General features: G+C 62.1%; 57 protein-coding genes and 8 pseudogenes (1 of these 65 cut by a window edge). 43 read left to right on the top strand and 22 right to left on the bottom strand.

The window, feature by feature from the left end; all coding sequences use genetic code 11:
- Together AC1DEZ_RS24630 and AC1DEZ_RS24635 are read left to right on the top strand one after the other, a co-directional pair.
- On the top strand, positions 1-228 hold a 228-nt coding region (locus AC1DEZ_RS24630; protein WP_476780916.1), incomplete at its 5' end, for a DUF3606 domain-containing protein.
- A gap of 3 nt (positions 229-231) precedes the next feature.
- Positions 232-702, top strand: a complete 471-nt coding sequence (locus AC1DEZ_RS24635; protein ID WP_476780917.1) for a GGDEF domain-containing protein — start codon at positions 232-234, stop codon at positions 700-702.
- Between the two features lie 354 nt (positions 703-1,056).
- On the opposite strand, the gene AC1DEZ_RS24640 is transcribed toward AC1DEZ_RS24635, so the two are convergent.
- Both AC1DEZ_RS24640 and AC1DEZ_RS24645 read right to left on the bottom strand, forming a co-directional pair.
- Positions 1,057-1,593: a hypothetical protein gene (locus AC1DEZ_RS24640; protein WP_476780918.1), complete on the bottom strand. Its 537-nt coding sequence runs from the start codon at positions 1,591-1,593 to the stop codon at positions 1,057-1,059.
- A 13-nt stretch (positions 1,594-1,606) separates the two neighbouring features.
- Complete coding sequence (locus AC1DEZ_RS24645; protein ID WP_476780919.1) at positions 1,607-1,906, bottom strand: PepSY domain-containing protein; 300 nt, start codon at positions 1,904-1,906, stop codon at positions 1,607-1,609.
- Positions 1,907-2,429: 523 nt separating this feature from the next.
- On the opposite strand from AC1DEZ_RS24645, the gene AC1DEZ_RS24650 reads away from it, so the two are divergent.
- From AC1DEZ_RS24650 to AC1DEZ_RS24690, 9 genes and pseudogenes are all read left to right on the top strand, one after another.
- Complete coding sequence (locus AC1DEZ_RS24650; protein WP_476780920.1) at positions 2,430-2,678, top strand: hypothetical protein; 249 nt, start codon at positions 2,430-2,432, stop codon at positions 2,676-2,678.
- A gap of 72 nt (positions 2,679-2,750) precedes the next feature.
- Positions 2,751-3,299 carry a phosphatase PAP2 family protein gene (locus tag AC1DEZ_RS24655; protein ID WP_441514461.1) on the top strand — a complete coding sequence of 183 codons (549 nt, stop codon included), beginning with the start codon at positions 2,751-2,753 and terminating at the stop codon, positions 3,297-3,299.
- Positions 3,300-3,302: 3 nt separating this feature from the next.
- Positions 3,303-4,196, top strand: coding sequence for a DUF6328 family protein (locus AC1DEZ_RS24660; protein ID WP_476780921.1), 894 nt, complete (start codon positions 3,303-3,305; stop codon positions 4,194-4,196).
- Between the two features lie 228 nt (positions 4,197-4,424).
- Positions 4,425-4,919: a YciE/YciF ferroxidase family protein gene (locus AC1DEZ_RS24665; protein WP_441514463.1), complete on the top strand. Its 495-nt coding sequence runs from the start codon at positions 4,425-4,427 to the stop codon at positions 4,917-4,919.
- A gap of 84 nt (positions 4,920-5,003) precedes the next feature.
- Positions 5,004-5,498: a hypothetical protein gene (locus tag AC1DEZ_RS24670; RefSeq protein WP_476780922.1), complete on the top strand. Its 495-nt coding sequence runs from the start codon at positions 5,004-5,006 to the stop codon at positions 5,496-5,498.
- Positions 5,499-5,523: 25 nt separating this feature from the next.
- Positions 5,524-6,132 (top strand): cysteine hydrolase family protein, encoded by a 609-nt coding sequence (locus tag AC1DEZ_RS24675; protein ID WP_441514465.1) that lies wholly within the window; start codon positions 5,524-5,526, stop codon positions 6,130-6,132.
- A 537-nt stretch (positions 6,133-6,669) separates the two neighbouring features.
- Positions 6,670-6,915, top strand: a complete 246-nt coding sequence (locus AC1DEZ_RS24680) for a DUF6894 family protein (protein WP_476780923.1) — start codon at positions 6,670-6,672, stop codon at positions 6,913-6,915.
- Between the two features lie 80 nt (positions 6,916-6,995).
- Positions 6,996-8,451, top strand: a pseudogene (locus AC1DEZ_RS24685) (FAD-dependent oxidoreductase).
- 401 nt (positions 8,452-8,852) lie between these two features.
- Positions 8,853-9,110 carry a hypothetical protein gene (locus AC1DEZ_RS24690; RefSeq protein ID WP_441514467.1) on the top strand — a complete coding sequence of 86 codons (258 nt, stop codon included), beginning with the start codon at positions 8,853-8,855 and terminating at the stop codon, positions 9,108-9,110.
- 519 nt (positions 9,111-9,629) lie between these two features.
- Here the strand turns inward: AC1DEZ_RS24690 and AC1DEZ_RS24695 are convergent.
- Positions 9,630-9,899 carry a hypothetical protein gene (locus AC1DEZ_RS24695; protein ID WP_441514468.1) on the bottom strand — a complete coding sequence of 90 codons (270 nt, stop codon included), beginning with the start codon at positions 9,897-9,899 and terminating at the stop codon, positions 9,630-9,632.
- 112 nt (positions 9,900-10,011) lie between these two features.
- The gene (locus AC1DEZ_RS24700; RefSeq protein WP_476780924.1) at positions 10,012-11,064 is read right to left on the bottom strand and encodes a YihY/virulence factor BrkB family protein; all 1,053 of its coding nucleotides are present in this window, start codon (positions 11,062-11,064) and stop codon (positions 10,012-10,014) included.
- Positions 11,065-11,408: 344 nt separating this feature from the next.
- Between AC1DEZ_RS24700 and AC1DEZ_RS24705 the strand changes: the two genes are divergently transcribed.
- The 3 genes from AC1DEZ_RS24705 to AC1DEZ_RS24715 all read left to right on the top strand — a co-directional run bounded on the left by AC1DEZ_RS24705 (position 11,409) and on the right by AC1DEZ_RS24715 (position 13,050).
- Positions 11,409-11,657, top strand: coding sequence for a low affinity iron permease family protein (locus tag AC1DEZ_RS24705; protein ID WP_441514470.1), 249 nt, complete (start codon positions 11,409-11,411; stop codon positions 11,655-11,657).
- Between the two features lie 178 nt (positions 11,658-11,835).
- Positions 11,836-12,747 carry an NAD(P)/FAD-dependent oxidoreductase gene (locus AC1DEZ_RS24710; RefSeq protein WP_441514471.1) on the top strand — a complete coding sequence of 304 codons (912 nt, stop codon included), beginning with the start codon at positions 11,836-11,838 and terminating at the stop codon, positions 12,745-12,747.
- A gap of 120 nt (positions 12,748-12,867) precedes the next feature.
- Positions 12,868-13,050, top strand: coding sequence for a hypothetical protein (locus AC1DEZ_RS24715; protein WP_441514472.1), 183 nt, complete (start codon positions 12,868-12,870; stop codon positions 13,048-13,050).
- A gap of 12 nt (positions 13,051-13,062) precedes the next feature.
- On the opposite strand, the pseudogene AC1DEZ_RS24720 reads toward AC1DEZ_RS24715, so the two are convergent.
- Positions 13,063-13,122 (bottom strand): annotated as a pseudogene (locus tag AC1DEZ_RS24720) (HXXEE domain-containing protein); the annotation flags it as partial.
- A 736-nt stretch (positions 13,123-13,858) separates the two neighbouring features.
- Between AC1DEZ_RS24720 and AC1DEZ_RS24725 the strand changes: the two are divergent.
- From AC1DEZ_RS24725 to AC1DEZ_RS24750, 6 genes and pseudogenes are all read left to right on the top strand, one after another.
- The gene (locus tag AC1DEZ_RS24725; protein ID WP_441514473.1) at positions 13,859-14,047 is read left to right on the top strand and encodes a DUF3008 family protein; all 189 of its coding nucleotides are present in this window, start codon (positions 13,859-13,861) and stop codon (positions 14,045-14,047) included.
- 26 nt (positions 14,048-14,073) lie between these two features.
- Entirely contained in the window at positions 14,074-14,931 is an 858-nt protein-coding gene (locus AC1DEZ_RS24730; protein ID WP_441514474.1) for an SDR family oxidoreductase, read from the top strand.
- 136 nt (positions 14,932-15,067) lie between these two features.
- The gene (locus AC1DEZ_RS24735) at positions 15,068-15,196 is read left to right on the top strand and encodes a hypothetical protein (protein WP_476780925.1); all 129 of its coding nucleotides are present in this window, start codon (positions 15,068-15,070) and stop codon (positions 15,194-15,196) included.
- A gap of 37 nt (positions 15,197-15,233) precedes the next feature.
- Positions 15,234-15,602, top strand: coding sequence for a SpoIIAA family protein (locus AC1DEZ_RS24740; protein WP_441514476.1), 369 nt, complete (start codon positions 15,234-15,236; stop codon positions 15,600-15,602).
- A gap of 1,171 nt (positions 15,603-16,773) precedes the next feature.
- Positions 16,774-16,854: pseudogene (locus AC1DEZ_RS24745) on the top strand (hypothetical protein); the annotation flags it as partial.
- A gap of 56 nt (positions 16,855-16,910) precedes the next feature.
- Positions 16,911-17,045 (top strand): hypothetical protein, encoded by a 135-nt coding sequence (locus tag AC1DEZ_RS24750; protein WP_476780968.1) that lies wholly within the window; start codon positions 16,911-16,913, stop codon positions 17,043-17,045.
- Between the two features lie 436 nt (positions 17,046-17,481).
- On the opposite strand, the gene AC1DEZ_RS24755 is transcribed toward AC1DEZ_RS24750, so the two are convergent.
- Positions 17,482-17,793, bottom strand: coding sequence for a hypothetical protein (locus tag AC1DEZ_RS24755; RefSeq protein WP_476780926.1), 312 nt, complete (start codon positions 17,791-17,793; stop codon positions 17,482-17,484).
- A 216-nt stretch (positions 17,794-18,009) separates the two neighbouring features.
- Here AC1DEZ_RS24755 and AC1DEZ_RS24760 point away from each other — a divergent pair, with 216 nt between their 5' ends.
- The 6 genes from AC1DEZ_RS24760 (at position 18,010) to paoC (ending at position 23,919) form a co-directional block, all read left to right on the top strand.
- Positions 18,010-18,252 carry a hypothetical protein gene (locus AC1DEZ_RS24760; RefSeq protein WP_476780927.1) on the top strand — a complete coding sequence of 81 codons (243 nt, stop codon included), beginning with the start codon at positions 18,010-18,012 and terminating at the stop codon, positions 18,250-18,252.
- A gap of 260 nt (positions 18,253-18,512) precedes the next feature.
- The gene (locus AC1DEZ_RS24765; protein WP_476780928.1) at positions 18,513-18,926 is read left to right on the top strand and encodes a DUF1236 domain-containing protein; all 414 of its coding nucleotides are present in this window, start codon (positions 18,513-18,515) and stop codon (positions 18,924-18,926) included.
- Between the two features lie 479 nt (positions 18,927-19,405).
- On the top strand, positions 19,406-19,669 hold the full coding sequence (locus tag AC1DEZ_RS24770; protein ID WP_441514183.1) for a DUF763 domain-containing protein: 264 nt from the start codon (positions 19,406-19,408) through the stop codon (positions 19,667-19,669).
- Between the two features lie 444 nt (positions 19,670-20,113).
- The gene (paoA, locus tag AC1DEZ_RS24775; protein ID WP_441514182.1) at positions 20,114-20,764 is read left to right on the top strand and encodes an aldehyde dehydrogenase iron-sulfur subunit PaoA; all 651 of its coding nucleotides are present in this window, start codon (positions 20,114-20,116) and stop codon (positions 20,762-20,764) included.
- Complete coding sequence (locus AC1DEZ_RS24780; RefSeq protein WP_441514181.1) at positions 20,761-21,708, top strand: FAD binding domain-containing protein; 948 nt, start codon at positions 20,761-20,763, stop codon at positions 21,706-21,708. Before paoA ends, AC1DEZ_RS24780 begins: the two co-directional genes overlap by 4 nt.
- 3 nt (positions 21,709-21,711) lie before the next feature.
- Complete coding sequence (gene paoC / locus AC1DEZ_RS24785) at positions 21,712-23,919, top strand: aldehyde oxidoreductase molybdenum-binding subunit PaoC (RefSeq protein ID WP_476780929.1); 2,208 nt, start codon at positions 21,712-21,714, stop codon at positions 23,917-23,919.
- Here the strand turns inward: paoC and AC1DEZ_RS24790 are convergent.
- From AC1DEZ_RS24790 to AC1DEZ_RS24810, 5 genes are all read right to left on the bottom strand, one after another.
- The gene (locus AC1DEZ_RS24790) at positions 23,891-24,289 is read right to left on the bottom strand and encodes a hypothetical protein (RefSeq protein ID WP_476780930.1); all 399 of its coding nucleotides are present in this window, start codon (positions 24,287-24,289) and stop codon (positions 23,891-23,893) included. The two genes, paoC and AC1DEZ_RS24790, sit on opposite strands and share 29 nt — an antisense overlap.
- Before the next feature lie 401 nt (positions 24,290-24,690).
- Positions 24,691-26,700 carry a glycosyltransferase family 2 protein gene (locus AC1DEZ_RS24795; protein ID WP_476780931.1) on the bottom strand — a complete coding sequence of 670 codons (2,010 nt, stop codon included), beginning with the start codon at positions 26,698-26,700 and terminating at the stop codon, positions 24,691-24,693.
- 1 nt (position 26,701) lies between these two features.
- Entirely contained in the window at positions 26,702-27,937 is a 1,236-nt protein-coding gene (locus tag AC1DEZ_RS24800) for a hypothetical protein (protein WP_441514177.1), read from the bottom strand.
- On the bottom strand, positions 27,934-29,274 hold the full coding sequence (locus AC1DEZ_RS24805) for an HlyD family secretion protein (RefSeq protein ID WP_476780932.1): 1,341 nt from the start codon (positions 29,272-29,274) through the stop codon (positions 27,934-27,936). The genes AC1DEZ_RS24800 and AC1DEZ_RS24805 overlap by 4 nt, the downstream gene beginning before the upstream one ends.
- A gap of 170 nt (positions 29,275-29,444) precedes the next feature.
- A complete protein-coding gene (locus AC1DEZ_RS24810; RefSeq protein WP_441514175.1) occupies positions 29,445-29,666 on the bottom strand; it encodes a type 2 periplasmic-binding domain-containing protein in 222 nt (73 codons plus the stop codon).
- 814 nt (positions 29,667-30,480) lie between these two features.
- On the opposite strand from AC1DEZ_RS24810, the gene AC1DEZ_RS24815 reads away from it, so the two are divergent.
- Positions 30,481-30,732, top strand: coding sequence for a hypothetical protein (locus AC1DEZ_RS24815; RefSeq protein ID WP_441514174.1), 252 nt, complete (start codon positions 30,481-30,483; stop codon positions 30,730-30,732).
- An 86-nt stretch (positions 30,733-30,818) separates the two neighbouring features.
- The gene (locus tag AC1DEZ_RS24820; RefSeq protein WP_441514173.1) at positions 30,819-31,238 is read left to right on the top strand and encodes a DUF1236 domain-containing protein; all 420 of its coding nucleotides are present in this window, start codon (positions 30,819-30,821) and stop codon (positions 31,236-31,238) included.
- 105 nt (positions 31,239-31,343) lie between these two features.
- On the opposite strand, the gene AC1DEZ_RS24825 is transcribed toward AC1DEZ_RS24820, so the two are convergent.
- A complete protein-coding gene (locus AC1DEZ_RS24825; protein ID WP_441514172.1) occupies positions 31,344-31,499 on the bottom strand; it encodes a hypothetical protein in 156 nt (51 codons plus the stop codon).
- Positions 31,500-31,936: 437 nt separating this feature from the next.
- Between AC1DEZ_RS24825 and AC1DEZ_RS24830 the strand changes: the two genes are divergently transcribed.
- The 4 genes from AC1DEZ_RS24830 (at position 31,937) to AC1DEZ_RS24845 (ending at position 37,501) form a co-directional block, all read left to right on the top strand.
- Positions 31,937-33,952 carry a transglycosylase domain-containing protein gene (locus AC1DEZ_RS24830; RefSeq protein WP_476780964.1) on the top strand — a complete coding sequence of 672 codons (2,016 nt, stop codon included), beginning with the start codon at positions 31,937-31,939 and terminating at the stop codon, positions 33,950-33,952.
- A 253-nt stretch (positions 33,953-34,205) separates the two neighbouring features.
- On the top strand, positions 34,206-35,810 hold the full coding sequence (locus AC1DEZ_RS24835) for an OpgD/OpgG family glucan biosynthesis protein (RefSeq protein WP_476780933.1): 1,605 nt from the start codon (positions 34,206-34,208) through the stop codon (positions 35,808-35,810).
- Between the two features lie 23 nt (positions 35,811-35,833).
- Positions 35,834-37,120 (top strand): phospholipase D-like domain-containing protein, encoded by a 1,287-nt coding sequence (locus AC1DEZ_RS24840; RefSeq protein WP_476780934.1) that lies wholly within the window; start codon positions 35,834-35,836, stop codon positions 37,118-37,120.
- Between the two features lie 174 nt (positions 37,121-37,294).
- Entirely contained in the window at positions 37,295-37,501 is a 207-nt protein-coding gene (locus tag AC1DEZ_RS24845; RefSeq protein ID WP_476780935.1) for a hypothetical protein, read from the top strand.
- Between the two features lie 63 nt (positions 37,502-37,564).
- Here the strand turns inward: AC1DEZ_RS24845 and AC1DEZ_RS24850 are convergent, their stop codons facing one another.
- Both AC1DEZ_RS24850 and AC1DEZ_RS24855 read right to left on the bottom strand, forming a co-directional pair.
- Positions 37,565-37,750 (bottom strand): hypothetical protein, encoded by a 186-nt coding sequence (locus tag AC1DEZ_RS24850; RefSeq protein ID WP_476780936.1) that lies wholly within the window; start codon positions 37,748-37,750, stop codon positions 37,565-37,567.
- A gap of 269 nt (positions 37,751-38,019) precedes the next feature.
- Positions 38,020-38,568, bottom strand: coding sequence for a DNA-3-methyladenine glycosylase (locus AC1DEZ_RS24855; RefSeq protein WP_476780937.1), 549 nt, complete (start codon positions 38,566-38,568; stop codon positions 38,020-38,022).
- Positions 38,569-38,866: 298 nt separating this feature from the next.
- On the opposite strand from AC1DEZ_RS24855, the gene AC1DEZ_RS24860 reads away from it, so the two are divergent.
- A complete protein-coding gene (locus AC1DEZ_RS24860; RefSeq protein ID WP_476780938.1) occupies positions 38,867-39,157 on the top strand; it encodes a hypothetical protein in 291 nt (96 codons plus the stop codon).
- A gap of 340 nt (positions 39,158-39,497) precedes the next feature.
- Here the strand turns inward: AC1DEZ_RS24860 and AC1DEZ_RS24865 are convergent, their stop codons facing one another.
- From AC1DEZ_RS24865 to AC1DEZ_RS24875, 3 genes and pseudogenes are all read right to left on the bottom strand, one after another.
- On the bottom strand, positions 39,498-41,594 hold the full coding sequence (locus AC1DEZ_RS24865) for a catalase (RefSeq protein ID WP_476780939.1): 2,097 nt from the start codon (positions 41,592-41,594) through the stop codon (positions 39,498-39,500).
- A 337-nt stretch (positions 41,595-41,931) separates the two neighbouring features.
- Positions 41,932-42,060 carry a putative glycolipid-binding domain-containing protein gene (locus AC1DEZ_RS24870; protein ID WP_476780940.1) on the bottom strand — a complete coding sequence of 43 codons (129 nt, stop codon included), beginning with the start codon at positions 42,058-42,060 and terminating at the stop codon, positions 41,932-41,934.
- A 212-nt stretch (positions 42,061-42,272) separates the two neighbouring features.
- A pseudogene (locus AC1DEZ_RS24875) lies at positions 42,273-42,737 on the bottom strand (YciE/YciF ferroxidase family protein).
- 554 nt (positions 42,738-43,291) lie between these two features.
- Between AC1DEZ_RS24875 and AC1DEZ_RS24880 the strand changes: the two are divergent.
- Positions 43,292-43,534, top strand: a complete 243-nt coding sequence (locus tag AC1DEZ_RS24880) for a cysteine hydrolase family protein (protein ID WP_476780965.1) — start codon at positions 43,292-43,294, stop codon at positions 43,532-43,534.
- A gap of 225 nt (positions 43,535-43,759) precedes the next feature.
- Here AC1DEZ_RS24880 and AC1DEZ_RS24885 read toward each other — a convergent pair whose 3' ends face one another.
- Positions 43,760-45,055, bottom strand: coding sequence for an NRAMP family divalent metal transporter (locus AC1DEZ_RS24885; protein ID WP_476780966.1), 1,296 nt, complete (start codon positions 45,053-45,055; stop codon positions 43,760-43,762).
- A 162-nt stretch (positions 45,056-45,217) separates the two neighbouring features.
- On the opposite strand from AC1DEZ_RS24885, the gene AC1DEZ_RS24890 reads away from it, so the two are divergent.
- The 6 genes and pseudogenes from AC1DEZ_RS24890 to AC1DEZ_RS24915 all read left to right on the top strand — a co-directional run bounded on the left by AC1DEZ_RS24890 (position 45,218) and on the right by AC1DEZ_RS24915 (position 49,387).
- Positions 45,218-45,520, top strand: a complete 303-nt coding sequence (locus tag AC1DEZ_RS24890) for a hypothetical protein (RefSeq protein WP_476780941.1) — start codon at positions 45,218-45,220, stop codon at positions 45,518-45,520.
- Positions 45,521-45,538: 18 nt separating this feature from the next.
- A complete protein-coding gene (locus tag AC1DEZ_RS24895; RefSeq protein WP_476780942.1) occupies positions 45,539-46,075 on the top strand; it encodes a hypothetical protein in 537 nt (178 codons plus the stop codon).
- Between the two features lie 143 nt (positions 46,076-46,218).
- Positions 46,219-46,470: a DUF6894 family protein gene (locus tag AC1DEZ_RS24900; RefSeq protein WP_476780943.1), complete on the top strand. Its 252-nt coding sequence runs from the start codon at positions 46,219-46,221 to the stop codon at positions 46,468-46,470.
- Between the two features lie 162 nt (positions 46,471-46,632).
- Positions 46,633-47,703, top strand: coding sequence for an ROK family protein (locus tag AC1DEZ_RS24905; RefSeq protein ID WP_476780944.1), 1,071 nt, complete (start codon positions 46,633-46,635; stop codon positions 47,701-47,703).
- Between the two features lie 120 nt (positions 47,704-47,823).
- Positions 47,824-48,337: pseudogene (locus AC1DEZ_RS24910) on the top strand (DUF763 domain-containing protein); the annotation flags it as partial.
- Positions 48,338-48,442: 105 nt separating this feature from the next.
- Positions 48,443-49,387, top strand: a complete 945-nt coding sequence (locus tag AC1DEZ_RS24915) for a cation diffusion facilitator family transporter (protein WP_441514156.1) — start codon at positions 48,443-48,445, stop codon at positions 49,385-49,387.
- An 81-nt stretch (positions 49,388-49,468) separates the two neighbouring features.
- On the opposite strand, the pseudogene AC1DEZ_RS24920 reads toward AC1DEZ_RS24915, so the two are convergent.
- Positions 49,469-49,723: pseudogene (locus tag AC1DEZ_RS24920) on the bottom strand (flavodoxin family protein); the annotation flags it as partial.
- A 246-nt stretch (positions 49,724-49,969) separates the two neighbouring features.
- Here AC1DEZ_RS24920 and AC1DEZ_RS24925 point away from each other — a divergent pair.
- The 3 genes and pseudogenes from AC1DEZ_RS24925 to xth all read left to right on the top strand — a co-directional run bounded on the left by AC1DEZ_RS24925 (position 49,970) and on the right by xth (position 51,630).
- Complete coding sequence (locus AC1DEZ_RS24925) at positions 49,970-50,209, top strand: DUF2171 domain-containing protein (RefSeq protein ID WP_476780945.1); 240 nt, start codon at positions 49,970-49,972, stop codon at positions 50,207-50,209.
- Between the two features lie 235 nt (positions 50,210-50,444).
- Positions 50,445-50,669 (top strand): annotated as a pseudogene (locus tag AC1DEZ_RS24930) (dienelactone hydrolase family protein); the annotation flags it as partial.
- A gap of 186 nt (positions 50,670-50,855) precedes the next feature.
- A pseudogene (gene xth, locus AC1DEZ_RS24935) lies at positions 50,856-51,630 on the top strand (exodeoxyribonuclease III).
- Between the two features lie 30 nt (positions 51,631-51,660).
- On the opposite strand, the gene AC1DEZ_RS24940 reads toward xth, so the two are convergent.
- The 3 genes from AC1DEZ_RS24940 to AC1DEZ_RS24950 all read right to left on the bottom strand — a co-directional run.
- Complete coding sequence (locus AC1DEZ_RS24940; protein WP_476780946.1) at positions 51,661-51,957, bottom strand: SemiSWEET family sugar transporter; 297 nt, start codon at positions 51,955-51,957, stop codon at positions 51,661-51,663.
- Positions 51,958-52,966: 1,009 nt separating this feature from the next.
- Positions 52,967-54,670, bottom strand: coding sequence for a M28 family peptidase (locus AC1DEZ_RS24945; RefSeq protein WP_476780947.1), 1,704 nt, complete (start codon positions 54,668-54,670; stop codon positions 52,967-52,969).
- Positions 54,671-54,731: 61 nt separating this feature from the next.
- Positions 54,732-54,775 carry the 3' end of an IclR family transcriptional regulator gene (locus AC1DEZ_RS24950; protein WP_476780948.1) on the bottom strand. The gene runs 745 nt beyond the window's last position, so only the last 44 of its 789 coding nucleotides appear in the window; its start codon lies off the right edge, out of view; it ends in the stop codon at positions 54,732-54,734.

Raw genomic sequence — 54,775 nt, forward strand, 5'->3', positions numbered from 1 at the left:
GCAGACGGGCTGGCAGGACGAACTGCGCAGCAGGGAGAGGCCGAGATGGCAGAGACCGATTATTCCCGCGGCCCGCAGGATCACTCAGTTATCAACCTCTCCAGGGACCACGAAGTTAGGTATTGGGCCGACAAATTTGGCGTGTCGCAAGCTGCACTTGAAGACGCGGTGCGGAAGGTCGGTTCTTCGGCTCCCGCCGTCGAACAGGAGCTTTGGAACGCCCGTTAAACAATGTCCGGTCAGGCGTTGCCCGTTGCCGCGCAGGGAATGGTCTCGGGCGCGGCGGGAATCCTCTCTCCGCTCTCGCTCTTGATGATCGACCTTGACCATTTGAAGCAGCTCAACGATGAGCATGACCACCAGGAAGGAGATCGGTGCCTTCGGGCGGTGGCGGAAATCATTGCCGCCCATGGCTTGCGGCCAGGCGACCTGGCATATGGCGGAGAGGAATTCGCACTCTTGTTGCCAAATACTGACGCGAACGGATGCGAGCAGCTTGGCACGAGGATTGCGGAAGCGATCCGTGCCTTGGAGTTCAGCCAGGACGGCGCACCGTCGTCTTGGCGGATTACGACCCGCGTGGGCGCAGCAACCTCCTGGCCGGATCGCGGTTCCGTCACGAAGCTTTCCACGCTCGTAGAGGCGGCCAAAACCGAGCCCTGTATTCACCGAAGAACGGCGGGCGCGACCGTGTGGTCGTAGCTGGGCAAGTGATATCCTGGCGGCGCGCCCAAGGGACATACCCCGAGAGATTGGCGGCCAAAGGTTGAGCCGGTCCGGCATCGGTTCCCGGTTCCTCATGATCGTCCGCTGAGGGCGAAAACCGTCAGGCCCTCGCCCTTCACGCTCCGACCAAGAAGCGCCCCGCCGAGGAGCTCTGCGCATCGAACTCAGGCGGCCTTCCGGATGTCCCTAAGAGTATGGAGGAAAAGATCGTCCATCGTTGCGATGTCCTGTGAAAACCAACCCATGCGACTCTCCCATTGGCAAGATGATCTCCCAGCGCTTGGTAGTGCGAGAAGGCCAGCCCCAGGTATGAGGGCTGGCCGACCTTGGTCAGATGACCGTGGAACGGTAGGGAGCCCCGGTTTCGTCGAACCGATTCCAGCCGGCCCCCCGGTATTCGGCTAAGCGGGCGTCCCGGTCGATCGGCGTCGCCCCATCAAGGATGGCCTCGACCGCCGGAACCTGGTCGTCGGCAACGCGAACCGACACCACGGTCCCGCCCCGCCGCACCGTCTCGGCGTAGTAATTGGCATCCTCTTCACTGTGCCCTGCGCTGGTCAGCGCTCCGACGATACCTCCCGCGACGCCCCCGGCCGCAGCGCCGGCGGCCGTGGACGCAAGCCAACCCGCGGCAACCACTGGCCCGATCCCGGGAATGGCAAGCAGCCCAATCCCTGCGAGCAGACCGGCCGCTCCGCCAAGCGCCGCGCCGATGCCCGCACCTTCACCGGCATGACTGTCATCGGCCTTGGCGTGCCGACCGACCACGCTGATGTCGGCGGAACTCACTCCGCCGGCTTCGAGGGTTTCGACAACCGACCGGGCCGTCTCGTAGTTCTCATAGGAGCGAGTGAGTGTCTGTGTCATGGGATTCTCCCGATTACTGGCGGGTGATGTTTCCGCGATAGTCGACGGTAACGTTGACTTTGGCGCCCCCATGGGTGGCGCTGCCCTTCCAAACGCCGTCCGCGTCCTTTGTCAGCGGACCGACCTGCGAGTAGCCGTTGGCCTCCAGCCGACTCTTGGCCTGACCCTCGGTGAAGCTGTTCGCGCCGGGCAGCGGAGCATTCTTGTCCGCATCCCCCTTCGGTGCTGGCACCGGTGAAGTGGTGGCGGTCTGCGCGAGCGCGGTAAAAGACGTCGCCGCCGCGATCAGCGACACGATCAAGATCTTCTTCATGTCTGGACACCTCGCTATTCGTGGAATGGACCACGGAACGGTTTTCGAACGAGGTGAGCGGCAATTCTGTTCCGTACCAACGCGGCGAAGTATGGTGCTCTCTCGTCTCCGAACGGTCGACTGAACGTGCAGCTCGTTCGCGACGGCGAGACGGCGACGCTCCACTGGACGGAACGCGGCGGGCCACCGATTGCCGAAATTCCCGCGCATGCGGGCTTTGGCAGCAAACTTGAAAACGCGACGCTGACTGGGCTCGGAGCGACCATTACGCGGAGATGGGCTCCCGAAGGTCTATCGCTTTCGCTCGATCTCCGGATGCCCGGCCGAGATTTCCCGGCGCTGGAATCGAGCGAGTCCTCGGATCTTATGCCACAAGCATTGTTCGGAGCCATCTGTGACGTTCCGGCGATGCGAGCACCGGCCGCTGCCACGTAGGCTGCCCGGTTCGATTCGAACGCTGAACAGGCGGCTAAGGAACACGGAAACCAATCTCAAGTTGCTAAGCCAATCGGAGGAGCGCGCCATGGCAAAGCAACCGGAATCCCTTGCTACCTTTTCGGCGTCTGCGAAGAATGAAGGAAGGAAGCCCACAGAGATCGGACTGACTGCAACGCCCGATACGATGCCGATCTCGGTTGATCCGGGAAAAAAGGTCGACGCCGCGACCAAGGTGTTGAGGGAGGGTGTGCTGCACAAGGACCAGGGCGCCGAGGAGGCGATTCGCGAATTACCGGATAGAACCCGCGATACAGACGAGGCTCACGAGATCTAGACCTCGAATCCATGTTGGACTCGATCCGAGAGCCAACCCGGCAAATCTCGCATCTGAGAACCGGATTCAGCCATGCGCCGTCTGCGAATACCGACCTTACCAACAGACCAGGCCATCGCCTCTGTCGTTGCCAGCCACGCAACCCCAAAACTTGAGCGACCGCTGCGTGCGGCAACTCTCCTGGCGGACGAGCGCTTTCTTTGCTTCGCAGCGGTGTGCTTTTGGCTGACGACCGACCCGGGCACGCGCGACCGAAAGGCTGCCAACCACATCGTGCGCACAACATTCGTGGCCACCATATTGCCGCACGCCTTGAAGAAGTGCTTCGCGCAGGAACGCCCAGATCGGATAGAGGTCAGGGGCCGCAGGCACGGCGTGCCGAAGTCGGGAGATGCATACGCCGCGTTCCCCTCCGGTCATGCCGTTCACATGGCGGCTCTGGCGAGCGCGGTGAGCAGGACATTTCCGAGGTTTACGGCGATCGCGTGGATGGCGGCGACGGCGATCTCATTCACGCGGGTGGCGTTGCTGGCGCATTGGACCAGCGATGTTTTGGCAGGGGGCGCGCTCGGGCTCGCGGTGGAGTCGATCCTGAACGCAATGCCTCGCGACGAGGGTTGATAGATGTCCCTTGTCGAGAAAACCAAAACGGCGCTCGATGAATCTCGCATGCTGATGCTCGGAGCCCAAATCCTGTTGGGTTTCCAGTTTCAGGCGCCATTTCAGAATGCCTTCGTTTCCCTCTCCCCGCAAGAAAAGCAAATCGAGCTCGTCGTGCTGGGGCTTACGATCGCTGTGGTCGCCCTTCTGATAATGCCGAGTTCGTATCATCGGATCGTCCTGTTCGGCGAGGCTAGCGGCGAAATCCTGGTGATGATCGACCGGATTATGCTGGCGACGTTGGCTGGCTTTGCCGTCGCCATGGCGCTGGATGTCGGCATAGTCGGCACGCGGATTGCCGAAGCGGCAGTGGGCGTCGTGTCCGGTCTCGTTGGCTTGGCCGTGTGCGGGGCGCTTTGGCTTGGACCTTGGCTGGTTCGAAGAAAGGAAAGGAACATGCCTACTCCCGATCAGAAGACACCGATGGCCGCGAAAATCGACTATGTCTTGACCGAGGCCCGCGTCATCCTTCCCGGAGCACAAGCCCTTCTCGGCTTTCAGTTTGCGATCGTTCTGACGCAATCGTTCGCCGAGATGGATCAGCGGTTGAAGCTCGTTCACGGAGCCGCATTGGCGCTCATCGTCATTGCCACCGCTCTTTTGGTATCCCCCGCCGCATTCCATCGCATCGCCTACGCCGGGCACGATGACCCAGCGTTTCAGCGGATGGCGAGCAGGCTCATCCTCCTGGCAACCGCATTTCTGGCATTCGGCATTTCGGGCGACACATATGTCGTCGCCTACAAAATCACCGGCCAGCACAAGCATTCCCTTGTCATGGCGACAGCCAGCCTGGCTGTGCTTATCGGCCTTTGGCAATTGTGGCCTTGGCTGAAGCTAGCTGCGAAGCGTAGTTGAATTACGAGGCACCTGTGGGAACAACGCGCGGTCGTTTTTCCCTAAAGCGCCTCTGTCCGATCGGCTAGGGCGACCGCCGCCGGCTCGACGACAACCATGCCGAGCGTGGCCTGATGAGGCAGGCGTAGGATGCCTCAGGAGCCCCGGGCACGGAGAACGCTCCTCAAGGCGGGAACCCGCGAAAGCCCCTTCGGTTTAGGGAGTTTCAACCCACCAAGGGAGGCTCTCATGGCAACCGAACCGAAGAAGCTCGACGACCTGTTTCTCGATACGCTCAAGGACATCTACTACGCCGAAAAGCAGATTCTGAAGGCGTTGCCCAAGATGGCGCGCGCCGCGAATTCGCCGGAGGTCAAGAAGGCGTTCGAAACCCATCGCGACGAAACCGAAACCCATGTCGAGCGGCTCACCGAGGTCTTCGAGATTCTCGGCAAGGCCCCGCGGGGCAAGACCTGCGACGCCATCCTCGGCATTATCGAGGAGGGCAAGAGCATCATCGAGGATTTCGAGGGCAGCCCGGCAATCGATGCGGGCTTGGTCGCCGCCGCGCAGGCGGTTGAGCACTACGAGATCGCTCGTTACGGCACGCTGAAGACCTGGGCCGGGGAACTCGGTCTGACGAATGCTGTCGGGCTGCTCAACCAGACGCTCACCGAAGAAACCAAGACAGACCAACTCCTGTCCAAGATCGGAATCGGCTCGGCGAATAAGAAGGCCGCCTGATCTCGGCGTCACGCCCATTCGCCTCCCGGATAACCGAACGAGCTTAAGCGGTCGCTCGTTTCCGGGAGGCGTTCGGAGAACGATATGTCGGCAACGTTTGTGATCCGTAGAGCGGGTCCTGAGTGGTCGCTGAGCGACGGCGTCACCGAGGCGCACCATGTTCATCCCTCAAAGGAAGTAATCAAGGGCGCGGTGAACCGGTGGCAGTACGGCGAGGAGCCAAGGATGCGCATTACAACGCAGCAGGAATACGCGGAAGCGGCCGCGGAAATACATCGTCTGGCCGATGTAAAAGAGGGCACTCCGCAGGCCACTGAGTTGGCCGAACTGGTCGCCGCCGTCCAGGAGTGGGAAGCACCGGCTTCACCACTCGCACAGGGCGATGTTTCGACTCCGGGGAGCTTTCAGATCCCGCAAAGGCCGGGTCGGGCCGGAGACGAGCGTCGCCCGGGTCCCAATCCGCGGTCGACGAATCCCACCGGTCCGCTTGCTCCCTTCGAGCAGGGCAATCCCGATGGATTAGCGGCGGAGAAGCATCAGGAAGCTTCCGCGAACGAAACTCGCTCTCTTCGCGATTGATTAGCTTATTTAAGGGAGGCGGGCGATGGCTGCCCACGGCTTGGTGCATGGAGCTCTCGGGGAGAACTGCATCCATCTCTGCGTCGACATGCAGCGGCTCTTTGGCCCCGGCTATCCTTGGGCCTTTCCGTGGCTGGAAAAGGTCTTGCCACCGATCGAGGCAATAGCTGGATCTCATCCGGATCGTACGCTGTTCACGCGCTTCATCCCCGTCGAGCGCCCCGGGCAGGGCCGCGGAACTTGGCGGCGCTATTACGAACGATGGTCGGAAGTAACGCTTGAAAGTGTCGGTCCTGACGCCGTTCGACTTCACCCGGCGCTCGAGCGCTATACTCCACCTGCCATCGTTCTCGACAAATGGGTTTATTCGCCCTGGACCGAGGGAATCCTGGATCAATTCGTCTGCGCCAAGCGCGTGGACACGGCTATCATCACCGGCGGCGAGACCGATGTTTGCGTCCTGGCGACCGTCCTGGGCGCCGTCGATCGAGGGCTTCGCGTCGTCCTCGTGACCGACGCACTCTGTAGCTCTGCGGATTCCACCCACGACGCACTGATGGAACTCTACCTCAACCGCTTCAGCGAGCAGATCGAAGCCTCAAGCGCCGCGGAGGTCTTAGCTAATTGGCGGTGAGATCGGCTCAGCGCGGAAGCGGATCCGCGATCGGTCGACCCCGATCGCGCAGCATCAACGCGATCGTCGCCCGGTACTCTGACCACGTCGCAAGCCGTCGCGAACATCCCCCGCAGCAGACGTCGCTGTTCGGTTTGAGATCCGCGGGAACACGCACGCTTGCCGCTCCGCAAGCGTCAGATTCGAAACCCTCCTGACGCATGCTGAAAGTCCAAGGATCACCCACCCGCCCGAACAGCCGAGGACCAGCGCGCAACGGTGCGGCAGCGGCGCAGACCAGAGAGACCATCTGAAAGCAACTGACTCGGAAGGGTTGCAGCTTCATCGGCGCGCGTACAATTCCCGTGACGAGGCCCAACGCGCTCGACATCCAGCCAAACAGCCGGGAGTTAGCCCCCAATAAGACGCTCCAGAGATCGCAAGTTGGGAACGCGTGCGGGCAAAAGCGCCGCTTTCCGACTTCCATGCGAAGGGCATCGTGGGGAACCAAGACTGGGGCGTTCCGATTAGAGGGGTGACCTCCTCAGGAAACTGCCCATGCCTATGTACCGCTTCATCACGAATAACGGTGGATCGCACCTCGTCGATTTGGATTTTCCGGACGACAAGGCTGCTCGGCAGGAAGCTCGGGCGGCGTTCGCTGAAGCTGCCCATGATGCGCTCACCGAGACTGACAATTGCGAAATGACCATGTTGGTCCAGGCGGGTGATCGCACCATCTATCGCGGCCGAATTTCATTCGAATCCGGAGACGTCACATTTTCGGATGTGCCCTGTACCTGATCCGGACCGTTTCTCCGTAAGCGCCCATTCGAACATAATCCATCCGAGAACGTTGCACGCAGACACTGCGGAGGTCTGCGATGAACGCGCAACGCGAGAGAAGCCGTTCGGTTTGGATGGATGTCGAGGTAGCGCCGACGGCGGAACCTCTTCGGTCGAACCACACCGCTGATGCAGCCATCGTCGGCTCCGGGATCGCGGGCCTGTCGATTGCCTATGAACTCGCGGCGCGTGGGTTGTCGGTCGTCGTCCTCGATCGCGGCGAAATCGCGGGCGGAATGACTTCGCGAACGACCGCTCATCTCGCCCCCATCTGCGACGATTCCCTGAGCGAGCTGTTGTCGATGCGCGGACAGGGCCTGGCGAAAGGGCTTTCAAGCGAGCCAGAGCGCCGCCGTCGATCGGATCGAGGCCCTCCAAGGCGAACTCGGGATCGACTGCGAGTTCAGGCGGCTTGCCGGAATTCTCTTCCTCGATCCTGAAAGTGTGGAGAGCGTCCTCGACGATGAGATTTCAGCGGCGAAGGACATCGGCGTCACCGTCGAGCGCGGCAAAGGCCTGCCCTTGCGGACGCTCGAGGACCGTCCCTACCTGCGCTATTCGGATCAGGCGACCTTCTATCCGCTGAAGTATCTCCGCGGCGTCGTCGAGGCGCTGGCCCAGAAAGGCGCACGCCTGCACCCGAACTCCGCCGTCATCGAGGTGAAGGAGGAGAAGGATCGCGTGGAGCTCAAGCTGGAGTCCGGCCACACGGTGACGGCCGGGCATGCCGTGATCGCGACGAATTCCCCGATCTACGATCTCGTCGCCCTGCACACCAAGCAGGCGCCCTATCGGACCTACGCCATGGGATTCGAGATCGAGGCGGGAAAGCTCGACGACGCCCTTTATTGGGACACTGAGGAACCCTATCACTACGTTCGTCTGACGCCCGGCAGGGACGGCAAGGACATCGTGATTGTGGGTGGAGAGGACCATAAGACGGGTGGGGCCGACGACGCCAACGCGCGTTTCGCCGCCCTCACCTCCTGGGCCAAGACCCTTATCCCGGATCTCGGTTCGGAGCGCTATCGCTGGTCGGGGCAGGTCATGGACACGCTCGACTATTGCGGCTTCATCGGGCGCCAGCTTGCTCATCCTCGACCTGATCCTCGGCCGGGAAAATGAATTCGCTGCGGTCTACGACCCTGATCGGAAGCCGATCAAGGCGGCGACGACCTATGTCAGCGAGAACATCACGGCGGTAAAGAACTTCGCGAATATCTCGCGCCTGGAGAGTTGTCCTCGGTCGACAAGCTCCAGCCCGGCCAAGGTGCGATCGTGAGGCGCGGCCTGAGCAAGATAGCCGCCTATCGGACCGAGAAGGGGGCCGTCATCGAGAAGTCGGCGTGTACGCACCTTGGCTGTCACCTCCATTGGAACTCGTTCGAGGAATGTTGGGACTGCCCCTGCCACGGATCGCATTTCGCGCCCGACGGCAGCGTCCTGAACGCGCCGGCGATCGGACCTCTCGCGGTTGTCGAGGCCTCGTCATGATTCATCATGTCTGTCTTGGAACGAACCACGTCGCCCGGAGCCGGAGGTTTTACGACGCCGTCCTACTCAAGGAATCGGAGGACTCCTCGGATTATGGCGTGTCCATCGTCCTCTTCAGCTTGGAGACGCCCGTGAACGGGAAACCCGCTTCTGCTCGAAACGGTGTCCACATCGCATTCGATGCAGGCGGCCGAATCTAGGTCATGAATTTCATCGGGTCGCCTTGCAGAACGGCGGGACGGACGCTGGCGCGCCGGGCCCGCCGCCGGAATACGATCCGAACTACTACGGCGCCTTTATCTTTCGACCCCGAAACAAGAGCGAGGCAGTCACTCATCACGGCAAATAACTCCCCTCCTTCTCGCTTGAGCCGTGCGCTTTATCCAAAAAGGAGTTCCCCGGTGAACACAGCTAACCTGCAACTCGAAGGTCTGCTCCTTTCTGTCGCCGCCGCGTTTGCTGAATTGAAGCGAAAAGGGGTGCTTCAGTCCTCCGACTTGGACAACGCTCTCGCTCGTGCCGAGGAGGGAGTGTCGCAGCGCACCACGGAACTTTCGGAAGCCAATGCCGAAGCGATCCAGTTTCCCATTCGCTTTCTAAGGGAAGCGCTTCGCGAACCCCATGGCAGTCTGGATTATGATTGCCGCGACTCTCGGTGAACGATGGGAGACTGTCTTTCGCCATCAGTCGCCTGAGCCAGGTCCGGCCGATTTTGGGGTCGCGAACCAGGGTTATTTCGAGCGCGTTTTCTCGCGCGCTTCGCTCAGTGACCCGGCGCGCCTGAGAAAGGCGAGTGTCATCACCGCCACGGCCCCGGCAAGCGCCCCGGCGAAAGTGGGCGCGAGCGATCTCTTTGACCCCGCTAGACGTCTCTTTGCCGCCGAAACTTCCGAAGATGCTTGCAAGCGAGCTGCAAGAGATTTGGACGGCGTCCTGGAGGCGAGATAACCGGCTAAGGCGGCTATGAAAGCGCTGAGAAGGAGAACGCCGGAAACGGCGAGGCTGGCGGCGACAAGCCCCCACCGTAATGCGAGAAACGTGTAAAGGGCATCCACCGCGTAAGCCGCGGCGAAAAGCCCGAGCAGACCGCTTCCGGCCCCGAGGCCATAAACGATCGCTCTTCGTTTGATGGCCGCCGTCGCGGCCCCCGTGAGCTGGGCGATAAGCGCCCCCACCGCCTATTTCGCCGCCCAGAAGCCGAAGACCACGCCAGCCGCTGCGGCCCACGCCAGCGCACGCAGGGGACGGGCCCTCACCTCCTCAATCACAAGCCGCTGCAACTCACTAACCTGCTCACCCGCAGCCTCGGTCATCCGGTCCGTATCGATGCCGACAGACTTCAGGTCGGACACAGCCTGGCCTGCGGATTCCCCGCCTTCCCTGGATGCCTTCGAGCGCGATCCGGCGCCGCCAGCGGCCGTCCGTTCGGTTTCATTGTCGTCTGCCATCTCGCTCTCCCGCCATTTCGTGCAAGTGTATCCGATGCGGTTTCAACCGGCCCGGCAGGCGGCGGTTCCGCTCCAAATCGAATCCTATCCCATGATCTCAGCGGCTTCCGGTTTACCGTGATGGGTCTGACTTGCCCGCCTTGTTATCGGCGGCATCCGCTCCCCGCAGCCCAATCGGTTGAGGGGGCCCCATTGTGGTGTCGCGCATCGTCTGGCGCTCGGCTTCGGAATTCAGTTCGGCCCCGACAAGGATGATGGTGGCTGACAGCCACATCCACATGAGAAGGGCGATGACGGCGCCGAGCGTGCCGTATGTCTTGTTGTAGTCCTCGAAGCTGGCGACGTACCAGGAGAACAGGATCGATCCTATCAACCACGCGACGCTTGCGAATAGGGCACAGGGGCTCACCCATTTCCATTGGGCATCATCGCGGCTCGGCCCATAGCGGTAGAGGGCCGCCAGGCCAACCATCAACAGCACGATCAAGGCTGGCCAGCGTCCGAGCCACAGAAGCCATCCCACGGCCTTTCCCAGATGGACGCGGTCGAGGATCACCGGAATGGCTGCGACCGCGCCGATCGCAAGAACCGCGAAAACAAGAATTCCGATCGTGAAGGCCAACGAGGTCAAATTCAGTCGGATGAAGCTGCGCTTCTCGTGCTCGCCGTAGGCGACGTTCAGGGCATCGAAGACGGCTTTGACGCCCGCATTGGCGCTCCAGGCTGAAAGCGCGAGCCCGATCACGAAAGCAAACCCGAGCTTGGTGTCGTTACCGCTCGTGATTCGTGTGATCTGGTCGCGAACAACCTCGATGGCCCCGCTTGGCATAACGCCCTGCGCAGCAGAGAGCTGTTCGGCGACAGTTCCCGGATCGGCTACCAGACCGTACAGCGATACGAAGGCCGTGATCGCCGGAAAGATGGCCAGCAACCCGTAAAATGTCACACCTGCTGCAACCGCCAGGACCCTGTCGGTGCTCACCTCGCCGTATGTCCGCCAGAGGATGTCGCGCCAGCCGGGCGGAGGAATATCGGTCGGCGCTTCCGCGTCGACGCCTTCGCCAGATCCTCCGCCTTCACGATTTCGAGGACGGCCCGGGCCCGCGATCAGCGAGAATGCTCCCGCCGCGATCATCGCGGCAGCCGTACCCGTGGAGATCGTCAATGCGACCTGTTTCAATAAGACCGGAATTCGCACGTCACCGCCCCAAATTCGGGCAACCGCGCCGGGAGGGGAAAGGTTGCATCCCCGGGAAACTTTCGCGCCTCCAGACTCGCGTCAGGCCGGACGCCGCCCAGGCGATGATGAGGCCTACGGCCACAAAGAAGGTAATCGGCTTGCCCGTCCAACTCATTCTCTTGAACCGCACGGGCCGTGGCGAGCGCCTGGACCGAGGTGCGCCATGTCGAGCTACGATCACATTCTTCACAAGAACAGCAAAGCTTCTCTCTTCACGCGCGTGGCCATTTTTCGACCGGTTGCGCTCGCTTCGCCGGGCGCGCTCTGCGATGCTTCTGATCGCCATCGGGCTTTCTCTCTTAGGCGCGCTCGCCTTCCGGGAGCGATCATTTCCTGGCGGTGCGAGCCTGGCGATCAGCGCCGTGACGCTCCTGGTTCTTCCTATTCTGCAAGCAACCCAAAACCGCGACGGCGCCGCTCTACAGGCCAAGATCGGCGAACTGATCAAGGCATATGACGGCGCTCGCAACTCGCTGATCGGCATTCAGGAAGCACGAAGCCTTCGAACTTATTCCTAATGGCAACGCTTGAGGCATCACAAGGGGTCGACGCCAACCCATTTCGGGAAGGCACTTGGTCTTTTGCGCCGTCAGGCGCAGCCCACTTTTCATACGGCAGCGCGGCTCTCCCGAGCCCAAACCCGCCGAGTAGGAATGACCAGACCCGGGAATAAGCGGTACGGTTGAAAGGCGCCCCATGGCAAAAACACTGGACTGCCTGATCATTGGAGGAGGTCCCGCCGGACTGACCGCAGCGATCTACCTGGCGCGCTTTCATCTCTCCGTGGCAGTCGCCGACGACGGCAACAGCCGGGCGCGGCAAATCCCCTGCACGCACAACCAGGCCGGTTTTCCGGACGGCATCGCCGGGGTTGATTTACTGAATCGCATGCGTGATCACGCATTGAAATACGGCGCCAGCCTGATCGGAGCGCGCGTCGATGGATTGGCGGTGAGCGCGGCCGGTTTCGAGGCCCGCGGTCGCGAGAGCATCGCTTGTGCCCGAACCGTCCTTCTGGCCACCGGGGTCACCAACAGACGGCCGGAGATATCCGAGGCAACGCACGCGGAAGCGTTGCGCGAAGGACGATTGCGCTATTGTCCGGTGTGCGATGGCTTTGAAGTAACCGACCAGAATGTCGCGGTCATCGGCCGCGGCCCTCGCGCCCTGACCGAGTGTACATTTCTCAGGTCCTTCACCGTCCGGATCACGCTGATCATCGAGGAGGACTCGGCTATGGCTGCCCAGGATATCGACCGTGCCCGAGCGCTAGGCATTGCGATCGTCCGCGGGTATCCGAGCGATTTTGCCCTGGGCAGCACCGGCATTCATGTCACCGTGGGCCAACGGCGAATGACCTTCGACACCGTTTATCCGGCTCTGGGCTCGGAGATACATTCGGAGCTGGCGGGAGCGCTCGGCGCCGATTTGACGGACGAGGGATGCATCAAGGTTGATGCCCACCAGAGGACGAGCATCCGAGGTCTCTACGCCGCCGGTGACGTCGTTGTCGGGTTGGACCAGATTAGTCATGCGATGGGAGAGGCTGGCGTCGCGGCCACGACGATCCGCAATGATCTGGCAGCCGCCGCCCCGATCCTGCGCTGATTGGGGGAATGCCGTCCGCTCCCCCCTGTGGTACTGGACTTGGGGCATTCGACTTCAAAAGAAGCCCGTTCCGCCTCGAGGAGACTTCCCGCAAGCAAGCCGCCAAAACGAGCAGAGCGCGTGATCGGTTCGCTCGCGGGTTTCGAAAAGGCGACCATCCTCTTGCGTGCCAGCGGCTCTCCCAAGATGCCGCTTGCGGGAAAGTGCCCGCGTGAGGATCGCGGCGTGAATGAAAATCGCGTCGCCGAATCCAATGAAGTGGTCCGACAGCGTCACTCCCGGGATGGCGGCGAACGTCCATAGCGTCACAACTGCGAGGGGAATGAACAGCAGGACCGCAGTTACCAGCCCGGGATTGTAGCGCCGCAATGCAATGGCCTGGCAATAGCAACGGCATTTTGAGCAAGCTCAGATAGACCGCGATAAGGTGGAACCCGATATGGACGGTGGCCGCGAGCACGAAGGCAGTGGCACGACCCCAGACGCCGTTGACGTTGACGGGTCATGACCTCATTGCCGCCGCCGACCTCAATGCGGCAGGCCTAGTCGGAGCCGAAGACCTCGGCGACGTCTTTCAAGGGTGTCCCCGCGACCCGTCGGCCGCCCTCCCAAATGGTCGAGATCTTTCCACACCGCATGGAACCAAAGGTGTCGATCGCAATTCTTCGCGAAACTGCGGAGGAAGCAACATGTCGCAACCCACGGACAAAACTGTTGGCCAGCCCAAACGCGCGACCGATAGTCGACCCCGCCCGGGCTCCGAAACTCCCGAGCTCAAGCCGCCCAAACACTCGGAGGTTCCCTCGTCCGAGGATGGCGAACGCAAGCCGTCGTCTTCCTCGAATCCGATCAACCCGCGCCGCCCGATCGGAAAGAGCTAGGCAACGCGGTCCTCGCGGCCGACGATTTGGCGGCAGAACCCCGTCGTCTAGTTTGTCGTCGAAGTCCTGCTGGCCGGGCTATCGAGACACGATCCGGCGCGCTGATGATGCGCTTCGCACATGGACGACCGTTCAGAGGGAACCTGCCGACGGCCGGCGTGTTCGTCTTCACATCGCGACGACTTCAAGATCGAGGCCGTCAGGCGCCCATTCCAACGAAGGAGGATGCCATGCCTGCGAAATCAGCCGCTCAGCAGAAGGCCGCCGGCGCCGCACTCGCCGCCAAGCGCGGGGACATCAAGGAGAGCGAACTCAAGGGCGCATCGAAATCAATGGAGAAATCGATGAGCGAGAGCGAACTCGAGAAGATGGCGTCGACCAAGCGCAAGGGTAAGCCCGAGCACAAGAGCAAGCACTGACTCGCCGGGTTTTCGAGGAGGCAGGGATGACGTCACGCTTCGAACCGCCTTTCCCGGAACAGCAGCAACCCATGCCGGGACGGACCGACGCCATGACGCCGCGGCCGGACCATGGCGAGGAAAGCTATGTCGGCTCCGGCCGCCTCAAGGGCAAGCGCGCCATCATCACCGGCGGTGATAGCGGTATCGGGCGGGCTGTCGCCATCGCGTTCGCGCGGGAAGGCGCTGACGTCCTGATCTCCTACTTGAACGAGGACGAGGACGCCGATGAAACTTGCGGCTGGGTTGAGCGGGCCGGACGGAAAGCCGTTCTGGTGTCTGGCGACATCCAGGAATCCGACCATTGCCGCCAGATCGTCGACCGGGCCGTGGCCGAATTCGGCCGCATCGACATCCTCGTCAACAACGCCGCCCATCAGGCGAGCTTCAAGGAAATCGGCGACATATCCGATGAAGAATGGCGACTCACCTTCGCGGTGAACATCCATGCGATGTTCTACCTGACCAAGGCCGCCGTCCCGCACATGCAGCCTGGCTCCTGCATCATCAACACGGCCTCGGTTAACGCCGACAAGCCCAATCCGACCTTGCTCGCCTATGCCACGACCAAGGGCGCGATCCAGAACTTCACCGGCGGTCTCGCACAATTGCTGGCTGAGAAGGGTATCCGGGCCAATGCCGTCGCGCCCGGGCCGATCTGGACGCCGCTGATCCCCTCGACGATGACGGGAGAGAGCGTCACGCAATTCGGCAAGCAGGTTCCGATGAAGCGGCCGGGACAACCGGCGGAACTGGCGACGGCCTATGTGATGCTGGCGGATCCGCTCTCGAGCTACGTCTCAGGGGCTACCATCGCCGTCACCGGCGGGCATCCGATCCTGTAGTGGCACGCGGCTCAATTGTCGTTGAGCTTCCCGAGAGCCCACCGGTTCCGCTGAAGGTCAGTTTTGTTCACGATTGGACCGTGGCGATAGGGAAAGCCCGAATAATCAAGCCATGCAATAGCCGCGGGAAGGAACCATGCCATTCTCATCGCTGAATGATCCGGTCGACCTGGCCCGCACCCTGGCTGCACTGGAAGCGGCCTGGAACGAAGTCGGGCCGAAGGAGATCATCGTCGCCTATAATGTCGAGTGCCTGCCCAAATAACCCGACCGCTCAGGTCGCGTCTTGACGGAGGGGGCGCATGTTGCAGATTGAACTGTTCGCCGAGGGCATCGTGATTCTGGCGCCTCATGGCCCCCTCGACAAGGCGGATTTCGAACGGTTGTCCGGCGTCGTCGACCCCTACATCAAGGCAAACGGGGTACTCAAAGGGCTCATGGTCGATGCCGCGTCCTTTCCCGGCTGGGAGGACATCGGCGCGCTGGTCTCCCACCTCAAATTCGTCATGGGCCATCATAGCAAGGTCGCGCGTGTGGCGATCGTCTCGGACAGCGAGCTCTTGAAGTTCGCTCCCCACGTCGCGAAGCATTTCGTGGCGGCCGACATCAAACGGTTTCCGGCAAATGAGAAAGCCAACGCCTTGGCCTGGCTGAGGGGAGATCCGGATTAGGGCCTTTGCGGGGATGAGTGATTTCGGCGAAAGACGTGCTCCGGTGCCTCTTTTGCCAAAGCGAGCTGTCCTTGAGGACAATACGCTGAAGCAGCCCAATGTGCTGGTGTGCTCGCCGAACGCCGTGGGGAGGCCCGACAGCACGTTAAGAGCCTTGCCCTCGCAACGGATGGGGCCGTGAGAGTATTCCGCAGGCGCATGCGAGCTTCTTGCCGAGATAGGCCTAACTCATGTGCTGGGTGCCTGGCTTGCCCTAGGCCTAGCTTTTTTGACCCCTTTCAGCCGGGCGGCCGACCCGCTCAAGATCGTAGCGGCGACCATCCAGTCCGATACTATTATCGGAGCGTGGACGCTGTGTAATTTCTTATTCAATTGCCCACCGAAGCGAACTTTCAAGGGAAGAGAGTCTGAGACCTCAATAATACCGGCGATACCCCATCCAGGGGCCATAGTACGTCCGATGCCATCCGTAATACGGGCGCGCGTAGTAAATCGGTCGGGCATAGTAGCGGGGGGCATAATAAACTCGAGGCCGGTAATAGTACCCGTAAGCGGGATACCGATACGCATAGCTGTGGGCCGGATAGCCATAGCCATATCCATACCCCGTATGCGGGTGCCGTTGCAGCAGCAGTGGCCAAACCTCCTAATAGCGCTCCGCCGATAAGCCCGGCCGCGATCGCGCCGCCGCCACAACAGCCGTAACGATAATAGCCGCCGTGGTACCCCCAGCCGCCGCCACGCCAATACTGTGCGTTGGCCACACAGACGCTGCCCGTCAAGATTAGAGCGGCGCTGGCCAGGGTTGCGAGTTTCCTCATGACAACCTCCACCAATTGCTGGGCGGCCGGAGGCTAGGGTCATCTCCAGGCTCTCGCCCTGCCGCGGCGACCGTAACCTGCGACGAGGAACTTACACCCTATTCACATCGGTTGCCAAACTTGCCTACTGTGCTTTGCTCATCGAACAGCGTCTTTGTGATGGACCGCGGACTGGCTTCGAAAAGCTCGCTTCGTGGCGATCAAATGGGGTCCGCTTTCCACCCATTGCGAGACGCCGGGAGCCCGCCAAGATGGTGGCCCGCTTCCTCCATGCTCCTGGCGTCTGGCACGATCCTGACGTCCTGGTCGAGATCGCACCTGGCATCATCGTCTGGGACATCGGCATGCGGATGCTGACGCCCCGCGAGCTCGCCAGGGCCCAGGGCTTCCCAAATACATACGACATCACCGCCGGCGGCCAGCTCACCGAGACCGCGCAGCGCCATAAGATCGGCAACTCGGTCTGCCCGCAGGTTGCTGCCGCCCTGTGCGCGTCAACTGCATCCAGGCTCCGGCCCTGCCGGATCTCAAGCGCCGCAAGCGCTGCGTCCTGCCGCGCTTCGACGATCTCCGGCCCGACAACGATCCAACCGCCGACCTCTTCGCAGGAGCCGCAGCATGACCGCGCCCCTAGACACAGCAGGTTGGGATCCCTGACGCCGGCGCGATATTCCCGCTCTACAGCTCGCCGGTCAGGGGGCGCGATCTACCCGAGGCGCCACAAGTGGGCGGGAGTAGGGGAACAGGCGGCCGCCGTCGTGGTTCTCTATCTGCAGCGATGTTGAGTTGGTGAGGCTCACGATGCCTGACGAACGAACAGAGATTGCGGTCGAAGCAGCAGCGAAAACGTTCCATGAAGCCCGACGCGAGATGCGTCAGGTCCCCTGGGACCAATCCAGCGACCAATGGCGCCGCAATGTCCGCACAGTCGTCAGGCCGCTTGTGGAAGCGGCTCTTAGGGCCTCCGATGCCTACATGGCCGCTGAGGCTGCGGTGCTGCCTAATCCGAAACGCTAGCCAGAAAGCTCTTCAGTAGCCGTACAACTCAATCGGCTTGATCATTCACGTTCCGACAGCCGACCCGGCGACCAAGAAGGCCGCAACATAACAGCGCTGAATTCGTAATCGAAGCTGTCGTCGCTTTCGCCGATCTCAGCGAGATAAGCACGCAGACCCATACGGAGAAGGGCCGCACTTCGTTGAAGGCGTACATCCGGTCCCTCGTCGGATAGTCCCGCCGACGGAAAGACCGTGAAGGTCATACGGCGCGTCTCGGCGTCAGAGGCGAAGGCCAATATTGCAACCGCAGCGACCTTGAATTCATGCGCGACGAAGACGGCGACATTCCATGCCGTCTCCAACTGGACCAAGGAGCATTTCAAGGCGATGCCGGAGCATATTGATCGCTAGCGCAGCAGCGACCGGTGCGGGAACCAGAGACCAATTTGCGGGCTGAACCAATCACTCGCGAACATTCAACTTACCCCGTCAGCTTCGGCTGGCGGGGCTTTTCTCGTCGGACGCGACCAGGGAACTCACCGCCTCTTCTGGCGGTTGACATAGGCGTTATCGCAGCGGAGGCCATCATGAAAAATTTGAGCTTGGCTGTTGTGATGATGGCGCCGGCGCTGGCTTGGGCCGAGCCCCTTCATACTGCCCGCCTGACGCAATGCTCACCCGATCCGGATTGGGGCCGTGTTTCAAGGCGCGTCGTCGTGCACATCATCGGCGCGAAGGCGACCAACGGCTCTCGTTCGAACCTTTCGTCGCGTGAGGTCAATTTGATGCGCGTTACCGGTAACGAGACGGGCCCAGAGAAGTCGAGATAAATCAGGATGTGGCTGGGGTGTTGAGGGGCAAATTATGCCTACCACGCTTCACATAGCCATTTTTGCCATATCAGCGGCGGTTTGGCTCTTTTTGGTACTGTTGGGCATTTGGAAAACGCTGTTCTAAGAGCTTCTTTTGGACAGCAGGACGCTCGGCGGCATGGAAGACGACCTGCTTGGTGTTTCAAGAAATTGTCACAGGAACCGTTTGGACCATTCTTAGTTAGACCTCCAACTGGGGACCAGCTGGAGGTCATCTGATGAGGAAGATCATTGTTGTATCTGCAGTCGTCATTTTCCCTGCGCTCGCGCTTGCCCAGAATCCCGAGGGCGCGCGCGGCGGTGCGGCTGCGGGCGCGGCAACCGGCGCGGTCGGTGGTGCCATTGTGGGCGGCCCGGTGGGAGCGGTCGTCGGTGGCGTCGGTGGCGCGGTGGTCGGAGGTATCGCGGGCGACAACACCCCGCGCTTCAAGACCTATGTCACCCAGCATGAGGTGCCTTCGTATGCCTATCGCGAAGAGCTGCGCGTCGGTGCCGTGCTCCCCGAGCGCGGCGTGACCTACCGCGAGGTTCCGGATGAGTATGGCGTGAAGGGCTACCGCTACGCGCGCGTCAACGATCGGACGGTGATTGTCGAGCCGAGAACCCGCAAGATCATCCAGATTATCGAATAGGTCTGCTCTGACCCCGTGCTTACCGGCACGGGGTCAGAGCTCTCAAAAATAGAACGACCGCGAGTGGGCTTATTGCTCGTTTTAGTCTACTGCCTCGATGGTGCAGGCGTCGCCTGTGCAATTTAGCCGAAAGGTGGTAACGTCGGCGTTTAAGCCGGACTTTTGGGCGGCTCCTTCGGACGGCTACCCGGAATGGCAAACACCCTCACCCTCTGACTTCGGCAGCACCGCCGCTACAGCAGTCATACATGCATAGCCGTCAACGAAGGCGCGGACATCCCGCCGCCATTCGTCGCTGGACTGCTCCCAAGTACACCGCCGCTTCTCGCAACGCCGGAAAGAAGCCCAAGGACGTTGCGCCGACGGCCACTCCCGAACAATGCCCATCCCAACTGACCCAACGAAAAAGGCCGATGCTGCCACGAAAGTGTTGCGCGAGGGCGTACTTCACCGGGACCAGGGCGCCGACAAGGCTATCGATGCATTACCCGATCGGACGCGCAGCACGGGTAAGTCGCAACGCTAGCGAAGTAACGCCCGGCTCAAGTCCCATTGGTACCGATCATCCCAACGCGATCATTCTGGAACCGGCGCGCGACTTTGCCGAGCTGCTGCTTGTCCTAGGCGTCGAAGCGCGCACCATTCGATCCCTTGCCATTGTGGCCGAGGTGATCCACGGCGCCCCCTGTCGCTTCACCGATCCCGCGCGGTTTTCCCTCGCCCACGGTTGCAAGGATCGTTAGACTTTAGCCGTTCCGATCAAGGTCTACATCAGACAATCTCCGTGCATTGGTCTGCCGTCGAGAAAGCCAAACTTGGACAGGACGACCGCTTGGCAGTGTTTGCGCGGCTGGATCAAGAGAGCCGAAGACTGGAACGGTCAGCCTCAGGGCTCACGCTGGGAGAATTCATCAGCGGGGAGAGACGACATTCGCAGTATGGCGCGCGCAGCGTCATTGGCTGGGGGCTGACACCGCTAACGGCGAGAAAAAACTCGTGAATGACTAATGAGGGCTCCAACAGCGCTCGGCATTTCCGGGTTTGATGTTCTCAGAGAGGCTCTGACGCTCCGGCGTCCGCCCAGGATCCGCGATTGACGGATTGGGAGGAACCAATGCGCCAGGATTTTTGTTCTCTGCCGAACTGGGGGGTGTTCCAGCCGCTGCCGCGACAGCAAGGGACATCACATGCAAAGCCACAGTGATCACGCGATCAGGCGGCGGGACCTGATCATGGCCGGAGCGGCCGCTGGAGCGCTCGGTGTGCCGCCGCTGGCGCAAGCTCAATCTGCTGCTCCTGCTGAACGATCGACAATGCCGGCCCAATTCTCTTCGGAGGTGTCGATGGTCGTCAACGGCGAGATGCGTAAGCTGAGGCTGGATGTGCGCACCTCGCTGCTCGACGCGCTTCGCGAACATCTCCACCTCACCGGGACCAAGAAGGGCTGCGACCACGGCCAGTGCGGCGCCTGCACGGTGATTGTGGAGGGTCGCCGGATCAATTCCTGCCTGACGCTGGCGGTGATGCACGAGGGTGACCGCGTGACGACCATTGAGGGGCTGGGCACGCCGGAGAAGCTACATCCGATGCAGGCCGCCTTCGTGAAGCATGATGGCTACCAATGCGGTTATTGCACCCCCGGCCAGATCTGCTCGGCCGTGGCGGTGGTCGATGAGATCAATGCCGGAATTCCGAGCCATGTCAGCGCGGATCTGATGGCGCAGCCGCAGCTGACTGCAATGGAGCTCCGGGAGCGCATGAGCGGCAACATCTGCCGCTGCGCTGCCTATCCCAACATCATCGATGCCATCAGCGAGGTGGCGGGGAGGAAGGCATGAGGTCCTTCACCTACGAACGTGCAGATTCGCCAGCCGAAGCTGTGGCCGCGGCCCAAACGGAGGGCGCCAGATTCATAGCTGGCGGCACCAACCTGCTCGATCTCATGAAGCTCGAGATCGAAACGCCCGCGCATCTCATTGACGTGAACCGCCTCGACTTCGACAGGATCGAAGCGACGCCAGACGGCGGCTTGCGGATCGGTGCGCTGGTCAGAAACACCGATCTTGCGGCGGATGAGCGTGTGCGGCGCGACTATCCGCTGCTCTCTCGCGCCCTTCTCGCCGGCGCCTCGGGCCAATTGCGCAACAAGGCGACAACCGCAGGCAACCTGCTCCAGCGCACGCGCTGCCCCTATTTCTACGACACCAACCAGCCCTGCAACAAACGCCAGCCCGGCAGCGGCTGCTCCGCCATGGGCGGCTTCACGCGCAATCACGCGATCCTGGGTGCCAGCGACGCCTGCATCGCGACCCATCCGAGCGACATGGCCGTGGCCATGCGCGCGCTCGACGCGACGGTGGAGACGCTGCGCGGGGACGGCGGGACGCGGAGCATTCCGATCGCAGAGTTCTACCGGTTACCCGGCGACACGCCACAGATCGAGACCGCCCTTTTGCCCGGAGAACTGATCACGGCGGTGACATTGCCGAAGCCAGTCGGCGGCCAGCAGATCTATCGAAAGGTTCGCGATCGCGCCTCCTATGCCTTCGCGCTGGTTTCGGTCGGCGCGATTGTCCAAAGGGACGGAAGTGGGCGCGTGGCCCTTGGCGGCGTGGCGCATAAGCCTTGGCGCGTCGAGGTCGCGGAAGCCGCGTTGCCGCGCGGCGCGAAAGCTGCCGCCGCGCAGCTTCTCGCCGGCGCTAACCCGACCCAGCAGAACGCATTCAAGCTACCGCTGATTGAGCGCACCCTCGGTGCGGTTCTCTCAGAGGCGAGAGGATGAGCCATGAGGTTCGATAGCCCCGCGACCACCAACCCGATCGACCAACTCAAGGTGATTGGCCAGCCGACCAGCCGGATCGACGGCCCGCTCAAGACCACCGGCACGGCGCCCTACGCCTATGAACGCCACGATGTCGTGCCGAACCAAGCCTATGGCTATGTCGTGGGCGCAGCGATCGCGAAAGGGCGGATCGCCGCGATCGACCTCGAGAAGGCGCAGGCCGCGCCCGGCGTGCTCGCGATCGTCACGGCGGAGAATTCGGTCAAGCTCGGCAAGGGCGGTCGGAACACCGCGGCCCTGCTCGGCGGCCCCGCCATCGAACATTACCACCAGGCGGTTGCCCTGGTCGTCGCGGAGACATTCGAACAGGCGCGCGCCGCCGCCGGCCTCGTCCAGGTGGACTATGCGCGGACCGATGGCGCCTTCGATCTCGCGGCGGTCAAGAATTCGGCCGGGACGCCCAAAGCGGGCTTCGGCGGACCGCCTGATACCTCCGTCGGCGATTTTTCCGGTGCGTTTGCCGCGGCGCCCATCCAGCTCGATGAAATCTACACGACGCCCGATCAATCGCACGCGATGATGGAGCCTCATGCATCGATCGCGGCCTGGGACGGGGACAAGCTCACCGTTTGGACGTCCAATCAGATGATCGCTTGGGCGGCCGGCGATCTCGCGAAGACGCTCGGCATTGCCAGAGACAAAGTCCGTGTCATGTCGCCGTTCATCGGCGGTGGCTTCGGCGGCAAGTTGTTCCTGCGCGCCGATGTGTTGCTCGCGGCCCTCGGTGCCCGCGCGGCCGGACGACCGGTTAAGGTCGCCCTGACACGCCCGCTCTTGGCCAACAATACGACGCACCGGCCGGCGACGATCCAGCGCATCCGGATCGGCACGACGCGCGAGGGCAAGATCACCGCGATCAGCCATGAGAGCTGGTCCGGCGACCTGCCGGATGGCGGCCCTGAAGAAGCCGTGAACCAGACGCGCCTGCTGTATGCCGGGGCTAATCGCATAACTTCGACACGGCTGGCCGTGCTCGACCTCCCTGAGGGAAACGCGATGCGTGCGCCGGGCGAGGCTTCGGGCATGATGGCATTGGAAATCGCGATCGACGAAATGGCAGAGAAGCTGGGGTTGGACCCGGTGGAGTTCCGCATCCTCAACGACACGCAGGTCGATCCGGAACACCCGAAGCGCCCGTTCTCGCAGCGCCACTTGGTGGAATGCCTGCGCACCGGCGTCGAGCGCTTCGGCTGGAGCAAGCGTCAGGCGCAGCCCGGACGTCAGCGCGATGGTCGACTTCTGGTCGGAATGGGCGTCGCCGCCGCGTTTCGCAACAACCTGCTGACGAAGTCGGCGGCACGCGTCCGGCTCGACGGTCGCGGTACCGTGACGGTCGAGACCGACATGACGGATATCGGCACCGGCAGCTACACCATCATCGCCCAGACCGCGGCCGAGATGATGGGTTTGCCCATCGAGCAGGTGACAGTCCACCTCGGCGACTCGACCTTCCCGGTCTCCTGCGGCTCGGGCGGTCAATGGGGCGGCAACAATTCGACCGCCGGCGTCTATGCCGCCTGCCTCAAGCTGCGCGAAGCGGTGGCCCAGAAACTCGGCTTCAACTCCGCCGAAGCCGCTTTCATCGACGGTGAGGTCCGTTCCGGCAATCGCAGCGTGTCGCTTGGCGAGGCGGCCGGCGCAGACGGGCTCGTTGCCGAGGACGGCATCGAATATGGTGATCTCGACAAGAAGTACCAGCAATCGACCTTCGGCGCGCATTTCGTCGAGATCGGCGTCGATGCCGCGACCGGGGAGACCCGAGTTCGACGCATGCTCGCGGTCTGTGCCTGCGGCCGCATCCTGAACCCGAAGACCGCGCGCAGTCAGTTGATCGGCGCGATGACCATGGGCGTCGGCGCCGCCCTCACGGAAGAGCTGGTCGTCGACAAGCGCGCCGGCTTTTTCGTCAACCACGACCTAGCAAGCTACGAGGTTCCCGTCCATGCCGACATTCCGCACCAGGAGGTGATCTTCGTCGACGAAGCGGACCCGATCTCGTCACCGATGAAGGCCAAGGGCGTTGCCGAGCTGGGGATCTGTGGAGTCGCGGCGGCGGTCGCAAATGGGATCTACAATGCCACGGGCGTGCGTGTGCGGGACTATCCTATCACGCTGGACAAGCTCATCGATCGGCTACCGGCGATGCCGTGAACGCGTGGATGGGTTGTCGATCGGCTCCCCCGAACCATCTCAGTTCAGCTTCGTTCATGCTGCGTGAGGTCAGTTGGGCGCTATGAAGCGTTTGCGTCTTTCGGCTTTCGGCTTTCGGATTTGATCGGCTGATAGCGAAGCTCATTGCCAGGAACAGTTCGCCGCGGGTCCAGCGGCCGTTGCAAATGTCGACCCGCGTTGCGGATGAGAACTTCCTGGTTCCGGCCGTCTCGACGACGATCGACAAATAGTCCGCATCGAAGGAAAGCCTCGGCAGCACGATGCTCCTGGCGAGGGCCAGCCAGTCGACCTTTACGACGAACAGTGTTGCGACATATGCCAAGAGGACCAGCGACAGCCATTTCAGCACCGCAACGCTTGGCCGATGCAAAGCCGATCCCGGTCGCGCCGCCCGTTATGACTGCCGTCTTGCCGTCAAGCCCGCTCATTTGGTCATCCTCTCGTCGAACTGCATCCGCGGCGGCTTCAGTTCGTGACGAACGACAGAATGTACGGGTTCAGCACTCGGGGCTCAATTGCGCCAGAACCGAACCTTGGCTCTTGCCCGAAAGGGGACTTACCAGCGCAGAGCGACAGCCAACTGCCGCTTTCGTTCAGCGCCAGTAGCGGAAGTTGGCACCCCTCCAGGAAGCAGACATTGCGCGCTGGAGGGGGCCGGTGACTCATAATCCCTAGAAGGAGTCGCATGGCATAAGCTTCCGCCACCACCGCAAGCAGCACGGGTGCTCCCCACTCAGCCATATGATGGAATCACGCTTGAGCGCGCTGCCTGGAACGGAGAGGCGCTCCCATTCCAAAGGACCGCCTGAACAACGCTGTAAAGGCGCCACCGAAGCTTGCCCGATCCGCAATGCGGTGACGGCTTGAGACGGAGAAGAGCTTGATCAGCATTCTTATGCGTTCTGCATCGGACAATTCGAACGAGATGATTGCGGCTTGATCCGATACAGCCTCGACCTTTGCGCTCACGAAACCGACATCGGCGATCAGGATCGTCATCGCCCTGGACGCGCATATTTTGGCGGCGTTAGCCAGGTCAAACGCCGCTGAATTTAACGACAAGTCGGTCAGACGGCAATTCCAGGGAAGATTGTCGTCGGCGAGAACGACCGCGCTTTCGTTCACGTCGAAACGCTCCTCCCGCCGCGGCCGCTCGAAACAGACGACAAAGGCGACGAATGTCATCGTCATCGCTACGCTGGCCCAGAGCAGATTGAACAGGTCGAGCGAAGAGACTTCCGATGAGGCTTCCGGCGAGATCAGGTACCAAACGATGCCCCCGGCCGAGAGCAGGCTGATCGAGCCGAAGGTCAGCGCCATCTTGAAACGCAGCTGGGACGAGGACCGGTCTCCACCTTTATCCGTAACCTTGAACGGGCGGCCGAAGGGGCGGATGAGCGCCGATAACAGCGTCAGCGTGACCGCTGGCGCCGGCAACAGGTGTGTCACCTCCATGAACAGAGGCAGTGTCCTTCGCGCCGAGATCCAGCCGCCATGGATCCAGAGAGCCAGCAGCGCCGGGAGGCCATAACGCAGAAAGCCCAGATAGTCCGCATAATAGGCCGGTAGGCCGAAAAGCCAGTATAGTGAGGGCGCGATCAGCATCAGGACCAGGAACGGCTTGCAGAGCCAGTTTAGGATGCCGTGGACGTAGTGCAAGCGCTGCACGAACGAATAGCCGCGGCCGCGAAGCGGCCCGTCCGGAAGCAGCGCAACCTGCATCGTGCCAAGGCACCATCGCGTTCGCTGTGTGATATATTCAGGAAGCCCCTCAGCGCAGAGGCCGATGCTCAGCAGCTCGTTGAGCCAATGCGTCTCGTAGCCACGACGCATCAGCGTATATGTGAGATTGATATCCTCGCAGATCGCGCTGTCCGGGAATCCCCCGATTTCGTTCAGGAGGTCCCGGCGAACGACGAAAGAGGTTCCGACGCAGAAGGCGGCGCCCCATGCGTCCTTGGCCGGCTGAAATACATCGAAGAAGATGCGCTGGTCGTCGACCCAACTATCCGCCGCCATGAGGTTATGCTGGATCGGATCGGCATTGTAGAAGAACTGCGGGGTCTGAACGATGCCTGTTCTGGGATTGCCGAAAAGGCCGACCATCCGGCGCAGAATATTGCGTTTCGGCGCGAAATCGGCGTCCAGCACGAGGATTAGCGGAGCGTTGGTCTCTGAGGCCGTGTGACCCAGCGCGTTGTTGAGATTGCCGGCCTTGGCGCCCTTGTTGTCGGCGCGCGTGATGTAGCGGGCGCCGACCTTCTCGCAATACTCCTTCAGCCAGGCGCGCCGGGTGTCGTCGAGAACCCAGACAGCAAAGTTGGGATAGTCGATGGCCAATGCCGGAATGATGGATTTTTCCAGCACGTCGAGCGGCTCGTTGTAGGTGCAGATGAAAACATCGACCTTGGGCCAGCAATTTCGGTCCGCGAGAATGCTCTCGCAGAGATCCGCATCGCCGGAACGGTCGCGCCAGCGCAGGAGAATGATGATCGACAAAAGGGTGTAGGTGATAGCGACAGCCTCGAAGCCGAAGAACACATGTGTCCAGAGGCTGCCGATACTCCACTCGAACGGCGGGAGCGTTTCCTGCCAACGCCAAGCTGCGTAGCAGATGATGATTGCTGCGGCGCAGGCGCCGAAAAGCGCCCGCCCCATTGCGCTCTCGCGTGACAACAGCCGCGACAGCAGGAGCAGGGTCACGAATATCCCCATGTCGAAGGCGAGAACGGTGCTGAGATCCTGAGGTTGCGGAAACATGCTAATCCACCTTCTTCCCGGTGAAGGGATTGAGGCCGGTCCGCGCGAGGATGGCCCAAGCCGTTGCTCCGAGATGCGGGCGATGAAAATAGAAGAAATCGGCTTCCTTACTCGTGTCGCCGATCGCGAGGCCGGTTGAAATCCGCGCTCGATCAGTCGCGTAGAGCAGGCCGGAAGGCGCTCGGAAACGTTCGATCACCGCGAGCAGGCGATCGGCCTCCGGACGATTGCCTGCGCGGCGTTCGACCAGAGCCGCTTGAGCGGTTCCTTCCGTCCACAAGCCGTCCTGATCGCCGTTGAAATCGTAGCCACCCGCCACAGCGAGGTGGGTCTCGGCGAGGGCCAGTGAGCGGCGCCAATCGGCAGGCGGGTCGGCGACCGCCAGTAGCGGCCAGATCAGCGCATCCAGCGCGTAGACATGCGTCGGCTGCAGCCGTCCATCCGGCAAAGTGCCCATTCGAAAACTGCCTGAAGCAGGATCGAACATCGCGTCGAGAAACGGCCGGGTAACCTTGACGAGTTTCCGGGCAGCGGGCTCGGCACTGTCGCGCGCGATCCAGCTGCCAAGCGCGAAAGCATCCACATTGTGCTCGGTGGATTTCCATGGGATCGGCGTCTGCGCGGCATCAAAGCCGGCAAGACCTCCGGTCACGCCGTTGGCCTCGTGCCTATCCACGGCGTTGTCGGCGATCCAACTGCTGAGCCGCTGGGCGGCGTCGCGGTAGCGCTGTTCGCCTGTCGCCTCCGCCAAAGCGAGCAGAGAGAGACCGACCCACGCCACATTGCCGGTTTGGCTGCCGTCCTGGTAAGCGTCTTCCGCCCAGATCAGCTGATGATCGTCCCACCAACCGGGAAGGAGCTGAGGCCCGGACTTGACGATACCCGCTCGATAGGCGTTGCGAATGCGCCCATCCTTGAATGTCCGGTCGCTCGTCATCGCTGACAGAAACGCATCACCAATCCGTTGGGCGGCACCAAACTCGCCACATGACACTAAGGCGACGATGGCCAGCGCGTTGTCGTACGAAAACGCCGATCGAGCGATCGGTGGTGGCAGTGCCGTCTCGCCTTCGCCGCGTTCGTAGCTGGGCAGGAAGAGCGGCGAGACGACATCTCCTGCCGCTGTTCGGTCGATGTGCCGTGTAATCGGTTCGCAGAGCGGTTGGGCCATGGCGACCGTTGCGCTCATCAACAGCATCGCTGCGGTTGAAAGAGCACGTGCTTGCGCCAACATCATCGCATGCTTCGCTTGGCAGGTTCATGAGCCCCCGCTGCGTCCGCACTCCATAGCGCCGAAACGGCACGCCCCATCACAGTGGAAGCCTGGTGCCAGACGACCGAGGCCGAAGGCACCCAGCCATCCGCCCGGGTGACGGTGACCCATTTCCCGACCGGGCAAGCCCCCGCGGGCCGGTCGGCCTCGTCGGCGAACTTGACCAGCACATACATTTCCCGGCGCTCGGTCTGCGGGAAAGGCAAGGCGTATTGCGCGTCACTCCTATCATTCGACTTCGGGACAATGTCCTGGACGATCCCCTCGCGCGGGCCGTGCCTATCCTCGCCGGACACGAGAACCCGAGTGCCGACGGAGAGAGCTGTAGCCTGGCGATACGAAAAGATCGCAACGGCGAAGAGGTCGCGGCAGTCGACCATTGTAGCAAGCGAGTCGCCGGCGTTGACGTGGCGGCCGACCGCAGCCCCGATGGACAGAATCTCTCCGCCCTTCGTCGCGGTCAGACGGGCCTCGGTCAGCGAATCCAGGCGGGCCTTCTCGGCGTCGACCGCAGCCAGTTGGACCTCAAGGCCGGCCTCCGCCTGGGCCTCCTCGATCGTCTGATTCTGGAGATGGAAAGCGATGTCCCTCCGCTTCTGGGCGAGAGTCGCCAGGCCCACGAGGTTGTCGCCGACGAAGATGTCGTTCCTGACAGCCTCCAACTGGCTCTGGCCGGCTGCGAGCTTTGCAGCGGCTGCGTCAAGCGATCCTTGAGCTGCCGATAGCTGCTGGGTCGTTGGCTTTAGCATGTAAGGACTGGCGGTGTTTTGAGCGACGAGACTTTGCTGGCGGTCGCGCAGCGCGCCCTTCTCGATCACTCCGGCTCTCGCTGCACTGAGGAGGCCGGCCAAACCCGCATTCTGATCCGTCAGCTGCGTGATCAGCTGGGCCTTTTGCGCAGAGATCTCTCTCTCGAGCGTTTCGATATAGCCGCGGTCCGCCTCTTTCCGCGCCCTGGCGGTGATGAGGGCCCGCTGGAATTCTTCAGCCTTTCCCTGAAGGCTTATGAGCGTGGAGCGATCGACGCGCTTGTTCCGAATTTCCGCCACCGCAGCATCTTCGGCCATCCGAGCGCCGGGAGCGACGTTCATCGCTGCGACTTCGCCCGCAATCGGAGATGTGAGCAGCGTCACCGGCGCATTCAGGATAGCCCGGTCGGATTGATCCGCCACCAGCGGCGGGAGCGTTGCTGTCAAAAGCAAACCGGCGAGTACCGTTGCGACAAAGTATGCACTCACTTTGATGAAGCGCGAGTGGGCACGGCCCTTGGGGTCGAGCCCCGCTTTGGTGGAGTGAGGCATCGTCAATTCCTTCGCTGGAAGGGTGAATGGGACCTCTCTCGCAAGGCGCTGTTTGCGAGCGTCGTTTCCTCTCCGGACATTCGCGTCAGGCCAGCAACAGGAAGATCGCAGCGATGTTCGAAGATTTTATTGCAATGCAACAATGGGGGCTGTTGAAGGCGTAACAGGGGCTATTGGACGGCTTCTTTGAGCCTGGCCAGCAGCTGAGCGGCGGACGCCAGCCGCGCCGCGTTCCGATTGGGCGCGTCCTTGAAGATCGCGACCGGGGCGGTGGCGAGCGGCATGCCTTCGCTGGGATAAACCCAGACGATCCCCGCCTTTACCGCATCGGGGTCGAAGGCGCGGAAGTGGTCGACGGTGGCGCCGACCAGCGCCTCACCGCGCACCAACATGTCGATAAGCTGGGCCCGCGGTGGAGACGATGAAGGGCTCCTGCTGGCCCCAGCGCCGCATGAAGTCGGCGCCGAGCCGCTTCTCCAGCAGGTACATCTGGTTGAAGCTCGTGCCTGCCGCCGAATCCTGGATGCGAGCTTGCGGCTTGAGTTCCCGGTTGAGCAGGTCGGCACAGGCCTTGGGCGCCTTCTCCGGGGGAGAATGTTGCGGTTATAGGCCCTGATGACGCCGACGATCCGGCGATCGCCCATTGGTCGCGATCGGAGGCTTCCGGCGGAGCCACCAAGACGAGAGCCATATGGGACGGTCGCCAAGTTCGAGGATCTCTATGGCAACATCTGGGACCTCATCGAACCGGGCGTATCTGACTGATCCGAGACGTCGACATAAAGTGGACCCTCCGTCGGCTTCCAGCCCGCTGCGGACGAGTTGCGCCAATTGCCGTTGGCGTTCGGCAGGAACTGGACGCTCTGATCTTAGGTGCTGCCGGGCGTCGACTCTCGACCCATAGCTGACGCCGGCGTTAGACCAGCTGTAGACCGACGCCTTATCCGCATCTCTCGCAGGCCCTTGAACGAGGCATGCCGCAGCTTGCCGTCCGTCCAGGCACGGAAGGCTACTCCGCTATTAACTCGATCTTGAGCCAAACGGCTTTCTTCATTCGCGCGGTCTCCGTCGCGGCCGGCTCGTCGGTGACGAGCTAAGCCACATGATTATGCAGGCCGCACCACCTGCTGCGGTTCCCTGCTTTTTGGAACCGTTCGAAGAAAAGTTGGTTTTGTGAGCGCTGTCTCATCCAACCTTCGGACGACCATGATCGCGAAATCATTCATCATCAGCCTGACGGCACTAGGAGCCAGCATTGGCGCGGCGCAGGCGACCCACATCGACAACAAAGCGCTCACGCCGGTGGCAGGGCTAGAATTGGGCGAGCGGCTCAGTAAATCCAGAGCACCGGCGGATGTGGTGGTGGCTCCGCAAGCCGAAGCAATGACGGCTGACGCGGATGCCCAACCCGTGCGCGCCGAGCGCAAGGTCCGCGTTGTTTACCCGCTTCCCCGCTGAGTGCTGCCTCGTAAGTACTTATTGGAACTAATAGCGTTCCAACCTGTTGTGAGCGCGGTGACACTCTCTTCTTTATGGAGATTCTAATGTTCAAGCGTCTTGCCATCGTCTCCGTTCTTGCCATCGCTCCGACGCTCGCTCTCGCCCAGTCCAACTCCGGCGCCGCCGGCGGTGCGGTTTCGGGCGGCGCCACCGGCGCCGTTGGCGGAGCCATTGTGGGTGGCCCGGTCGGCGCCGCCGTGGGTGGCGTGGTCGGCGCCACCGCTGGTGCCATCATCGGTGACGCCGCCACGCCGAAGTTCCGCACGTACGTGACCGAACAACGCGTTCCCTCCTACAGCTACAAGGAGGAGGTCGCCGTTGGAGTAGCGCTGCCGGAGGAAGGCGTGGTCTATCGCGAGGTTCCGGCTGAATACGGTGCCCGCGAGTACCGCTACACCGTGGTCAACGGAAAGACCGTCCTGGTCGAGCCGAAAACCCGCAAGATTGTCCAGATTATCAATTGATACGATCGGGGGCCGAATATCTCGGCCTCCTTTTTCGAATCCATTTTCAAGGGGCAATCCTGGCAGATGGATCCGGATCGGGAGCCACCGGCCTTCTAGGCATTATCATTGGTTACTTGTTATCGGCATCGGCTTCTTTTTCTTCAGCGGCGGCTTCGGCGGTGGAAAACGCATCGATGTGAATGTGAAGACGCCAGCCGTCGCGACGAAGTGACTCATCATCGTCATCAGCGAAGCCGGCCGTTGGGCCGGCTTCTGCATGTCGGGCGCCTCTTAGCGGCCGCTTCCGAAAGCCGGCGACCGACCCGTTGCAGACATTGACGCTCCGGTGAACGATGGTCCGCGAGAGGGGTAATCGCTCGTCGTCATTCCATCAAATGACATAGACATTGCCTGGGCCATGGCGCCTTTATGTGACTGCAGTTATCTCCATGCCGCTTTTGGAAATGACCGCTGGCGGCGCGCATTGACGCCGCGCGGATGAGCCGGCAGCCCCCCTTTCGAGGATGAAGCGCCGTCGCCCTCCGGATCTCCAGCGTGACATGCATGCATGTCCGCCCCTGGTCTTAGTTGTGCCAAGAGCCGATGCCAGAAGCGCCCGATTGCACCGGCTGCACGGAATGGGGGGCTGACCACAGGTGGCGAACGAAGGTGACCGCGAGCCGGCTGTCGACGCGCTGGCGACGTCAGCGCAGGAGCTGGCTTCTCGCCCCGCCACCGAGGATCGCAAGGGCGGTGCCTCGGCTCACGGGCCGGCCTCTGAAACCAGCGATGACGCGTCTCGCCAACCCGGGACGGCCCGGCCTGCGGGTGCCGGCTCGTTCCTGAGGAGGTTGGCATATGCCGGGCTGGCGCTCTGCCCGGCTGGCCTCATCGGCCTTTGCGGCGTCGTCGCCTACTACGCCTTGCAGCTGCCTCCGCTCAGTCAGCTCACGGTGCCGAAAAGGCCCCCGAACATCGCCATCCTGGCGCATGACGGCTCGTTTCTGGCCAATCGCGGCGAGACGGGCGGCCGCGAGGTCTCCCTCGGAGAGCTGCCGCCCTCCCTGCCCAAGGCTTTTGTCGCGATCGAGGACCGGCGCTTCTACGACCATTGGGGCATCGACCTGATGGGCCTCCTCCGTGCAGCCCACCGCAACCTGACCCATGACGGCGGCCTCCAGGGCGGCTCGACGCTGACCCAACAGCTCGCGAAAAACCTGTTCCTGACCCAGGAGCGCACGGTCTCGCGCAAGATCCAGGAAGCGATCCTGTCGCTCTGGCTGGAGCGTAGCTACAGCAAGGACCAGATTCTCGAACTCTATCTCAACCGGGTCTATTTCGGGGCCGGTGCCTATGGTGTCGAGGCCGCGGCCCAGCGCTACTTCGGCAAGTCGGCCCGCAACGTGTCGTTGTCGGAAGCCGTCCTGCTGGCTGGCCTCGTCCAGTCGCCGTCGCGCCTGGCCCCCAGCCGCAACCGCGAGGCCGCTCAGGCCCGCGCCGAACGCGTGATCGCGGCGATGAAGGAGCTCGGCTTCATCACGCCCAACATGGCCCTGACGGCCCTTGGTGCACCGGCCGAGCTCATGCGTCCAAAAGGAGCCGGCTCCGCCAATTATGCAGCTGACTACGTGATGGATGTGATCGACGACGTCGTCGGCACCATCGACACCGACGTCGTGGTCTCGACCACTCTCGAGCCATCCCTGCAGGCGGCGGCCGAGCGGGTGCTGGTCGACGAGCTCAACGCCAAGGGCCAAAAGTTCAATGTGAGCCAGGGCGCCTTCGTGGCGATGCGGCCGGACGGGGCCGTGACAGCGCTCGTGGGTGGCCGCGACTACGAGGCGAGCCAATTCAATCGGGCAACCTCCGCCCGCCGCCAGCCGGGCTCGTCCTTCAAGCCTTTTGTCTATCTGACGGCCCTTGAACGAGGGCTGCGCCCCGACACCGTGCGCTCGGATTCACCGGTCAGCATCAATGGCTGGAAGCCGGAAAATTATGACCGGGGCTATCGGGGGCCAATAACCTTACGCAAGGCTCTCGCGCTTTCCCTCAACACGGTGGCGGTAAAGCTCAATATGGAGGTCGGTCCCAAGGCGGTCGTCCAAACGGCGCAGCGCCTCGGCATCACCTCGCCGCTCCAGGCCGACCCCTCGATCGCGCTCGGCACCTCCGAAGTCACGCCGCTCGAGCTCGTCGGCGCCTATGCCACCTTCGCCAACGGGGGCTTCGCGGCTGTGCCCTACGTGATCACCGAGGTGAAGACCGCGGATGGCAAACTCGTCTTCAGCCGCCGGGCTTCTGGCGATCTGGAGCAAATCATCGATCCAAGCACTGATGCCATGATGAACGAGATGATGCATAACATTTTCGTCATCGGCACGGCCCAAAGGGCGCGGATGCCGGGCTGGCCGATGGCTGGGAAGACCGGCACCACCAACGACTACAAGGACGCGTGGTTCGTGGGTTATACCGGCAATCTGGTTGCCGGCGTCTGGTTGGGCAACGACGACAGCACGCCCACCAAGGGCGTATCTGGCGGCAACCTGCCGACCGACATCTGGCACAATTTCATGAAGATCGCCCTCAAGGACCAGAAGCCGGTCACCCTGGCGGGCGTGGCCGGTGCCGGACAGGATCCGCGCTACGCCAATGCCGGCGAAAGCGGCCGGGGCCAACCGCGGCAGCGCGCCAAGCGCCAGAAGAACTTCTTCGAGAGGCTGTTCGGGCTCTGAGGCTCAGTCATCCAGCCCAGAGCCAAGCTCATTGTTTTCCCGGGCCGCGTCTAGATCATCCATGAGCCAGCTCTGAGGCCCAGACCGTGTCCCTGGATGTTCACCAAAGCGGCCTCGCTACGCTTGGAGATGGGCGGGGCGCGTTTTCCGTGATGAGGCCTCGGCAGCGAGTTGCGCGGGAACCGGCGCAGCTTGGTGGTGTTCTAAGGTCGCTTGCCTATCGCGGCCGGCCGCCATTCCGGGGGATTCAGCCTTGTCCGCACCGTCTCGCCGCGCGCTTCTCGCTCTGCTCTCCAGCGCGGGCCTGCTGGCGCACCGCTCCGTATGGGCGCAGGCGCCGGCGGGGGCTGCAAAGAGCTTCGGCTACGGCGACGTCGTGGAGCGCGCGACGGCGCTGGCTAAACAGCCCTTCGATGCCGAAAGCGCCAAGATCCCGGACGAACTGTCGAGGCTGACCTATGACAGCTATCGGGAAATCCGGTTTCGGCGCGACAAGGCCTTCTGGCGCGACGGCGGATCGGATTTCCGTCTCCTGCCGTTCCATCTCGGCTTTCTGCACAACAAGCCGGTCCAGGTTCACATCATCAACCACGGCAACGCGATCCCGATCCCGTTCACGACCAGCCTGTTCGAATACGGCAAGGTCCCCATTCCCAAGGGGCTCTCGCCGGCGCTGGGTTTCGCGGGTTTCGCCGTGACCACCAACCTGAACGACCCCAAGGTGCAGGACGAGGTCATCTCCTTCCTGGGCGCTAGCTATTTCCGGTTGATCGGGCGGGGCCACCGCTACGGGCTTTCGGCGCGCTCGCTGGCCTTGGATGTCGGAGGCAACGGCCCCGAGGAATTCCCTTTCATGCGCGCGCTCTGGGTGGAGGAGCCATCGCGCGAGACGACCGAGCTCGTCATTTACGCCCTGCTCGATTCCCCGTCCGTCGCGGGAGCCTATCGCTATGTCGTCAGCCCGGGCCGCGAAACCTATATGGACGTCACCGCGACGATCATCCCGCGCCGGGAAATCGAGCGGATCGGCATCGCGCCGCTGACGTCGATGTTCCAGGCCGGCGAAGGCGATCTTGGCCAGCGGACCGATTTCCGCCCCGAAATTCATGATTCCGACGGGCTGATGATGGTGTCCGGCAATGGAGAATGGATCTGGCGCCCGATCCGCAACCCGAAGGCGCTTCGCATATCGAGCTTCGGCGACAAGAACCCGCGCGGCTTCGGCCTTATGCAGCGGGACCGCGACTTCGGCAGCTATCAGGACCTTGAAGCGCGCTACGATGCGCGGCCCGGCTATTGGGTCCAGCCCCAGGGCGATTGGGGCGAAGGCCGGATCGACTTGATCGAGATCCCGACCGTGAACGAAGCATTCGACAACATCGTCGCCTGCTGGACGCCCCACACGCCCCTGCCAAGCGGACAGGCCAGCGAGTTCCGCTACCGCATATCGGCGGTATCGACGACCTGGCACCTGCACCCCTATGCACAGGCACAGCACACCTTCAACGGCTCGGATATCGAGGATGGCGTCGCCGAGGGCAGCGGAACGAAACGCTTCATAGTCGATTTCGCCGGGGGCGACCTCGCCTATTACCAAAGCCAGCCTGACCGCGTGGAGTTGGTCGCCACCACGACGGCCGGTACGATCACGTCCAAGATCCTGGCCTTCCATGCGCCGCTTAAAGGCGTGCGCGCCATCGTCGATGCGACACTACCCGACGGCCAATCGGCCGAGCTTCGCATGTTCCTGAAGTCACGCAATCGCACCTTGAGCGAGACCTGGACGGCAACATGGTCTGTGCCGACCGGCGATTCCGCAAAGCCAGCGCCTTCGAAGGATGAGTCAGCGCGCAAGTGACGCCTCTCTCACTGCAGTCCCGCATGCCCATGAAGCTCCGAAGACATCCTCTCCTGATCGCTCTCCTCTCGGCTACCACGGGAGTCCTGGGGTGCCTCCTGATCGGCAACCTGCTGCCCGAGCCGCACGAACTCAAGCAGCCGATTCCGCATCATCTTGCCTCGTCGGATCGCCAGCTCAGGACGTCGATGGGCGCCCTGTTCGGGTCAAATTTCATTCCCGGGAACAGGATCGAGACGCTCGCCAACGGCAATCAGATCTTTCCGGCGATGCTGCGCGCCATCCGCGGGGCGCGGCAGACGATCAGCTTCGAGACCTATATCTACTGGCGAGGCGCCATAGCCGAGGAGTTCGCCGATGCGCTTTCGGCGAAGGCCCGGGAGGGTCTGAGCGTGAAAGTGCTGCTCGACTGGATCGGCAGTCTGCCGATGGACGAGCAACTTATCGAGCGGATGCAGGCTTCGGGGGTCGAAGTCGTGCGCTTCCGCCCGGTCACCTGGTACACGATCGACCGGGTCAATAACCGCACACATCGGAAGCTGCTGATCGTCGACGGGCGCGTGGGCTTTACCGGCGGCGTCGGCATCGCGGATGAATGGATCGGCGATGCTCGCACGCCTAACGAGTGGCGCGACAACCATTATCGGGTCGAGGGACCGGCCGCGGCGGAATTTCAGTCAGCTTTCGCCGAGCACTGGATCGAGGCGACGGGCGAACTGCTGCTTGGCGACCGCTTCTTCCCGGAGATCGCCCCGGCCGGTGACCATGCCGCGCAGGTGGTCGTCAGCTCGACCCATCAGCGCAATGTTATGCATCTCATGCTGATGACCGCGATCGCCGCTGCGCAGAAGAGCATCCGCATCGCGACGCCCTATTTCGTGCCCGACGAACTGACCCGCCACCAGCTTCTCGAGGCCCGCAAGCGCGGCGTCGACATACGGATCATCGTGCCCGGGCCGCGGACCGATGCACGCATCGTCCGGAAGGCATCGCGGCACTTGTGGGGCGATTTGCTTCAGGCCGGCGTGAGGATCAGCGAGTACCAGCCGACCTTCTTCCACTGCAAGTTGGTGATCATCGACGACATCTGGACCTCGGTCGGCTCGACGAATATCGACGACCGCGCCTTGCGCCTTAACGACGAAGCCAACATCAATCTCTTCGATCAGCAATTCGCCGGCGCCCAGACAGCCTTGTTCGACAAGGATGCTGCGGTCTCGAAGCCCTACACCTTTGCGGATTGGCAAAGCCGAACGGCCAGCGAAAAGATTTCGGACTGGGTTTCCAGCCTCGCACGATCGCAGATTTGACATCACCCAAGAGAATCTCAGCGATGAAAATTCTCCGGCCCTTCAGGCATCGAGCAAGCTCGACCATGAAGTTGCACAGGATTTGTCGAGTGATCGGGGCTTGGCGATCGAGGGGCTGATTGATCGCAGCATGTTAAGGCCTAATGCCGCCGGTCCACAGCACAGGAGAACCCGATGCAATTGGCACTCGCCATCCTCACCCTGGCCCTGACCGGCTGCAACAGCACGCCTGAGGCCACCCATCCGACGCGTGATTACACTGTCGGCACCGCTCAATGTTCGAAATTCAAATTCGGCACGTCCGAGATGGCGCAATGCCTCGATCGCGCTGCAGAGAGCCAGGCCGCAACGGTCGCGGGCGGAAGCGGCACCAACGGTTAAGCCGGGAACATAGCGTTGCAAGGCGGCGTTTGCTCCCGATCACCCGGAGTCGCCCATGAAACGTCAATTCATCGCCGCCGCGGCAGCGCTTTTCAGCGCGCCCGAGCCCATGATGCCGATGAGGCGTGGGAGGCGGTCATGATCGGTGGCGTGAAGAAGGTACCGGTGACGATCGCGCAGGAAGGGCGGGACGAAGACGCCTCGGCGTTCGGCTACGGGCTCTCGCTCGCGCGTCAAGCGGACGCCCATCTCACGATCCAGGCACCTGCGGGTCGGTTCCACATCCCCTATGCGAGAACCGATCCTTCGGAAACATGGAAGGCAGAGGCCCAGCGTTTGGCCGCGGCGGGCTCATTGTTTCGCCGGGACACTTTAGAGTGGGTAGCCGGTCGCCCTACCGGCTACCCAGACAGGTGCGAATTCCTCCGAATTCGTCACATACGGTGCGATGAAGAACGCGTAGTAGGCCGCAATCCGCATGTCCCATCTCACACTGCGAAACTGCTCCGCGGCGGCGCTTATTTTACCGCCTTGGGAAATGCCCGACTCAGGAAACGTGAACCTGCTAGGCCATATCGCCAGGGCCGCTCGGCAGCTTTCGAAATTCCAACGCGTGTGCTGCAGACGATCTCGGGAGCATATGATCGGTCAACGATCGAGAACGGGTGGCGCTCCAAACTTTGCCCATCATGAGCGCTTGTTATCCCGAGCGCCTGGGCCAACCGTCCCGGTCCATTACATAGGTTGACCGTGGCACCGCGACGCGCCCGCATTTCAACCAGCCCGACTGTTGGCTCGATGGCCCTGATCAAGACCGCGCCCGCGCCTTCAGCGACGATATTCAAACACCAGTGAAGCCCATAGGATCGATAGACATATGCGTGCCAGGAAGGCCCGAACATCGCCGCATTCCGCAGTGTCGGACCTCGGAAGCTGTGCGATGCAGGATCGTCGGCGAGATAGGCCTCTGTTTCGACGATTATCCCTCCTATCCGATCAACAAGGAGCGCGACGCCAATCAGGCGCGGAGCAAGCTCCACCGCGTTCAAAGCCTTCAGCTCGGTCAAGCTTCTCAGCTTTTCTCGAATTGTGGTAAAGCGAAGCGTCACTGTTCAGCTTCGAAAAACTCGTGCAGCACTGCAGCCAGCTCAGATAGCACTTCTTCAGCCATATGGTGGCCAGTCCGGATTGACGCACCGCGAATGCTCATAGCCTCTTTTCCACTCGTCGACGATCAGGCGCTCGTCAATTTCCGAGCACACAGCAAGGATGGGAGAGGACTCCCGTTTTCATAGCGAGCAGGAGCCGAACCGGCGCTTCGTCTTCCTCGGCAAGGCCGCGATCTATTCGGCCGGCGCGACCTTCATGAACTTCTTCGCTCGCTCAAACCGCTATCTGACCCGCGGCACGCGGCTTATGATCCACGAGCAAAAGTTGCAGCCCAATGTAATCATCGACGGGCCGTTGACCGCTTGCATCGCCAACCTCAATGCCAAACTGAACGAGATCAAGCATTCGATCCCGATTCAGAACGAGGGGCTCCAGAATCTCGTCGCGGGATCGTCCGTGACGATGGAGCAAGTTCTCAAGCTCGCCCCTAAAATTGGTACATTGAAGCCAATGAGGCACAAAATCTCGGGCTTATCGAGGGGGTGATTTGAGCGCCCCTGTCATGGTCGGCCTGTTAACCGGCACCGCATGCAAAAGACGCGAGCTCAATTGCAACGCCGCCGCGAGGAAGCGGCTGGTCACGAAAGCCTCGCTGTTCAAGCACCATCGGACATAGTCGACCGTGCGCCCCGGCTCGGCCGCCGACAGCGGTTTCAAGTTCTGCGTCCGTCACGACAGCGGTCAGCGTCAGCTTCATCGCCCGGCCGGTCGGCCGTCATTGCCACCTCTCTTTTGGTATCGACGCTCGGTCGTTTCAGAAGCCCCTCTGAGGCCAATCTGCCTCGCTCGATCGCGCGCGCCCCCCGTACCGTTGCGCCGTTTCGTGTCACGCAAGCATGCGAACTTTCGGTTCACGGTCCCACTGCCGCGTGCGGGCGACGGCGACGAAGTCGCCGTCCCGCGCAGCCAGATCGACGACTCCCGCATCCGCCGTAACGCCCGCCTTGTCGAGGAGAGGTTTCGCCGCAGATGTAAAGCCGATTGCCTTGAGGTGAACGAATGCGTTGGTGACAAAATCGACGGCCGCGCTTTCATTCAAGAGGACTTCACAACCTTCCTCCGATAGCACGAGAGCAACCGCATCGAAGATCACAGAAGGGGAACCAGCGAGTTGGCAATCCGCCTTTAACTTCCCGCCACCCTTCACCGTCACGCCACCGATCTTGGGCGCGACAATCTTGATCGTCCCTCCATCAGCCTCCACAGCGCTCCTGATTACTCCGACCATCGCCTCGTCAGCGCCTTCAGAGACCAGAATGCCCACGACGCGTCCCTTGAGGGTCTCGGGGTATTTTCCGACAATACGGAGGGCGGGCGACGGCTCCATATCCTGCGGCATGATGGCAGGCTTCGAGGGCTGTGGCAGCTCGACGTTCAGTCCCACGGCGACTCGCTGGGCCAGTTCCTCGTCCACATTCCCCAGGTTCGCCAGAATGCGGTTGCGAACGTGGTCGAGCGTCACCTTGGAAAGCTCGAACACCAGTGCGCTGGCGAGATGGGCTTGCTCGATTTCGGTTTGCGACCGATAGAAGAGTCGCGCGTGGCTGTAGTGATCAGCGAAGCTCTCTGAGCGCAGGCGAACCTTATCGCCCGCGAGAGGAACTCTCGCGCTTCTGAAGCCGCCCGCGGGGTCTTCGCGCGGACCGCCGGCCTCACCCGCCTCAGCGAGGCTGTTCGGCTCGTAATTCGCCCGTCCGCTAAACACCTGGGTCTGCATCTGACCGTCGCGCTGGAGGTTCTGGAAGGGGCAGCCTTTCGGCCGGTTGATCGGAAGCTGGTGGAAGTTCACCGTGCCGAGTCGCGAGAGCTGGGTGTCCTGGTAGGAAAACAACCTGCCCTGGAGCAGTGGGTCGTCCGAGACGTCGATTCCCGGAGGCATGTTCGTCGGAAGGAAGGCTGCCTGTTCGGTTTCAGCGAAGAAGTTGTCCGGGTTCCGATTCAGTACCATCCGGCCGATTACCCGGATCGGAATCATCTCCTCGGGGATAACTTTCGTGGCATCGAGAATGTCGAACGGCAGGGCATCCGCGTCGTCCTGGCTGAGCAATTGCACACCGAATTCCCACTCCGGGAAATCGCCGTTGGTGATGGCCTCGTGCAGATCGCGGCGGTGATAGTCCGGATCCGCACCCGCGATCTTCACCGCCTCGTCCCAGCAGGTCGACTGCGTGCCGAGCTTGGGCCGCCAGTGGAATTTGACGAAGGTCGGCTCGTCGCGGTCATTGAGTAAACGGAACGTATTGACGCCGAAACCCTCGATCATCCTGAGCGAACGCGGGATGGCGCGATCCGACATCACCCACATGATCATGTGGGTGGATTCTGGCATGAGGCCGACGAAATCCCAGAAGGTGTCGTGCGCGCTCGCAGCTTGCGGATAGCCGCGATCGGCCTCCATTTTCACTGCGTGGATGAGGTCCGGAAACTTGATGGCATCCTGGATGAAGAAGACTGGGATGTTGTTGCCAACGAGATCCCAGTTGCCTTCCTTCGTGTAGAACTTGACTGCGAACCCCCGGACATCCCGTGGCGTATCGACGGACCCCGCGCCGCCCGCAACCGTCGAAAAGCGGGCGAAGACCTCCGTCTTCTCTCCAACCTCCGTGAGCACCTTCGCCCGTGTGAACTCGGCCAGGGAATCCGTGAGCTCGAAGAAGCCGTGCGCCGCCGATCCGCGAGCATGGACGATACGCTCGGGAATGCGCTCGTGATCGAAGTGCTGGATTTTTTCGCGTAGGACGAAGTCCTCCAGCAGGGTCGGGCCGCGTGGACCGCCTCTCAGAGAATTCTGATTGTCGCTGATCGGCACGCCATGGTTGGTAGTGATACGCGTATCCGGAGCGCTTGTGGTTTGGTGGAGCTCTCCGCCCTCACCGTGTCGAATGTTAGCGCCTGCGGTGTGCCGTCCCTTTGAATTCGCCATAACCGTCTCCTGACCGATCACGTCGGCGGTTTGCCCGACTTGTCCGTCGTTCAACTCGACGGCCGTGCCACCGTTCCGAACGTTTCCAATTCAAAAGCAGGCGAATTTCGCGCGGCCGGGCCTTTCGGGTTCGAACAGCGCCAGCATCCCGGCCTTGGTCCTGCGTCATCGAGAATGGGGCATACGGCGAAAGGAGTCCGGGTGATCTTGGCGAGCCCAAACTCATCGATTTCCCGGTCCGCAACAAAGCCCAGGATCAACCCTTCGTGCCGGCAACGTCGGCCCGGGTGCAACCGTAATGTGGACAGCCGCGCAGAGGGAGGCAAGCGCCGTCGATCTAGGGGGGCAGCGGCGCATAAGCGACGCTGATCGGCATGCTTTCGGCCACCTCGATGTTCAATGTCTTGATCGGCAGCCTGTTCGTCGCGAGCATCATTCCGATGTCGACATCAAGGCACTTACACAATTTAGGGGGTTCGCCCGGATCTTAAGATTTGCCGTCGAGCGATGAAAGTGCTGTGCCTCGGTGACGCCTTCGCTCAGCAACCACTCGGCGCCCAATCTTCGGATCACAAACGTTGCCGCATATTGCTCTCCGAACGCCTCCCGGAACGGCCCGATCGCGCGGGATCTGTTGGATCGGGCTATCCGGGAGGCGTTAATGGACTGACACCGAGATCAGGCGGCTTTCTTGTTCGCCGAGCCGATGCCGATTTTGGACAGGAGCTGGTCCATCTTGGTTTCTTCGGCGCCTGGTTGAGCAGCCCCAGTTCCCCTGCCCAGGTCTTCAGCGTGCCGTAGCGGGCAATCTCGTAGTGCTCGACCGCCTGGGCGGCGGCGACCAGGCCAGCATCGATCGCAGGGCTGCCCTCGAACTCCTCGATGATGCCAAGGATGGCGTCGCAGGTCTTGCCACTGGGGGCCTTGCCGAGAATCTCGAAAACCTCGGTGAGCCGCTCGATATGGGTTTCGGTTTCGTCGCGATGGGTTTCGAACGCTTTCTTGACCTCAGGTGAATTCGCTGCGCGCCATCTTGGGCAGTGCCTACAGGATCTGCTTTTCTGCGTAGTAGATGTCCTTGAGCGTATCGAGAAAAAGGTTCAGGACCGGGGAGCGCTGGTTTCTCCACTCGCACAGGGCCATGCTTCAGCGCCGGCGAACTTTCATACGCCTCAGCGGCCTGGCCAGCCGGGAGAGGAGGCTCAGCGGCGGCCGGGGCCCAATCCGCGGTCGAGGAATGCAACGGGACCGCATGCTCCCTTCCAGCTGGATGATGACGATGGCTTAGCTGCCGAGATGCACCGAACTCGCGATTGCTTTGTCTGAAGGAGACGAGCGATGGCCGCGCACGGCCTGGTCAACGGCCCCTCGGCGAGAACTGCATCCACCTGTGCGTAGATATGCAGCGGCTCTTTGGCCCGGGATATCCATGGGCCTTTCCTTGGCTCGAAAGGGTTCTGCCATCGATCGAGCTGATAACCCGCTCGCACCCCGAACGTACGCCGTTCACTCGCTTCATACCGGCTCCGCGGCCGTGAGACGGTATCGGTTCGTCGCGCCGGTATTAAGAACGTTGGGCGGAGGTAACCCTTGACAATCTCGGTCTCGATGCCGTTCGCCTTCACGCGGTACTTGAGCGCTTCGTCTCGCCCGCCATCGTCCTAGACAAGAGGGTTTATTCTCCCTGGACAGCGGCCCTGGATCGGTTCGTCTCCGAGAAGCACGTATCATCATCCGGCGGCGAGACCGACGTTTGCGTCCTGGCAACCGTCCTGGGTGCCATCGATCGAGGCCTTCGCGTTGTTCTCGTGACCGATGCGCTTTGTAGTTCTGCCGATTCCACCCATGACGCCTTGATGGAACTCTACCTCAACCGCTTCAGCGAGCAGATCGAAGCCAGTACCACGGCGCAGGGTGGTGGCATAGTGGCGGTGAAATGATTCAGCGGGGAAGTGGAGCATCAATGTGCTCGTCGCCCGATACCCCGACCACTTGGCGAACCGGCATGCCGACTTCCAGTGAGTAGGACGTTGTCGAAATGCCCGGGAGTTCCGCCAGACTGACGTAGTGGTTGCCGTCGTCGTCTTGGCACTGTTCCCGGTAGAGTTCGCGCCGGACGGTTGAGCCTTCCGCGCCGGACCTTTGCTTGCGCGGGCTGGCCCCAATCAGTGGAAGACAGCCATCGATGCGGCGGCAGCCGCCATAACGATGGTCGCTCCCCAACCAAAAATGCGGACCGCACCGTTCGTAACGAATCGGCCCATATTATCGCGCTGCGAACCAACCCACATCATCGCTGCCATCACGGGGACCGCAACGAAGCCGTTCACGACGGCGCTCCAAAACAACGCCTTCATCGGATCGATCGGCGTAAAGCCGAGACCCACGCCGAGGAGAGTGGCTGCTGCTATGACCGAGTAGAAGCCGACGGCTTCCCAAGGCTTGTTTTCCAGGCCGCATTTCCAGCCCTGCGCTTCACCGAACGCATACGCGACCGAGCCCGCGAGCACCGGCAATGAGAGCAAGCCCGTGCCGATGATGCCGAGGCTGAAGAGCTCGAAGGCGAAATCACCGGCGATCGGCCGAAGCGCTTCTGCCGCGTCGGCCGCGCTTCCGATCTCGGTCTTCCCGCTGGCATGCAGCGTCGCAGCCGTGCTGATGATGATGGCGATCGCGACGAGGTTCGACACCGCCATCCCGGCAAAGGTGTCCAGACGGATCCGTTGAAACTGACGATCCGCTTGCTCAGGTGCTTTCTTGAGGGGCTTGTCCTCATCCTTGCGGTCGATCTCCTCGACCTCCTGGCTGCTTTGCCAGAACAGCAGGTAGGGGCTGATGGTCGTGCCGAAGATCGCGACCACCATCGTCACGGTGTCTCCGGACAGCGTCAGCTTGGGTATGACGAAGCCTGCCCCAACCGCGGGCCAGTCGATCTTCACGATAAAGATCACGGCGACGTAGGCGAGCAGCACCAGCGTCAGCCATTTGAGGTAATTGGCGTAGGTCTCGTAGGAAATGAAGAGCTGCAATGTGAGCGAAATGCTAGCCAGCACGACGGTGTAAAGCGCGCTCGGGCCGCCAATGGCGAGCGAGCCGGCCGCACCCATGGCGGCCAAGTTCGCGCCGATGTTGATGGTGTTAGCGATGAAAAGCAGGCCGACCAGGCCGAGCACCGCCCATTTCGGCATGACCTTCTTGAGGTTCTGCGCCAGGCCGCAGCCGGTGACGCGACCTATCTGGGCGCTAACGAGCTGCACGGCAGACATCAGGGGATAGGTCAACGCCATCGTCCAGAGCATGTTGTAGCCGAATTGCGCTCCGGCTTGCGAATAGGTCGCGATCCCCGAGGGGTCATCGTCGGCCGCACCGGTTATGAGTCCGGGCCCGAGCTGCTTGAAGACAGCAGCGCCTCGCCATCCTTTCCATGAAATCGACCGCTTCGCGGGAGGCAGGGACGGCATTTCGGAGAGACTGGTCATGGCGTTGTTCCCGGAGAGCGCGGGAACAACAGTCTGCAGCCGGCTTCGTTCCGCCGCACAATGCGCTCGGGAACAGAAACGGCAGCCCAGCGGTTCGAGAGGCATCCTGCGGCCTAGGCCGCGTCCAGTTAGGGGGCTTCTCCAATGAGAAAGCAGCTGATCCTACTCACCATCCTGGCGGCGACGGCGCCGTTCGGCGCGTATGCCCAGACCTCGACCACCTCGCCCATGCCGGCGCCGAAGGCGGATGCCGACAAGAATGCGCCGCTGCCGGGAGCCAACAGCTTCACCGAAGGCCAGGCCAAGAGCCGCCTCGAGGCGAATGGATACACCAACATCAGCGAACTCAAGAAGGACGACAACGGCGTCTGGAAGGGCAGCGCGACCCATAGCGGCGCCACGGTCGGTGTCTCGGTCGACTATCGCGGCAACATCACCCGCAACTAATCATAGGAGAAACGAATCATGACCCAGACCCTGACCCGTTCCTATGACAGCTACGAGGCCGCTCGCGCCGTCGTCGGCCAGCTCGAAGCCGCCGGTGTGAGCTCCTCAGACATCAGCCTCATCGGCCGCCATCAAAAGGCCGACGATAGCAATGCTGGCGAAGGCGCAGGCATCGGTGCCGCGCTGGGTGGCGCCGCAGGCCTGCTTGCAGGTATCGGGCTGCTCGCCATTCCCGGCATCGGGCCGGTGGTCGCGGCTGGCTGGCTGGCGTCTACCGCTGCGGGCGCGGCCGTCGGCGGCGCCGCCGGCGGCATCGTCGGCGCACTGACGAGCGCCGGCCACAGCGAAGAGGAAGCGAACTACTACGCCGAGACCGTCCGCCGCGGCGGATCGGTCGTGTCTGTTCGCGCCGCCGAGGAACAGGTGCCTGCGATTGAGGCCATTCTAGATGGTGCCACGCCGATCAATCGTGATGAGCGCCTGGCCGAGTATCGCGCTGGCGGCTGGAGCCGCTTCGACGAGACCGCAGATCCCTATCAGCGTCCCGTGATCTGAAAACGGTGCACAGTAGAACGTCAGGCAGGTCGGCGGCCATCCGCCGGCCTGCATCGCTTCGGTTCTCTTGTCCAGGTTGTCATTTTGGGGAACCAGGGCCGGGGCGTTGCGATTGGAGGAGTGACTTCCTCAGGATTCTTCCCATGCCAATGTACCGCTTCATCACGAATAACGGTGGATCGCACTTCGTCGATTTGGATCTTCCGGACGACAAGGCTGCTCGGCAGGAAGCTCGGACGGCGTTCGCTGAAGCTGCCCACGATGCGCTGACCGAAACCGACAATTGCGAAATAACGATGTTGGTCCAGGCGGGTGAGCGCCCCGTCTATCGCGGTCGGATTTCATTCGAATCCGCAGACGTCACAGATTCGGTCCGTACCCGATCAGGAACGTGACGGTGCTTCTCGTGAGCACCCAGCGTACATGTGCCCGATCGGGTTCATGCAGCGAGAAAGGGGCCGACCCTGATCCCGAATGAGTTCACTATGGGGCGGCCGATCTGCGTTGGAACCCCGCTCCTCCTGACCGGTTGAGTTTGTCTCACCGACGAGGCTCTCATGGCAAAAAGTGCGAAGTCGACCCCGGCGGACGGTCGCAACGGAGCCGCCCAGCTGCCCTCGGTCATTGTCACAAGCTACAATCTGGAAGCCCGTGACGAGGACGGCTTCGTCGGAGACAAGGCAAGGCGCGGAGCGATCTTTGAGCATCTCGAGGAGTTACGAGCGGCATTCCGGGAGACCGGCGAGGACCCGATCGATAAGCCGAGTGATGAGCTAAAGAAGAAGGATCTCGACGCGATCCTGGCGGGCGACGATGCCGAGGCGGCGGCGCTGGTTCACAGTGCGATCGAGAAGTACGCGGAGGCCCTGGCCTCGGTCGTCCGTCGCTTCTGTCGCTTCAAGGCTTGGTCGGCAGTTGAGCGCATCGTCGTAGGGGGAGGCTTTCGCCAGAGCCGCGTCGGCGAGCTGGCCATAGGACGGGCCGGGATCATCCTGCGCACGGAGCAGCATCCGGTTGAGTTGGTGCCGATCCGTCACGGCCCGGATGAGGCGGGTCTACTGGGCAATGCTCATATCGCTCCAAAATGGATGTTCGAGGCCTTCGACAGCCTGGTGGCGGTCGACATCGGAGGATCGAACATTCGGGCCGGGATCGTCGAGCTTCGACAGACGAAGGCGATAGATCTCAGCAAAGCGAAGGTCGCGACCTTTGAGTTGTGGCGGCACGCCGACGAGACGACCAATCGCGACGAGGCGGTCGAGCGCCTTGGCGAGATGATTAGAAGTCAAATCGAGGCCGCGGAGAAAGCAGCCCTCAAGGTCGCACCCTTTATCGGCATTGGGTGTCCCGGCATCATCCAGCCCGACGGCAGCATCGACCGCGGGGCGCAGAACTTGCCAGGCAACTGGGAAAGCAGTCGTTTCAACCTAATCGACAGCGTTCGCGAAACGGTGCCGACCATTGGCGAGCACGAAACGATGGTCACCATGCATAACGACGCGGTCATTCAAGGCTTGAGCGAAATGCCATTCATGCAGGACGTCAAAAACTGGGGCGTTCTCACGATCGGAACGGGGCTGGGGAACGCCAGCTACGAGAACCGCGCCAAATCCTCAAAACGGAGCTGAAGGCTCGGGGATGTCGCACCCGCGATTCCTAGGAGGATTTCCGAGGGTCGAGCGGCTTTCCGCGCCCTCGGGGTGCTCGCTTGAACGAAGTGAACCGCTCTAAGTTCCAACGCCGTTCGCTCCCACCACGATGTCAGGCCCGAGGACATCGTGACACGACGCCTCCATGGGGCATTGGCTGCCGCGGCAGATCGGGGGCCAGAAGACTTTTCCGAGCTGCTGCTCGTACCCGGCATCGGCGCGCGCACGGTGCGGTCCCTGGCGATGGTCGCGGAAGTACTGCATGGCGCGCCCTGCCGTTTCAGTGATCCAGCGCGCTTCTCTCTCGCCCATGGCGGCAAGGACCGGCAGCCCTTCGCTGTGCCGACAAAGGTCTACGACCAGACCATCGCTGTCCTGCGCTCGGCCGTCGATCGGGCGAAGCTTGGCGAGGACGACCGCCTTTGCCGCCATTGCGCGGCTGGACAGTGAGAGCCGTCGGCTGGAGCGTAGTACGACCGGGCCGACGCTCGTCGAATATGTCGCTGAGGAGCGCCGCCGGTCCGCGGAATACGGCGGCCGAAGTGTCTTTGGCTGGGAAACGCCCGGGACTGCACAAGGCGAAAACGTCAGAGCAATGCGTCGGCAGCTCTAGGCCGAGGGCTCCGCCCTTATCATTTGCTTTCGTGGGATACATTTCACGCGTCGGGTCAAGGGAACAGCCACCGCTGCAGCTTGTTGCGCTGAGGCGGGGAGCTAGATGGCGACACATTCGGGATCACGGAAAGTCATCTATGCAGCGCTGGCAGGAAATCTGCTGATCGCGACGACGAAATTCGTCGCGGCAGCCTGGACCGGCAGCTCGGCGATGCTGTCGGAGGGCGTTCACTCCCTGGTCGACACCGGCAATGGCGCGCTTTTGCTCTACGGCCTCAACCGGGCCGCGCGGCCGCCCGATCTCACGCATCCCTTCGGCCACGGCCGCGAGCTCTATTTTTGGAGCTTTGTTGTTGCGCTCCTAGTCTTCGCAGTCGGGGCCGGCGTATCGCTCTATGAGGGAGTGGCCCATGTTATCGCCCCGCATCCGGCGACGAACCTGACCGCGAACTATCTCGTGCTCGTTTTCTCGGCCCTGTTCGAAGGCTATTCCTGGCGGGTTGCGTTGAAGGAATTCAAGATCGCCAAGGGCTCGCTGAGCTACTTCGCCGCGGTCCGACAAAGCAAGGATCCGAGCGTCTTCACGGTGCTGTTCGAAGATACCGCAGCCTTGCTCGGCTTGTTCATCGCCTTCATCGGCATCACGGCAGCAGCCTATTTCGAGCGACCCGAGCTCGACGGCGTGGCGTCGATCTTGATCGGCGTCATTCTGGCGATGACGGCAATGCTTTTGGCGCGCGAGAGTAAGGCGCTGCTGATCGGGGAAGCGGCTTTGCCCCACGTCCAGGAAGAGATCAGGGCGGCGGTCGACGGAGATCCAGATGTCGAGCGTGTCAACGGCATGACAACAGTCCATCTGGGCCCAGATCAGATCGTCGTGGCGCTGAGCCTTGAATTCAAGGACGATCGATCGACCGTTGACATCGAGGATTGCGTGGAGCGCATCGAAGCGAGGCTCAGGAAGCGCCGCTCCGACATCGTCTCGGTATTTGTGAAGCCGCAGACTTCCACCACGTGGCGAAAGCGGCGCGCCAAGCTGGTCGAGTGAAAATTTAGATCGCCGACGGCGGTGCTACCATAGGCAGCGCGGGTTGCCTCAATACCCCGGATAGGAATGCCGCTTCAGCAGTCAAGCGAGGTGGGCCGCATTCCGAGCGAGCATCCGGTTTGTCATGGCGGTCGTTTCTGAAATCTCGTCGAGATCGATGAAATTCATGCTGCCCCTGGCTTCGCCGACCCAATATGTCGGCCCAGCGGCCACGATGGTGAACCCGACATCAAACAATGCCTGAGCGATTTCAGCGGAGACGTGATGGGCTCCATCCTCGTTGCCCACGCCGGCGACGGCAGCGACCTTGCCATAGGCACCACGGGATCCCGAATCTGGAATGTGTCACGCAGGTCACGCGACGTTCCCCCTCCGTGATCCGAAAAGCACGATCGATCAGGTGAGGCACTTTGGGCATCGCTCGCGGGGCCGCATAATCGAAGGTTCAGTAGCGATAGGAGCGCCGCAATCGACACACCGGAATCCTTCCGCATCCACGATGACGGTTCCGATACGTGTGTTGGACCCTCGGTGCCCAATGCTCCGTTGCCGTTCGGAGAGGTCGAGCCAGGAGACCAAGCGATGCTGTTCGTTGAGCAAATCAAGGAAGGCCAGGGGGTGATCGGATTCGATGGAGAGCATGTCGGAACCGTCGACGCCCTTAGCGGCCAGCTCGTCAAGCTGAAGAAGAATGATCCGGAGTCGGGCGGAGCCCACCACTATCTCGACCTGGCGCTCGTCGTTGCCCTCGAGCACGATACGATCAAGCTGATCGTCCCGGCGGCGGAAGCCAAGGAGAGATGGTCTGAGGCGACCGAGTAATGGACCGACGCCATTTTGTTGCTGGAGTCGGCGCGACCATCGTCGCTGGGCCAGCCCAGGTGAGCGTCGCGGTTGACCGCTTTGGCCCAAGTGCCTCTGGAGGCACCGTCATTCTCCTTTATGGCTCAGACGGCCTGACGAATAGCGGCCGATATGAGTTTGCCGCAAACATGATCGCGGGGGCCGGCTACAACGTCCTGCTCCCGCGGTACTTCGAGGCCACCGGCGATCGGCCCGCTACGGTGAAATCAAGAGCAGGTTCCCGGTGTGGCTGGAAGCGATCGAGTCAATCACCGGCGATCACCAGGCCCGTCTCGGCGTTGTCGGCTCCTCGCTGGGCGGTGCATTGGTCCTGGCTCTGGCGGCACGCGATCGCAGGGTTAAAGCTGTCGTCGACTTTCGGATTCCTGCCGCCGGGCTTGGAGCGAGCCTCGCTGCCCCCTACGCTCATCCTGCATAGGGAAGCGGACCGAGTGGTGCCTGTGTCTAACGCCGGGGCCATCGAGAGATTGGTCAAAAGCAGCGGGGGAACGGTTCAACGCCAATGGACATGGTTTCTCCCTGGCGAGTTGGATGCAATATCGAGGACACAAGCGTTCCTGCGCGAGAACCTTTGACGATTGCCGGTTTCGCGTGTGGGAGAGCCGTGAAGATCGCAACCTACAATGTGAACGGCATCAACGGTCGGTTGTCCGTTCTTCTCCAGTGGCTCAAGCAGGACCGCCCCGACGTCGTGTGCCTGCAAGAGCTTAAATGCTCAGACGATCGCTTTCCCGAGCACGAATTGCAGCAAGCGGGCTACGCGGCGGTTTGGCACGGCCAGAAGAGCTGGAATGGTGTAGCTATCCTCGCGAAGGGGTCATCCCCGGTTCTCACGCGCCGGGGGCTACCGGGAGATCCTGATGACAGACATAGCCGGTACATCGAGGCGGCGGTCAACGGGGTACTGATCGGGTGTCTCTATCTCCCCAACGGGAATCCTTCCCCCGGCCCCAAGTTCGAATATAAACTGCGCTGGTTTGGGCGACTGCATGCCTACGCCCAGGAGCTGCTCTCCCTGGAGGTAGGTACCGGTCGCGCTCGTAGGCGATTTTAATGTCATGCCGACGTAGCTCGATGTTTACGCACCCGGGCGATGGCGAGATGACGCGCTCTTTCGACCCCAGGTGAGGACGGCATATACTAAGCTCCTCGAACAGGGTTGGACGGACGCCGTCAGGCACCTTCATCCGAGAGAGCGCATCTACACGTTCTGGAAGTACTGGCGGAACTCGTTCGAACGCGACGCAGGGCTGCGGATCGACCATCTCCTGCTAAGCCCTGCTTTGGCTGCAACACTCAAGCGTGCGGAGGTTCGACGGTCGCCGCGCGGCTGGGAACATACTAGCGACCATGCCCCAGTCATGATCGAACTTGGATGACATGCTGGCCGAGCAGCGAGCCCATCTGCGTTAGGAAGCCGGATCGACCGTGTCGGCCACCGCCTCCTTTTTAGCCTGAGGCAGCAGCGTCATCACCAGGATGAACGCCGACAGCACAAAGCATATGCTGTTCGTGACGATAAGTGGCCATTCGCCCAGACCGATTCCATATGCCGTCCAGAGAGCGAAGCCAGTCACAGTCAGGCTATATGTCACGGTAGAGATTGCCCCCGTGTCGCGTGTCCGGACAATACGCCAAGCCTGCGGGACAAAGCTGATGGTAGAACACAGCGCTGCGAGGGTGCCGGCCACGGCGATCCAATTCACGTCGAAAACCTACCTCTACAGTCGCCGAACATTCGCCCGGACCTTTCGTCGATAGCCGCGAGCAATTCCAACAGCACCAGTTCCGGTAACGGCCTTCAACACGGCATTCTGTGCGGCGCAGGTCTTTTCCGACTGATCTCGCGCTCGGCAGCACGACCACCTGAGGCGATCTTCATGCTCCGGAGCCAGATGGCCTGCTGCGCCTCGAATGCCAGCATCGACATTTCCAGAAACAACTTAAACATCGGCAGCCTCTTCAGGTGAGGGCTTCCGAGGCCGCCGCATTCCCTTCCGCGCTTGGCTTGTGCGAGATTTTGCGCCCTGCCCCGCCGCCGACCGGGCCGGGCGTTCCGGCTGCTCTTCCTCCGCCACCCTCGCCCGCGTCTCCTGACTCATGCGATACCAGGCGTAGCCAATGGCGCCCGCGAGGATCAGGGGCGTGGGAAGCCGTGTCGCCAGTAGCGTTATCGGAACCGCAAGGCGCTCGGGGATTTCGCCCCTTCCCACCTTCCCGGCAACCCAGGCACCAGCCAGGCTGAAGACCGCTGCCCGGATCATTTCTCCTCCTCCGCGGCGCCCGGTGTCGTGGGCACCTGCTGGGCCACAGGGTCGCTCGCGGGAAAGGTGTCTTTGAGGGCCTGTTCGAGCTTCTGATCGGAGGTGAGCGCCCGCTCTGCTTTCTTTTGAGACTTTTGCTCCTGCCGGAGACTCTCGACTGCCGGGCTCTGTGGATCTGCCATGGGTGCCTACGTCAACTGTCAGTGCGAAGGTTGAACGCTGCTAAGCCTGTACCGTTCCTTCCCGGAGAAGATCTCGGTCCGCGACCTTGTGGGAACCAGAGCAGCGCTTATCTCTCTGTCCGCGCAGCGCCACATGGTGCCTGCTTGCTCTCCGGTTGGATGCCTCGCCGGATGTAGATAGATGTCGGTGGCGAGCTGTATGCCGTTTCGCATCGTGCCCGTCCCAGTGCAGCCGGGGCTCACCGGTCGAAACCCCAGCATTCGTGCTGTCAGACTCCGGCCGGATCGGTTGGCGGATCCGAGGCGGCCGCCAGCAGGCGCGATGCTTCGGTAAGGCTGTGGGTCAAGTGATTTAGCGCACGCACCGCATCGACTTCCGCAAACCGGGCCTCGTCTCCAGCCGCGCAGGAAGCAAGTCGCCGGAGCGGATCGAGAACCGGCCAGGATGACAGCGAAAGCGCGGCATCGTGTACGAAGCGATTCCCCCGGGTGTAGTCGAGCGGAACGATAATGCGGCTGAGCCGCATGACCGCGCGATCATGCACCGAAGCGTCGAGCGCCAGGATATCGAAGCCCGCGAGATCCAGGGCCAGAGCTCTCGCATTGCCGATGGCCTTGCGGAGATGCGGCGGGATCTCAGGGCGATCCCCGAAGCGATCCAGTTCGCCGGCGAGATCGGCCAGCTGGTTGGTATAGTCGATCGGCAGCCGCTCTCGCGTCAGGAGGTCCAGCACGACGCGCAGCACGATCCGCGCGTCCCGTACCAGCAGATCGGGATCCACCTTGTCGAGCAGGTCGTGTTCGGTATGCCACCACCAGCCGAGATCGTTGCGCATTTTCAGCGCGCCCGGCTCCTGCAGGCTGAGGCTCCCGAAAACGGAGGGGATGCCGATTCCCGGGAAAGAATCGTCGGCCGAGCGTGCCTTGCGGCGCCCGGCCAGCTTTTGCCCGGTCTCCTCCGCGATCGCGGCCTCTGCGATGCCAAAAAGCCCACCGGCCGCTCCCGTCCGGGTCAGATCTTTCGCTCCGATTCCTCCGGGGCTGTCGAGATTCACATGGGCCGCGCAGCGTGCGTCGAGCTCCGCCCAATGATTGTCGGCATACCAGGCCGATCCGGAATAGCGCCCCTGGGAATGCCCGGACCAGAAGCAGATACGAATGCCCCGGCGCCAAGCCTCCCGATGCTCCAGGCACAGCCGCAGGACCTCAAGCATCACGATATTCGCGGAGCCGTTGTCCATCACGCCCTTGAACCAAGTATCGACATGGCATGAGAGCAGGATGAAAGGTCCTGGCGGATCCTCGGCTAGCGGCAGATCGCCGACGAGAAGCGGGGTTTTGCGCCAGCCGGTATCCACCTCCGCATGAAGCGTGACCTCCACCGCAGCATCCTGCAGAGCTTTCCGGAGGGCTTCGCCATCCGCATTTCCGATCGTCAGCACGACGACACTCGGCAGGGCTGAACGCGTATCTATCGACGGATTGCCCCAGATCGGCGAGATGCACATCTCGTGCAGCAGATGGTGGGGGCTGATCTGCACAACGCCCGCCGCACCCGCCTGCGAGGCCAGCAGGGCTATACCGGGGCTTGCGATCCCATCGACCAGAACGATCCGCCCGCGGACATCCCGTTCGGCAAAGGCTGCACGCGAGCCGTCGCCGAGATCGATGAGCGCCCCCACCAGCCCATCGCCCGGCGAAGGCAGCGACATCGAATGCGTGATTGCCGGTATCGTTCGTCCATCGACGACGAGCCGGGCCGGCCCGGGAATGCTGATATAGGCGTCATGCTGGATGAGCTCGGTTCGCAGGCCGAGCCCGTCCAGCTGCTCCTTGATCCACGAAAAGCTGGCCGCCTCCCCGGCTGTTCCGGCCAGTTTCGACCACTGAGCCAGGGTTTCGAGCCCTGCCATCATGCGGGCCGCGGACACTTCGTCGACAGGCGCAGGTTCCAGGCCGTCTTCAGCTTGCATTGCTATGGCCATGGCGATGGCACCCTTGTCTCTTGCTTCTGCGCGGATAGGGCCGGCACGCTCAACCGGCGCTTCGAGAGGCCGCGAGCAGCGCCGAAATCTCTC

It is taken from the genome of Allobosea sp. 10L422 (assembly GCF_056395345.1).

Excerpts from the sequence above, each read along its gene's own strand:
- AC1DEZ_RS24860 (WP_476780938.1), top strand. The coding sequence starts at position 38,867 with ATGAACTTCTTCGCTCGCTCAAACCGCTATCTGACCCGCGGCACGCGG.
- AC1DEZ_RS24810 (WP_441514175.1), bottom strand. The coding sequence starts at position 29,666 with ATGTTGGTGCGCGGTGAGGCGCTGGTCGGCGCCACCGTCGACCACTTC.
- AC1DEZ_RS24645 (WP_476780919.1), bottom strand. The coding sequence starts at position 1,906 with ATGAAGAAGATCTTGATCGTGTCGCTGATCGCGGCGGCGACGTCTTTT.
- AC1DEZ_RS24900 (WP_476780943.1), top strand. The coding sequence starts at position 46,219 with ATGCCAATGTACCGCTTCATCACGAATAACGGTGGATCGCACTTCGTC.
- AC1DEZ_RS24825 (WP_441514172.1), bottom strand. The coding sequence starts at position 31,499 with ATGCAGAAGCCGGCCCAACGGCCGGCTTCGCTGATGACGATGATGAGT.
- AC1DEZ_RS24725 (WP_441514473.1), top strand. The coding sequence starts at position 13,859 with ATGCCTGCGAAATCAGCCGCTCAGCAGAAGGCCGCCGGCGCCGCACTC.
- AC1DEZ_RS24665 (WP_441514463.1), top strand. The coding sequence starts at position 4,425 with ATGGCAACCGAACCGAAGAAGCTCGACGACCTGTTTCTCGATACGCTC.
- AC1DEZ_RS24840 (WP_476780934.1), top strand. The coding sequence starts at position 35,834 with ATGCCCATGAAGCTCCGAAGACATCCTCTCCTGATCGCTCTCCTCTCG.
- AC1DEZ_RS24945 (WP_476780947.1), bottom strand. The coding sequence starts at position 54,670 with ATGCAAGCTGAAGACGGCCTGGAACCTGCGCCTGTCGACGAAGTGTCC.
- AC1DEZ_RS24895 (WP_476780942.1), top strand. The coding sequence starts at position 45,539 with ATGACCCAGACCCTGACCCGTTCCTATGACAGCTACGAGGCCGCTCGC.
- AC1DEZ_RS24795 (WP_476780931.1), bottom strand. The coding sequence starts at position 26,700 with ATGTTTCCGCAACCTCAGGATCTCAGCACCGTTCTCGCCTTCGACATG.
- AC1DEZ_RS24850 (WP_476780936.1), bottom strand. The coding sequence starts at position 37,750 with ATGGGCGTCCGCTTGACGCGCGAGCGAGAGCCCGTAGCCGAACGCCGA.
- AC1DEZ_RS24660 (WP_476780921.1), top strand. The coding sequence starts at position 3,303 with ATGTCCCTTGTCGAGAAAACCAAAACGGCGCTCGATGAATCTCGCATG.
- AC1DEZ_RS24820 (WP_441514173.1), top strand. The coding sequence starts at position 30,819 with ATGTTCAAGCGTCTTGCCATCGTCTCCGTTCTTGCCATCGCTCCGACG.
- AC1DEZ_RS24890 (WP_476780941.1), top strand. The coding sequence starts at position 45,218 with ATGAGAAAGCAGCTGATCCTACTCACCATCCTGGCGGCGACGGCGCCG.
- AC1DEZ_RS24675 (WP_441514465.1), top strand. The coding sequence starts at position 5,524 with ATGGCTGCCCACGGCTTGGTGCATGGAGCTCTCGGGGAGAACTGCATC.
- paoC (WP_476780929.1), top strand. The coding sequence starts at position 21,712 with ATGAGGTTCGATAGCCCCGCGACCACCAACCCGATCGACCAACTCAAG.
- AC1DEZ_RS24670 (WP_476780922.1), top strand. The coding sequence starts at position 5,004 with ATGTCGGCAACGTTTGTGATCCGTAGAGCGGGTCCTGAGTGGTCGCTG.
- AC1DEZ_RS24740 (WP_441514476.1), top strand. The coding sequence starts at position 15,234 with ATGTTGCAGATTGAACTGTTCGCCGAGGGCATCGTGATTCTGGCGCCT.
- AC1DEZ_RS24635 (WP_476780917.1), top strand. The coding sequence starts at position 232 with ATGTCCGGTCAGGCGTTGCCCGTTGCCGCGCAGGGAATGGTCTCGGGC.
- AC1DEZ_RS24845 (WP_476780935.1), top strand. The coding sequence starts at position 37,295 with ATGCAATTGGCACTCGCCATCCTCACCCTGGCCCTGACCGGCTGCAAC.
- AC1DEZ_RS24765 (WP_476780928.1), top strand. The coding sequence starts at position 18,513 with ATGAGGAAGATCATTGTTGTATCTGCAGTCGTCATTTTCCCTGCGCTC.
- AC1DEZ_RS24885 (WP_476780966.1), bottom strand. The coding sequence starts at position 45,055 with ATGCCGTCCCTGCCTCCCGCGAAGCGGTCGATTTCATGGAAAGGATGG.
- AC1DEZ_RS24710 (WP_441514471.1), top strand. The coding sequence starts at position 11,836 with ATGGCAAAAACACTGGACTGCCTGATCATTGGAGGAGGTCCCGCCGGA.
- AC1DEZ_RS24800 (WP_441514177.1), bottom strand. The coding sequence starts at position 27,937 with ATGATGTTGGCGCAAGCACGTGCTCTTTCAACCGCAGCGATGCTGTTG.
- AC1DEZ_RS24695 (WP_441514468.1), bottom strand. The coding sequence starts at position 9,899 with ATGGCAGACGACAATGAAACCGAACGGACGGCCGCTGGCGGCGCCGGA.
- AC1DEZ_RS24915 (WP_441514156.1), top strand. The coding sequence starts at position 48,443 with ATGGCGACACATTCGGGATCACGGAAAGTCATCTATGCAGCGCTGGCA.
- AC1DEZ_RS24815 (WP_441514174.1), top strand. The coding sequence starts at position 30,481 with ATGATCGCGAAATCATTCATCATCAGCCTGACGGCACTAGGAGCCAGC.
- paoA (WP_441514182.1), top strand. The coding sequence starts at position 20,114 with ATGCAAAGCCACAGTGATCACGCGATCAGGCGGCGGGACCTGATCATG.
- AC1DEZ_RS24760 (WP_476780927.1), top strand. The coding sequence starts at position 18,010 with ATGAAAAATTTGAGCTTGGCTGTTGTGATGATGGCGCCGGCGCTGGCT.
- AC1DEZ_RS24805 (WP_476780932.1), bottom strand. The coding sequence starts at position 29,274 with ATGCCTCACTCCACCAAAGCGGGGCTCGACCCCAAGGGCCGTGCCCAC.
- AC1DEZ_RS24655 (WP_441514461.1), top strand. The coding sequence starts at position 2,751 with ATGCGCCGTCTGCGAATACCGACCTTACCAACAGACCAGGCCATCGCC.
- AC1DEZ_RS24735 (WP_476780925.1), top strand. The coding sequence starts at position 15,068 with ATGCCATTCTCATCGCTGAATGATCCGGTCGACCTGGCCCGCACCCTG.
- AC1DEZ_RS24680 (WP_476780923.1), top strand. The coding sequence starts at position 6,670 with ATGCCTATGTACCGCTTCATCACGAATAACGGTGGATCGCACCTCGTC.
- AC1DEZ_RS24705 (WP_441514470.1), top strand. The coding sequence starts at position 11,409 with ATGCTTCTGATCGCCATCGGGCTTTCTCTCTTAGGCGCGCTCGCCTTC.
- AC1DEZ_RS24925 (WP_476780945.1), top strand. The coding sequence starts at position 49,970 with ATGCTGTTCGTTGAGCAAATCAAGGAAGGCCAGGGGGTGATCGGATTC.
- AC1DEZ_RS24905 (WP_476780944.1), top strand. The coding sequence starts at position 46,633 with ATGGCAAAAAGTGCGAAGTCGACCCCGGCGGACGGTCGCAACGGAGCC.
- AC1DEZ_RS24780 (WP_441514181.1), top strand. The coding sequence starts at position 20,761 with ATGAGGTCCTTCACCTACGAACGTGCAGATTCGCCAGCCGAAGCTGTG.
- AC1DEZ_RS24730 (WP_441514474.1), top strand. The coding sequence starts at position 14,074 with ATGACGTCACGCTTCGAACCGCCTTTCCCGGAACAGCAGCAACCCATG.
- AC1DEZ_RS24650 (WP_476780920.1), top strand. The coding sequence starts at position 2,430 with ATGGCAAAGCAACCGGAATCCCTTGCTACCTTTTCGGCGTCTGCGAAG.
- AC1DEZ_RS24770 (WP_441514183.1), top strand. The coding sequence starts at position 19,406 with ATGCATTACCCGATCGGACGCGCAGCACGGGTAAGTCGCAACGCTAGC.
- AC1DEZ_RS24865 (WP_476780939.1), bottom strand. The coding sequence starts at position 41,594 with ATGGCGAATTCAAAGGGACGGCACACCGCAGGCGCTAACATTCGACAC.
- AC1DEZ_RS24640 (WP_476780918.1), bottom strand. The coding sequence starts at position 1,593 with ATGACACAGACACTCACTCGCTCCTATGAGAACTACGAGACGGCCCGG.